A 57,671-nucleotide genomic window follows, 5' to 3' on the forward strand; every position below is an offset into this window, starting at 1 on the left:
GGCGTAGGAATGGATGCATTGGCGTCGCCCATCGCGGCCCACGCGATCATGCCGCCCTTGATGACCATGTGCGGACGCACACCGAAGAAGGCCGGATCCCACAACACCAGATCGGCGAGCTTGCCCGTTTCGATCGACCCGATCTCCGCATCGAGACCGTGGGCCACGGCCGGACAGATCGTGTACTTCGCGACGTATCGCCTGACCCGATTGTTGTCGGCACCGTTGTCCCCGGGCAGGTATCCGCGCCGCGCCTTCATGACGTGAGCTGTCTGCCAGGTTCGCAGCACCACCTCACCGATACGTCCCATGGCCTGGGCGTCGCTGCCGATCATCGAGATCGCTCCCATGTCGTGCAGCAAGTCCTCGGCCGCGATGGTCGACGGCCGAATGCGGCTCTCGGCGAACGCCAGATCCTCCGGAATGCTCGGACTGAGGTGATGGCACACCATCAACATGTCGAGATGCTCGTCCAACGTGTTCACGGTGTGCGGACGCGTCGGATTGGTCGAGCTGGGCAGCACGTGTGCTTGCGCGGCAACGGTGATGATGTCGGGAGCGTGTCCGCCGCCTGCACCTTCGGTGTGATAAGCGTGTATTCCACGGCCGTTGATCGCAGCGAGGGTGGTCTCGACGAATCCGGCCTCGTTGAGGGTGTCGGAGTGAAGAGCCGCTTGAACTCCCGCCTCGTCGCACACTCGCAGGCACGCGTCGATCGCGGCGGGAGTCGACCCCCAATCCTCGTGCAACTTGAATCCCGAAGCGCCGCCGCGCAACTGCTCCCACATCGAATCGGGATTGACCGTGTTGCCTTTGCCGAGCAGCACGATGTTCATCGGCCAGTCGTCGAGAGATTCGAGCATCCTGGACAGATGCCAGGCACCCGGGGTGACGGTGGTTGCCTTGCTCCCTTCGGCGGGCCCGGTACCACCCGCGATCACCGTGGTGATGCCGCCGCCCAGGGCTTCTTCCTTGATCTGCGGGCAGATGAGGTGCACATGGCAATCGATGCCGCCGGCCGTGACGATCTTTCCGTTGCCCGCGATGATCTCGGTCGATGGTCCGATCACGAGATCCGGATGAACGCCGGTCATGGTGTCGGGATTGCCGGCCTTTCCGAGCGCAACGATCCGACCGTCGCGAATACCGAGGTCTGCCTTGATGATTCCCCAGTAATCGACGACGACCACTCCGGTGATGACGGTATCCGGGGCACCGTCTGCCCGGGTGGCACGTGACTGGCCCATCGACTCACGGATCACTTTGCCGCCGCCGAACACCGCTTCCTCGCCGGCCTTGCCCGGACCACCACTTCTGTCCTCGGTGATCTCGATCAGAAGGTCGGTGTCGGCCAACCGAATCCGATCACCCGTCGTGGGGCCGAACAACTGGGCGTATCGACTGCGACTCATACGCGCCATCAGCTGTCCAACTTTCCTGGAGGTGTCATGCTCAAGCCGTATACCTCGCGGGTCCCACCGAGGGGCACGAGTTGCACCGTCTGCTCGATGCCCGGCTCGAAGCGCACGGCAGTGCCGGCCGGAATGTCGAGCCGACACCCGTAGGCGCGATCGCGATCGAACTGCAGGGCGGCGTTCGCTTGAGAAAGATGCACGTGACTTCCCACCTGCACCGGTCGATCGCCGCCGTTCACCACCGTCAAGGTGATCGATTCGGCGCCATCGTTGATCTCGATATCTCCTGCGACGGTGAAGATCTCACCCGGAACCAGATGGCCGTCTCCGCGCTCGGGCGAGATCGGCTCGTGCACAGTGATCAGCTTCGTTCCGTCGGGAAACGTCGCTTCCACCATCACCTCGGGAAGCAGTTCGGGCACACCACTCAGTACGTCGTCGGCCGTGAGCACTTCCCGGCCCGACGCCATCAGCTCGGCCACGGACTTTCCGTCACGAGCACCCTCGAGGAGGTGATCGGTGATGACCGCGATCGCCTCGGGGTGATTGAGTTTCAGGCCGCGAGCACGGCGCCGCCGCGCGAGTTCGGCGGCGTAGCTGACGAGCAGTCGATCCTGCTCGTGCGGAGACAACCGCATGTAGGTTCTCCGTCCGATCGGTGATGATGCTCGGCAATTCTGACACGCAGTCAGCCCAAGGGCACGGTGACCGACCGATCGAGCAGACCCCGCAGGACATTTCGGTCGACAGAAGGGGCCACGTCCTGCAGTTCGGTGACCCCGAACGCGCCCGCGTCCAGGCCGCGTACCAATACGCCCGCGAGAGCCTGCGCCGTCGCCGGCTCGTCCATCACATCTCCGCCGCGACGATCGAGGTAGTTGCCCAGCCGAGCTGCGGCGACGGGCATCGCGTGACGAAAGAACTCGAACGTGGCCAACCACCGCGTCACCAGATGACCGGGGTGCATGTCCCACCCCTGGTAGAAGCCCCGCTCGAGGGATCTGGTCACCAGATCGAAGTGGCGCCGCGCCGACGCTGCCACTTGTTCGGAGCTACCGGTCGGAACCACCTGGGTGGACCCGTCGCACACCCACACGCCTGTCTGCGCTGCCGCAACCAACATGACGTTCTTGGCATGGTCTGCCACCGGATGAGCCAGAGATTGCTGCGCCGACGTGATTCCACACGCCGCGCTGTAGTCGTAGGTGCCGTAGTGGAGCGACGTGCAGCGACCATCCGCGCGGGCTATCGCACGCGCCAACGTCGTCGTACCGTCGGCACCGATCACGGCCTGTGGGCTTTCGATCTGCAACTCGAAACGGAGTGCCCGATCGGGAAGACCGTGAGCCCGCTCGAGTTCTTCGCACAACGCGACCACGGCCGAAACCTGCTCGACCGCGCGGAGTTTGGGCACTGTGAACACGAACCCGTCGGGCACTCCCCCGGCCCCGTCCAGGACGAGTTCCAGGGTTCGAATGCCACGCCGACGCTCATGAGCGGCAAGGCCTTTCGCACGGATGCCCAGCCACGACGGGCCCGCCGTGTCGCGTGCCAGCGCAGCCAACGCTGCACCTGCTGCCGCGGCGTGACGATCCTCGACGGCGTCGGAGCGCCACCCGTAGCCGTCCTCGAAATCGAACCTGAGGTCCTGGATCGGTGCTGCGTTCAGCCGGTCCCGTACCACCGGTAGAGCATCGGTGGTGCCGAGGCCGGCGAAGACCTCGGGATGCGCATCGAGCAGGCCGAGGGCTGCGGTTCCCCATGCGGCCGGGATGTTCTCGGACGCCTCGGAGGCCGGGACGTAGACAGTGTGGGAGGGCTGCCCGCCTATTCGGTCTCCCGGATAGTGCTGCGCCAGATCGGCATCGATGGGCTCGAAGAGTGCTTCGATGCGGGCGAACGCGTCGTCGTTCAGCGCACCGCCGGCGGAAGGGGGAACGACATCGTCGTGTCCGGTCATGGGCTTCACTGTCCCAGACGTGCTGTGTTTTCGATATTCGCCAGCCGCACTTTGCCCTGTGCCACCAGGCGGCCGCCCTCGTCGGAGATGTCGACCTGCCAGAGTTGTTGGGTGCGGCCTCGATGGATCGGATGTCCGTGCGCGGCAAGAGAGCCCGAGCGCGTTGCTCGCAGGAAGTCCGTGCTGTTGTTCACCCCGACGACATGACCGCGCGAACCGAACCAGGCCGATCCACCGATGCTGGCAACCGATTCCACCACGGCGCACAGAACACCACCGTGCATGATCCCGGCCGGCTGGTGCAGTTGCGGGGTGACATCCCACTCTGCGCGAACGACGTCGCCGGTCACTTCTCGGTAGGTCAGTCCGACCACGCCGTCGAATCCGCGTCCGCAGAGTTCGGTCAACTGTTCCGGGGTGAGGGTCTCGAAGGGGCTCGCTTCGGTGGTGCCGTTCGAATCGGTCATTGCTCCGCTTCCGGTCGCGTACTGAGAATGTTCGCCGACTGCAGTCGACCCATGACCAGAAATACACGACACTCCGCCCGAGAAAATCGGTGGGCCTCTCGTTCGAGTCGAACGAGAGGCCCACCGTGGCAAGGACCGGGAGACACTGCAGCCCTCAGGTCTCCGGCGCGGTCCGTTGGTATGAAATTAGCATAGGCATACCTCAGTTCCGACGCAAGACCTTCATGACGCGCGTAGCCGCTGCCGGCCCGGGACTCCGACTCGCGATCGCACGGGCGCGCCGGCAGCGACCATCGCGTCGAGCAGTAACTGGCCGCGCCGCGTTCCGGCGGAGGGGCCGGTCCCGGCCAAGATCGGGACGTACGTCGACGCACCGAGGATCGCGTCACCCACCAGCGCCCAGAAAACGCGAGCATCCAGAGGAGCCCGCTCACTGATCGCGCGATAGACAGACCCGAGAGACGTCAGGCACCGATGCGCGGTCCAGACGAGAAGAGCCTGTTCGCAGGGCAACGTCACGGTTCCGGGCTCGCCCGCAGCCGGATCCTCCGGCAGCACTCGCAAGATGGGCGACGCAACACCCGCCCAATCGATTCCCCCGTCGCTGTCCATATGGATCCACAAGTTCTCGATGCCCGGATCCCAGGCACGCGCTTCGAGCACGAGCAGTGCTGCAACCCGCCCGACCACCGCATGAATCAGCGCAGTCGCCACCTGCACCGCCGCAGCGTGCGGTACTTCGAGATCCTCGAGCGAACGGCGGTACATCTGCTCGACGCGACCGTCGTCGAGGCCGACCGACAGCTGCCACCAACGCCGCTTGCCCTCGTCGGCCATGGCGGCCACCGCGTACATCCTCGGATAGTCGGGATTGAGCGCGCGCAGAGTGGAACACGACTCGGCCAACAGCGCGTGCCCACCGGATCGGTCCGAGAATCGGTGCACATCGGCCCAGCCCGTGAATGCCGCAGTTGCAACTGACACCTGAACGCTCCTTCTGTTCGTGATCGGTGAACTCGCCCCACCGTCGACCAATGGATGTAGGTTAGCCTAACCAGATACGGCTGCCGAGTCAGGCACCGCTACCCTTACCTCGTGTCGCACGGCGAGCAAGGGTTCCGTAACCTAAACCCTGTCCCTTCGATCCAGCGAGGAGTCACGACCCCAGTGACCACAGCTCCGCTACTCGGCCCTCACGGCTCGCGTCGCTCGCCCGACGAGCGATACGGGACCGAGGACGTGCCCACCGGGCCCGCACCGTGGAGTACACGCATCGCAGCCGCGGGGATCGACGCGCTGATCGTGCTCGTGCCGTTGTTCATCGGGTGGTCGATCGTCGACGCCCTTCGCGACGACAACGGCGGTGGCCAGGCCGACCGTGTCGTGTTCGGAGCCATTTCTCTCTCGGTGGCCGTCGCCTTGTTCGTCTGGAACCGCGGCTACCGCGATGGCAACGAGGGGCAGAGCACAGGTAGACGGTGGATGAGTCTGACGCTCCGCGACACCGACACCACCGGCCCGGTCGGTGTCCGTCGAGCTCTCCGTCGCCAGTTCGGTCTCGGCCGGTCCACTTCGGAGGTCGTGCGCGAGAAGACAGCTGCAGCGGATGATTTCGAGCCCATTCCCAAGGATGGTTCGGTTGCCGCCATTCGCCGACGCAGATTGCTCGGCCTGGCAGTGCTGGTCGTCGCTCTGGCCGCCGGCATCTTTGCGAGCATCGCCATCGGTGCCCGACCACTGACGTTCGCCGAGATCGCCCATGCATTGATCGATTCGAACGGCACGGACACCGACATCATCGTGCGGACCTTGCGGGTCCCCCGAACGGTGCTGGCGTTGGTGGTCGGCATCGCGCTCGGTATCGCAGGTGCCCTCATCCAGGGACATACGCGCAACCCGCTGGCCGATGCCAGCTTGCTCGGCCTCAATTCCGGGGCTGCGTTCTTCGTCGTCATGGCCATCTACCTGTTCCGGTTCACCTCTCCGAGCCAGTACCTGTGGTTCGCGTTCGCGGGTTCGGCAGTGGCGAGCGTCGTGGTGTTCGGTCTGTCGTCCATCGGGTCGGGCAGATCGAGTCCGATCAACCTCGCCCTGGCGGGCGCGGGTGTCGCGTTCTTCCTCTCCGCGATGACGAATGCCGTCGTGTTGCTCGACCAAACGAGCCTCGACGGCTACCGCTTCTGGGTGGTGGGATCGGTCGCCGGTCGGGGGCTCGACGTGCTGTGGCAGGTTCTCCCCTTCCTGATTCTCGGTGTGCTGATCGCACTCGCCAGCACCCCGGGCCTGAACGTCATGAGCCTGGGCGAGGACGTAGCGCGATCCCTCGGAACCAACATCGCGGTCACCCGAACCGTCGGAATCCTGGCCATCACTCTGCTGACCGGAGCGGCAACGGCCGCGTGCGGGCCCATTGCCTTCGTCGGCCTCGTCGTTCCGCACATCGCCCGAGCGGTGACCGGACCCGACTACCGCTGGCTCGTGCCCTACGCGGGCCTCATGGGCGGCGTGATGCTGATGATCGCGGACGTCATCGGACGCGTCGTGGTGCGCCCGGGCGAGTTGCAGGTGGGCATCGTCCTCGCACTCTTCGGCGCGCCGTTCTTCATCGCACTGGTACGCCGTAGAAAGTTGGCGAGCCTGTGACCGCCGAGATCCGGTCCCCCGAACCCTCCACGGCCGGTCCCGGCACCGTGCCCGCACGGCCCGCCGTTCGCCTGGGGCGGGTGTCCCTCGTCCGCCGTCCACTGATGGTCGTCACCACCGTCCTCGTGGCTGCCGCCTTGATTCTGGTCATGTGTGTCAACATCGGCCGCGGCGACTTTCCGCTGTCGATCCCCCAGGTGCTCGACGTCCTGCTCGGCGGCGGAACGCGGATCGAACGGTTCATCGTCATGGACCTGCGCCTGCCCCGGTCGTTGACGGGCTTGCTCGTCGGAGCGGCCCTGGGAATTTCCGGTGCGATCACGCAATCCATCTCTCGAAACGCACTCGCCAGTCCCGATATTCTCGGCATCACCGCCGGTGCCAGTGCTGCAGCCGTCGCGCTGATCGTCCTGGGCGGCGGCGGTACCTTCAGCGGTCTGCTCGCCACCCTCGGGCTGCCACTGGCAGCGCTGATCGGCGGAGTACTCACCGCAATAGCGATCTACTCACTCGCCTGGCGGAAAGGCGTCGACGGCTTTCGCTTCATTCTGGTGGGAATCGCCGTCAACGCCATGCTCACGGCCGTCATCGGGTGGTTGCTGATCAGCGCCGACATCAACGACGTGTCGCGCGCGCAGGTCTGGCTCAACGGTTCTCTCAACGGAGCCAACTGGTCGACGGTGTGGCCGGTCGCAGTCGCCGTCGTCATCGTCGGGGGCGCAACCATCGTGTCGACGTTCACGCTGGGAGCACTGCGTCTGGGTGACGACAATGCACGATCGCTCGGAGTGCGGTTGCAGCACAGCCAGGCCGTGATGTTGCTCGCCGCCGTCGCACTCGCTGCCGTTGCCACAGCTGCGGCCGGACCGATCGCGTTCGTCGCACTGGCAGCCCCGCAGATCGCGGTACGGCTCCTTCGAACCCCGGGACCGCCGATCATCGCCTCGGCATTGCTGGGCGGACTGCTGGTAGTGGCGAGTGATCTCATCGCGCGGACGATCCTGCCGGTGGAACTGCCGGTCGGCATCGTCACCTCGGCACTCGGTGGACCGTTCCTTCTGTACCTTCTCGTGCGCAGTAATCGAAAGGCTTCCGTATGACAATCAGCCACGCCTCGCGTTTGGTCGCAGACGATCTCAGCCTCGGTTACGGCGACCGGACCATCATCGAGCACCTCGACCTCGCGATTCACACCGGAGTGATCACCACCGTCATCGGCCCGAACGGCTGCGGCAAGTCGACCCTGTTGCGATCGCTCGGACGCCTGCTCAAGCCCAAGGCCGGAAGCGTGATGCTCGACGGCCGGGCGATCTCTTCGATGAAGACCAAAGAGGTTGCCCGGACCCTGGGCATGCTGCCGCAGGCACCTACTGCTCCGGAAGGACTGACCGTCGCCGATCTGGTCTCGCGCGGTCGTCACCCCCATCAGTCGTGGATCAGGCAGTGGAGCTCGGACGACGAGGCAGAAGTGGCCAACGCACTCGAACTCACCGGCGTCGGCGACCTCGCCGACCGTCCCGTCGACGAGCTGTCCGGTGGTCAACGGCAACGCGCCTGGATTTCGATGGCACTGGCGCAGGGCACCGACATCCTGCTGTTGGACGAGCCGACCACCTACCTCGACCTCGCCCACTCCATCGAGGTACTCGACCTCGTCGATCGCCTGCACGAGGAGCTCGGCCGCACCATCGTCATGGTGTTGCACGATCTCAACCTCGCACTGCGATACAGCGACCAGTTGATCGTCATGAAGCAGGGAACCATCGTCACGTCCGGTCGCCCTCAGGACGTCATCTCGGAGGAACTACTGCTCGACGTGTTCGGTCTCGAGGCAGCCGTGATCGACGATCCCATGTCGGATCGCCCGCTCATCGTTCCGATCGGAACTCGCCACGTGTACGGGTCGGTCGGTGGTCCGGTGAAATCGGACAGGCGTTCCGGGACACCGGACTCGCGGGCTGTCTAGCGCAGACCGTCACCGCTCGATCATCGTTCGGACGAGCTTGAAGCCCTGACCGATGGACACGTCGGGCAGGTAGGCCCGGCCGATTGCGTTGCCGATACTGGGCAGGGCGGCCGGATCGGCGAACGTCATGTGCATCGGCTCGTAGCGCGGCTGGAATTTGGATTTGAATGCCAGCAGAGACCGGAACCCGTAGACAGGTTCGAGGGTGCGCCCGAGTACATCGAGCAACCGTTCGAGCAAGCCGGACAGCGTCGACTGCTCGGCGCTGGACACGTGCTCGGGCTGCTTCTCGTCGACTTTGGCCAGAGGTGCACCGGACAGGCTCAGGAACCTGGCCCCCTCCTGCTCGAGGAGCAGGGCGGCTGAGGCGATGAGAAACTCCATTGTCGGCCGAAAGCCTTCCGACCGTCTCCGCATGAAATCGAGCGTCCACCCGACGATGACGCCGTCCTCGTAGACGGGCATCCACGACGTGACCCCGTGCACGGTTCGATGTTCGTCGACGGCAATCAGGCATCGCACGTTCTCGTCGTCGACCTCCTCGAGACCGCCGAGGGTGAAGCCCATCTCCGGCATCCCCTTGTCTGCCACCCACTCTTCGGAGATCGCGGTGATCTGATCGGTGATGGCCAGTGGAGCGGTGGGGAACCGAATCCACTCCGCGACGACGCCTGCCTTCTTCGCTCGATTGAGCGCAGTACGAACATCCTGGAACCGCTTGCCGGTGAACGCTATTCCGTCCAGATCGAGCACGGTCTCCTCACCGACCTGGATACCGCCCCATCCCAGAGAATCGGTGATGCGCCGGACGGCCGGGGTGACAGAGTAGAAACACGGAATCCACCCGTTCTTCGACGCGAATTCGGCGAACTCGACCACGTTGTCTCGCAATGATTCTCGCGGCCCGACAGGGTCACCGGTGGTCAAAGCCACGCCGGAAATCACGCGATACGCCACGTAGCTGCGGCCGTCGGCGCTGAACCAGTACTTGTTCCCGCGCCAGGTCGTCATCCACGACAGCGCCGAGCCGCTGCTCGACATCAGCACGCTGCGAGCCCGTTCGGTGGCATCGGTCTCCGAGCCGTACACCGGTGTGAGGAAGGTGCTGATCGTGAGCACGCACACCACGACCCAGAACACGACGCCGGTCCACTCGAACAGCAAGGTGGTCGGGATGCTCTGGGGTAGAAGGGCGGGCTCGAGCCACTGCAGATAGACCGGCGGAACCAGCCTCTGCGGGAAATCGATCAGCAGTCCGCCGAAGGACGGCGAGTCGGCGAAACCGCCGCGACCGAGATAGCCGCCGATCGCGTAGATCAGGCCGAGTCCTACTACGGCGGCCACGACGGACGCGGCCCAGCGTCGGTACGTGCCAGCCGGTGCCGACACGTCGAAGAACTTCCGAGTGACGATCAGGACCAGCAGGACGATCAGGGGCAGAAGGAAGGGCACGGCAGTGCGGTAGGCAGTGGGAGATTCCAGCCCGTAGAACAACGATTCGTCGTCACCGGCTTCGAGGAATCGGATGGCGTAGTTCGCCACCGACAGCGCGAGCAGAACCACCTGCGAGATCACTGCCATCGCCCACGCGAACCGTCGACCGCGGCGCAAACCGTCACTGACCACCAACAGGAACAGCGACGGCATGATGCTCAGGATCGTCGGTCCGACTCCGCCCAGCCTGAGGTCGAGCAGCCCGCGGCGGCATTCCACCGGATCGGTCGTGGCATCGGCGCAGATCTCACGAACCTCGGCAGCTGTGTACGGCACACCGCGAACCACGTCGCGAAGCACCGCGAACGGCCCCACGGCATTGGGGCTCAAGGCTGCCAGCACCGGACCCAGGGCACTGGCGGCGACGATCAGCGCGACCAGGACACGTCCTTCACGCTGCGTTCCAGCCAATCTCGGACCGCGCGCCGACCGGCCGACGATCCACGGGCCCACGATCAGACCGATCACCGCTGCCGCCAACCGAACGACGTCCTGCAGATGACCGCCGAACAAGGCCAGGGTCACCAGAAGGGTCAGCAGTCCGACGCGAATCCGCCTGCGCCACAGCGTGTCCATCCGCGACGTGGCAACCAGCACAACGCCACAGACCCATGTCGTCGGGCCCACGGCCGTACCTACGTGGAGGCGGAAACCCCAATCCTCGTCGACGGTCTTCGCCAGCACGGCCAGGCCCAGCCCGAACAACGACCCCGCAACCTGCGTCACGAATGCGGCTACCGCGAACCGACGGGAACCGATACGACGTTCGATCGGGGCAGCAGCGAGGAGCACCGCAACGGTCGCCACCACGCAGCCCGCAATATTCGGCGCTGCCAGACCAGATGTCAGCGGCGTCCAGAGATGCCAGTGCTCGAACGGGACGATGCCTACCGCGAAGTACCTGTCGACCTGACCATGGCCGTCCGACACGACGGCATACATCCCCGAAAGCCAGACCACGGCGAGCAGGGTGAAGCTGACCGGGGCACCCACGGCACCGAACAGGATCAGCGACCACAATCGCCGCGACTGCCGCATCGTCGCCGAGGCGGCGGATCTCACGACGGCCACCTTCTCGGACATCCACGTCGGTGCCGCAGCATCGATCGCTTCCGTCGGACCCCCCGACTCGTCGGTGTTCACGCCGTCAGTCCTGTTCTCGTAGCCAGCCACGGCAGTTCTCGACGTAAGCCTTCGGACCACACCGCGAAGCTGTGTCCCCCTGGTACCTCCACGTACTGCACATCCATTCCAGCGGCCTTCGCCGCGTCGTACATCTCCTGCTGACCCGGTTGGTAATCCTTGTCCTCGGACCCCACGACGAAAATACCGGCAGAGTCCGGGTATCGACGCGATTTCAGCAGGTCGAGAGGGTTGATCGCGGTGAACGCTGCGGCGTTGCCGCCGAACGCCTGCTGCACGGTTCGATCTCGATCGCCGAGGGTCGGCTCTCGCTGACCCGACAGGTCGAGAAACGTGGGATAGACCTCGGGATGATTGGCGGCCATCTGTATCGAGCACGTTCCGCCGTAGGACAATCCGCCGATCGCCCAATGAGCACGGTTGCGATCCACCTGCAGGGAGTTGTCGATCCAATCGGGAACGTCACGTGCGAGGTACGTGGCCGCGTTGCCGAGTGTCGAATCCACGCAGAGCGGATTGGCGATCGACGAACCGGTGCCGTCGGCCACGACCACCACCGGTGCCAGACCGGCATGATCACGCGCGAAGTTGTCCATGGTCTCGGCGAGCTTGCCCCCGTTGAACCAGTCTTCGGGTGCGCCGGGCTGGCCGGCGAGCAGTACGAGGACAGGAAGGAGCGGACGGGGATCGGCGAAGTAGGCCGGCGGTAGGTAGATCTGGGCGTCTCGCGCCGTGAAGTTCGACGCGGTGGCAGGAATGGTGGCGGAGGTGACGCGGCCGGCGGAAGGCAGGTCGGCAGGTGCGGACCAGGCAGATTCCAGGGGCGTGCCGGTGACGGTGTCGGAGACCGAAGGCGGCACGTCCGAGAACGCTATGCGCTCGGCCGACTCGACACCGAGCGCATTACCCACGGTCGGATACGCATCGAATTCGAGGTTGACGTGCAGAGCAGACGTTGCCACCACGAGGACCGCCGCCAGCACCGACACCACTGTGCCAACCACGCCGCGGGCTGCGATCGACCGTGGTACGAGTGCGAACAGGGCAGCCACACCCACCCCGATCCACACGTAGATCGAGATGTCGATCGGATCGGGGAACGGACGCCATACTTTTTCGACCAGTACGTAACCGATAGCCGTGACGACGATCGCCGCGGTGGCAGCGATCGGCAGCGCACGCCTGGCGTACCGACGCGACCTCGAGACCAGCAACCACAGTCCGCCGGCGGCGCCGAGCACGGACACGATCACCGGCAGTGGCCCATCGAGCAACGACAGTGAATCGAACCACTTCACGCGAGGTCTCCACTCATCTTTCCGACTCGGCCCAGCGGCACCAACTCTCGACAGAGTATGCCCACGGACCCGCTCACGGTCACGACCCGCCGACGCCACTCGACCGCGGCTATGACCGAGACCACAGCACTCGGACGGTAGTTACTACTACGAGTAGTACGCATCCGCGTCGGACTGGCCGTAGACTCGGAGGAATGGCTGGCCTTGGTGAATTGGAACGCGCAGTAATGGACCATCTGTGGGAATCGACGGAGCCGCAGACCGTTCGTCAGGTCCACGAGGCCCTTGCGACTCATCGTGAACTCGCGTACACGACCGTGATGACGGTCCTGCAGCGTCTGGCGAAGAAAAGTTTGGTCGTCCAGCAGCGCGACGACCGAGCTCACCGCTACGCCCCGGTCCATGGTCGCGACGAGTTGGTCGCGAGCCTGATGGTCGACGCGTTGTCCCAGGCCCCCGCCTCCGGCGGTCGTGCAGCTGCCCTCGTGCACTTCGTCGGGCAGGTCGGAGCAGATGAGGCCGCCGCCCTCCGTGAAGCACTCGCGGCGCTGGAAGTGGCACAATCGACGACAGAGTCACCTTCTGCTGCAGAAGGCCGTCCGACGGACTGAGGCTCCTCGTAGTAAGTGAGGACATGAACTCCACCACTGCGCTGGTATTCGCGATACTCGCGCTGATCCTGGCTGGACCTGTGCCGGCGATGCTCGCCCGTGCGAGCTGGCCGTACCGGTCGCCTCGCGCTGCTCTGGTGCTGTGGCAGGCCATCGCCCTCGCGGCCGTGTTGTCGGCCTTCAGTTCCGGCCTGGCAATCGGCGGATTGCTGCTCGTGCCGGGCCCTGACGGCCGTCCGACCACGGCTCCGACCGACGAGATCGACGCCTTGGGCCTGCCTCTGTGGACCTTGTACGTGGTGGTGCTCGCGATCACTCTGGGCATCGGAGCGAAACTGATGTTCTCGGTGGCTCAGGTGGCGGTGCGTACCCGCCGTCGCCGCTCCCGTCATCGCATGTTGGTCGATCTGCTCGACCGGACCGACAAGAGCGACAATCCGTTCAGGGGCCTGCGTGATGCAGACATCCGGGTTCTGGACGCGGCGGAACCGATTGCGTATTGCCTGCCCGGACTACGGCAGCGGGTGGTGCTGAGCCGCGGAACGCTTGCCAGCCTCTCCGAAGCGGAGGTGACCGCGATCCTCAGCCACGAGCGATCACACCTACGATCCCGGCACGATCTCGTACTGGAAGCGTTCACCGCGGTCAACGAGGCGTTCCCCAGAATTGTTCGTAGCAAGTCCGCCCTGAGCAGCGTTCAGCTGTTGGTCGAACTGCTGGCCGATGACACGGCGGTCAAGGTCACTGGACCCACCCCTCTCGCGCGCGCACTCGTGACGTGTGCCGGATCCACCGCACCGCGGGGTGCCATGGCAGCCGGCGGACCGCACACACTCATTCGCGTCCAGCGGTTGAGCGGGCCGGGCAGCGACGTCCGGATCGCCGCTGTGGCATATCTGGCCGCCGTCGTCATACTCGTGCTGCCGACCATCTACGTTGCGATGCCGTGGCTCGAAGAGCTGAGCAAACTCCTCGGCTGATCGAGCGCCGCCACGTCAGGGGGTCACGCAGGTCACACCCATCCGGGTGAACAAATGGCGGTACGTCCCGTACAGTAGAACTCGGTCGCCATCGCGACCAAGCAATCGAAATGGCACAAACAGCCCCACTTTATGCAGGTTCGACCTGCGTACCGATGGCCAGGTGACAGTGCCCTGGCTCGTATCAATGTGTTCTGGCTGTTTTTCGTGTTTCCCTTCTCGTCGGGTCTCTCAGCTTCGGGCTTATTGGCGTGCCCGCAATCCGGAGAGGCTTTACTGCGTGACCAACGCTGTTTCCAATACCACCGTTTCCCCCGAGTCCGACTCGACGGCCGTACCGACGCCCGCAGCGGCACCGGCGTTCACCTTCGCCGAGCTCGGTCTGCCCGAGGCAGTCGTCGCGGCTCTCGCTCGTAACTCGATCACCGTGCCGTCCCCCATCCAGGAAAAGGCGCTTCCCGACGCCATCGCCGGCAAGAACGTCCTCGGTCGCGCGCAGACAGGTTCGGGCAAGACCCTCGCCTTCGGCCTGCCGATCCTGCAGCGCCTGTCGCTGCACACCGATCGACCGGCCGCCAAGCGCCCGCGTTCGCTCGTACTGGTTCCCACCCGCGAACTCGCGTTCCAGGTAGTCGAGTCGCTCGCTCCCTACGCCAACGCACAGGGCCTCCGGGTCATGCCTGCCGTCGGCGGCACCCCGTTCAACAAGCAGGTCGAGCAGCTTCGCCGCGGAGTCGACGTACTGGTCGCCACTCCGGGACGACTGGCAGATCACCTGCGTCAGGGCACCTGCATCCTCGACTCCATCGAGATCACCGCGCTCGACGAGGCCGATCAGATGGCCGACATGGGCTTCCTGCCCGAGGTGCGCGCCGTACTCGCCGATACACCCGCAGACGGCCAGCGGATGCTGTTCTCGGCCACCCTCGACCGCGAGGTCCAGTCATTGGTTCGCCAGTTCCTGCCCGACCACGTCGAGCACTCCACCCAGGACGGCAAGGCCAGCGTCCGAACCATGGACCACTACGTCCTCATGGTCGACCGCGGCCAGAAGGATCTGGTGCTCTCGGAGATCGGTGCCCGTGAAGGCGGCCGCACCATCATGTTCGCGCGCACCAAGCTGGGCTGCGACGGCATCACCGATCGCCTGCGCGCCCTCGGCATCGCTGCAGAGTCGCTGCACGGCGGCAAGGCACAGAACCAGCGCACCCGAGTGCTCGAGCGATTCAAGAACGGTCGCACCCCTGTGCTCGTGGCCACCGACGTCGCGGCCCGCGGAATTCACGTCGACGGAATCGACCTGGTCGTGCACGTCGATCCGCCCGCCGACCACAAGGACTACCTGCACCGCGCCGGCCGCACGGCACGCGCCGGAGAAAAGGGCACCGTCGTCGCGATCGTGCTCCCCAATCAGCGTCGTCAGGTTCTGCGTTTGACCGGGATGGCCGGCGTCAAGGCCACCACGGTCAACGTCTCCCCCGGTTCGGCCGAACTCAACAGCATCACCGGCGCCAAGAAGCCGACCGGTGAGCCGTTGCGTGCCGAATCCACCCCGCGTGATCGCAACAGCCGCCCGCGCACCGGTGGCTACCAGGGGTCCAACCCCCGCAGCGGTGGCTACCAGGGTTCCAACCCGCGCAGCGAAGGCGGCTACCAGGGTGACCGTCCCCGCACGGGATACCAGGGATCGAGCCCTCGCACCGGCGGCTACCAGGGTGACCGTCCCCGCACGGGATACCAGGGATCGAGCCCTCGCACCGGCGGCTACCAGGGATCCAACCCGCGCAGCGAAGGCGGCTACCAGGGTGACCGCCCGCGTCGCTCCGACTCGAGCTCGTACCGCGGCTCAGAGGGTCGCGGTTACGAAGGTCGCGGCTCGGACAACCGTGGCTCGGACAACCGTCGTCCCGCATCCGCCCCGCGCCAGGACGAGAACCGATCGGGTGGGTTCCGTAGCCGCACCGAGCGTCGTTCGTACGACGGTTTCGACGGGCCTGCACGCAGCCACTGATCCATTGTTCGAGGCGAAGTCCTGATTGGACGGGCTTCGTCGCTCGAACCCCGAGGTGCCGCATTCTTCGCGAATGCGGCACCTTTTTCGTCGTGTCGGCCGGACCCAGGGGGTTGGCTCGCGCGAAATCGCGCGGCAAGGAAAGCTGTCTGTATGACCTCAGCAGCAAAAGAGACAGAACTGGCTCAGATCGGAGTCACCGGACTCGCCGTCATGGGCTCCAACATCGCGCGTAACTTCGCCCACCACGGGCACACTGTCGCGTTGCACAACCGCAGTATCGCTAAAACCGACGCGTTGATCGCCGAGCACGGTACCGAGGGCAACTTCATCCGTACCGAGACCATCGAGGAGTTCGTGGCCGCGTTGGCGAAGCCGCGGCGCGTGCTCATCATGGTGAAGGCAGGCGACCCGACCGATGCGGTGATCGAGGAACTCGCCGGTGTGATGGAGGAAGGCGACATCATCATCGACGGCGGCAACGCGCTCTACACCGACACGATCCGCCGCGAGGCGGCCATGAAGGACCGCGGTCTGCTCTTCGTCGGCGCCGGTATTTCCGGCGGCGAAGAGGGCGCGCTCAACGGCCCGTCGATCATGCCGGGTGGTCCGGCCGAGTCCTACAAGGCATTGGGACCGTTGCTCGAGTCCATCGCTGCGCAGGTGGACGGCACGCCGTGCTGCACGCACATCGGCCCCGACGGCTCCGGCCACTTCGTCAAGATGGTGCACAACGGCATCGAATACGCCGATATGCAGCTCATCGGCGAGGCGTACAACCTCTTTCGCGACGCGCTCGGGTACTCGCCTGCGCAGGTTGCAGACGTCTTCACCGAGTGGAACAAGGGCGATCTGGAGAGCTATCTCGTCGAGATCACTGCGGAGGTCCTTCGCCAGGTCGACGCGAAGACCGGGCAGCCACTGGTCGATGTGATCGTCGATGCTGCCGAGCAGAAGGGCACCGGTCGATGGACCGTCAAGGCGGCACTCGATCTCGGAGTACCCGTGACCGGCATCGCCGAGGCAGTGTTCGCACGGGCTCTGTCGGGATCGCGGGTCCAGCGCAAGGCCGCTGTCGGCCTCGCCTCGGGATCACTGGCCGACAAGCCGACCGATGCCGAGCAGTTCACCCACGACATCAGCCGGGCGCTGTACGCGTCGAAGATCGTCGCCTACGCACAGGGCTTCGATCAGATCGCGGCGGGTAGCGCCGAATACGATTGGAATCTGCATCCGGGCGATCTCGCCACGATCTGGCGTGGTGGCTGCATCATTCGGGCGCGATTCCTGAACCGCATCAAGGACGCGTACGACGACAACGCCGAACTACCGAGCCTCATCCTGGCACCGTACTTCCGTGACGCCATCGAGAACGCGATCGACAGTTGGCGGCGCGTCGTCATCACGGCTGCGTCGCTCGGCATCCCGGTGCCTGCGTTCGCATCCTCGCTCTCGTACTACGACGCGCTGCGTGCCGAGCGTCTGCCTGCGGCCTTGACACAGGGACAGCGCGACTTCTTCGGTGCGCACACCTACGAGCGCACCGATTCCGAGGGCAAGTTCCACACTCTGTGGAGTGGAGATCGCTCCGAGATCGAAGCCTGACATCGGTCCCTCGCCGGTGGCACCGCGCGTACTTTCGTGCGGTGCCACCGGTGTGATCGGTCTTCGCTCGCTCAGAAGGGCACCGGCCCGAGTATCGGTTGCACCACCGTCGACGGAATTCCCTCCCACGGCAGTGCACCTTCGAGGTCCCTCCAGACGGCTTGTACGGCGCTGAAGCGTCCCGTGCCGTACACGTCGGAGGCGACGTACAGGATGTCCGCACAATCCGGTACGTCGATGGCCAGAAGATCGAATCCTGCTGATGCACAACCGATTCCGGATTCGATCTCCAACATCCCCGACGCCACCGAAGTCCCCAGCGCGTTCAGGATCATCGAGGATTCACGTGGCCCGCGTCCCGTCACGACGATTTCGGGACTGCCCAGGTCGGTGAGACCGACCGTGTAGCAGAACGCGGGATGAACGCCGTCTCGATCGACCTCCGATTCCACGTACTGCAGCGCCCACCCGAATGTCTCGATCGTTGCCCTCACGTCATCGATGTAATTGTCGACACCGAACCCTCGGCACTTCTTGCACATGACTCCCCCACCTTCGCCGTGCAACCGCCCCTGCGGAGATTGCGTCTCGAACGCCATTCGAACTCACGTTCTAGGGCAAGTATTGCGTGCGGTACCGACAAGAACGGTCGAACGCGTCGTCGATCCGGCGGTAAGGTCAGCTCCATGCCGGGTCAATCCACTCGATCGTTCGCAGACCTCGGTCTCCCCGTCGTTCTGGTGCACTCCCTCAGGAATGCAGGTGCTCGCGACCCGTTTCCCATTCAGGTCGCGGCGATCCCCGATGCCCTTGCCGGACGGGACGTCCTCGGGCGCGCACCCACGGGCTCGGGTAAGACCCTGGCGTTCTCACTGCCGATCCTCGTCCACCTTGCCGGCAAGCGAAGCGCACCTGCGGCACCGCGCGGGTTGATTCTCGCCCCCACGCGGGAACTGGCACTGCAGATTCGTGAAGTACTCGACATCCACGGTGCCACCTTCGGACTTCGAACCGTCGGCGTCGTCGGAGGTGTTCCGCTCGAACGCAACGTCCGAGATATTCAGCGCGGAGTCGACATCGTGGTCGCGACTCCCGGCCGGCTCATCGATCTCCTCCAGCGACGCTCGATCACACTCGAGCATGTCGAGGTCACCGTCATCGACGAAGCAGATCGCATGGTGGACATGGGTTTCCTGCCTCAGGTCGATTCACTGCTCGCCGCCACCCCGGCACACGGTCAGAGGATGCTGTTCTCCGCGACGCTGGACGGGGAGGTCGACGGGCTGGTCGAGAAGTTTCTGAAAGACCCCGCTGTGCACTCCACTGCGGCAGCCGTCAGCGAACCCGACATGACCCATTTCGTCTTCCGAATCGAGGCGGCCAGGAAGACCGAAGTCGCTGCTGCACTTGCCAACCGCGACGGGAAGACACTTCTGTTCCTACGGACCACCCATGCCGTCGATCGACTCACCGACGAGTGCCTCGCGCTGGGTGTGCCGGTATCGTCGTTGCACGGCAACAAGACTCAGGCGCACCGCACCCGATCGCTCGCGGCCTTCGGCGAGGGCACGTCCGTGGCTCTCATCGCAACCGACGTGGCAGCCCGCGGTGTTCACGTCGACGACGTGACGCTCGTGGTTCACGTCGATCCCCCGGTCGATTTCAAGGATTACCTGCATCGCGCCGGACGTACTGCACGTGCCGGTGCCCGCGGAACCGTCGTGACGCTGGCAACGGACGACCAGTTGGATCGCGTCCGATCGATGGCCGACGAGGCCGGCGTTGCCGCCACGATCATCGATACCGATCTGGACCAGTCCGCGTGGCGTCGACCGACGGGCGCACGCACCCCGATCGGTCGACCGCTACCGGCCTCGGTACCGACGACGAGCGGTGCTGCGGCCGACCCCCGAACTGCGCGCGGTGCGGGCCGGACGGGTACGCCGGGCAGGCGTGGGCGGAGCGATGGCACCCAGAGTCGGCGGGGTGGCGGTAGCAGAGGACGACGCGGGTGACCGCGTCCTGGCCGGCGGTCGTACTCGCGCTGATTTCGGCGTTCCTGTTCGCCTGCGCGTCGGTCGCGCAACAGAGCGCGGCCGCGTCCGTCCCCGAAGGTGAATCCCTCGTTTCGGCACTGGTGCGCAGCCCGCGGTGGTGGGTAGGGGTCCTCGGAGACGGCGGTGGCTATGCGGTTCAGATCGCCGCGCTGTGGGTCGGCTCGGTGCTGGTCGTTCAACCTCTGCTGGTGACAGCACTGCTGTTCGCTCTCCCGATGTCGGCAAAGCTGGTCGGCAGAACACTGCCTGCCACCACCTGGGCGCTCGCCGTGGCGATGGCCGCGGCACTTGCCGTCTTCATCGTGGTGGGCGATCCGAGCGAGGGCAATACCGACGCCCCTTTCGTGCAGTGGCTCGTTCCATTGATCGTGGTGGCCGTCGTTGTCGGCTGCGCCGCCGCGGGCGGATTGCTGCTCACCTCGCCGGGAGTTCGGGCACTACTGCTCGGTGCAGCGGGAGGTTTGTTGTTCGGCCTGGCGGCTGCGCTGACCAAGAACGTCACCGACCTCGTCGACGGTAACCCGGTCGAGGCGCTGACGGCCTGGCAGACCTACACGCTGATCGGATCCGGCGTCGTCGGTTTCTACCTGCAGCAGCGTGCATTCCAGGTGGGTCCGCTGTCGGCGTCGATGCCGGCAGTGACGATCTGTGAACCACTCGGCGCGGCGTTCGTCGGAGTCACTGTCCTGAACGAGCGAATCAGAACCGAGGGCGCAGCCCTGACGGTCATCGTCGTGGCCGTGGCCGTCATGATCGTCACGACGGTCCTGCTGTCGCGTACGCAGGCCGCGAACGCGTCCAAACCGACCGCTCGGGACGGGGCGTCGAACCCAGGAAGTCCATCCGACCGGTAGTCTCGATCAACGTGCAGTTCCTCGATGGTCACCAGCCGCCCTACGATCTCACCTACGACGACGTCTTCCTCGTCCCGAACCGGACCGATGTCACTTCTCGTTTCGACGTGGACCTCAGCACGGTCGACGGGTCGGGAACGACCATTCCGATCGTGGTGTCGAACATGACCGCAGTATCGGGTCGGCGGATGGCCGAGACCGTCGCACGACGCGGTGCCATTGCCGTCATTCCGCAGGACCTGCCCACCGAGGCCGTGGCCGAAACGGTCGCATTCGTCAAGAGCAGAGATCTCGTTGCCGACACACCGGTCGTTCTCGGCCCCAACGCCTCGGTCTCCGATGCGCTCGCCCTGGTGCACAAGCGCGCTCATGGATCCGTCGTGATCGTCGAGCACGGCAAGCCCGTCGGTGTCGTCACCGAGAGCGCCTGCGCGGACGTCGATCGCTTCGCTCGGCTCAGCTCGGTGGCCGCGACCGACTTCGTGCGGGTGGCCCGCAACGCCTCACCCAAAGAGGTCTTCGAGATGATGGAGGCCGCCCACGCCCAGCTCGCGATCGTCGTCGAGGACGACGGTTCGTTGGCCGGTGTGGTGACGAACACCGGTGCCGTCCGCACCGGCATCTACGCCCCTGCCGTCGACGCGTCGGGACGGCTGCGGATCGCTGCCGCGGTCGGCATCAACGGCGACGTGGCGAAGAAGGCGACGGCACTGGTCGAGGCCGGTGCCGACGTCCTGGTGATGGATACCGCCCACGGGCACCAACAGAAGATGCTCGAAGCGTTGGCCGAAGTGCGTTCGCTCGATCTCGGCGTACCGCTCGCCGCCGGCAACGTCGTCTCCGCTCAGGGCACCCGTGACCTGGTGGCGGCGGGTGCGGACATCGTCAAGGTCGGTGTCGGCCCCGGGGCCATGTGCACCACTCGCATGATGACCGGCGTGGGTCGGCCGCAGTTCTCCGCCGTGGCCGACTGTTCGGCTGCCGCAGCCGAACTCGGTGCGTCGGTCTGGGCCGACGGCGGTGTTCGCCATCCTCGCGACGTCGCGCTCGCGCTCGCGGCCGGTGCCGCCAACGTCATGATCGGATCCTGGTTCGCGGGCACCTACGAATCTCCCGGAGACCTTCGCGTCGACGCGGCGGGCAACCGATACAAGGAAAGCTTCGGCATGGCGTCCAAGCGTGCCGTCGCGGCGCGCACTGCCACCGACGGGGCCTTCGACCGCGCCCGCAAGGCATTGTTCGAGGAAGGGATCTCCAGTTCCCGGATGCGACTGGATCCGGATCGTCCCGGCGTCGAAGACCTCATCGATCACATCTGCGCAGGTGTGCGCAGCACATGCACCTATGCCGGGGCCCGTTCCCTGCCCGAATTGGCCGAACGAGCCGTCCTCGGGGTCCAGTCGGCCGCAGGATTTGCCGAGGGGCGCCCCCTGCCGTCCGGGTGGTAACGCACCGAGACGGTTAGACTCACCCACTACGAGTTCGACGACGTTCGCTGTCGTTGCCCGCGCCGAGAAGACAACGTCGACTCGGCGCGGTGCGACGACGCGTCGGCCACCACCGGTGTGCCGCAACGCGAACCAGACAGAAGGGAATCAGGTGCCCGAGGCACCCACTATTTCGGTTGCCGGTTCGGCAACTGCGGAGCAGCACGACGACGGTTCCACATCGGAGGGATCCTCTATCGAGCCGGGAGAGAAACCCGGCGACACCGATTTCGACAGGTCCCCGCAGACGAGCGGAGCGGTACTGCTCTCTCAACTTCGGCGGCGTTGACCTGTGGCCACTCTCGTCACCATCGTCAGCCTGATCGGCTTCGTGGCGCTGACGGCAGGTACTGCCCTCTTCGTCGCGGCAGAGTTCTCCCTCACTGCTCTCGAACGCAGTGCGGTCGAGTCTCAGGCCGAGAACGGCGACCTACGCTCGCGCCAAGTTCTGCATGCTCACAAGACGCTGTCTTTTCAGTTGTCGGGCGCGCAGCTGGGCATCACGATCACCACCCTCATCACCGGTTATCTCGCGGAGCCGGTGCTGGCAGGATTCATTCGGCCGGTGACCACCGCGCTCGGTGCCTCGGACTCTCTTGCGTCGGGCATCTCCCTCGCGGTGGCTCTGATCTTGGCCACGTCGTTCTCGATGATTTTCGGTGAACTGGTCCCCAAGAACATCGCCATCGCGAAACCGATGTCGACCGCGCGGGTCACAGCCGGAGCGATGGCCGGGTTCTCCCTGATCTTCAAATGGGCGATCAACGGACTCAACGGCTCGGCCAACTGGCTCGTGCGACGGCTCGGCATCGAACCGGCCGAGGAACTGCGTTCGGCAAGATCACCGCAGGAGCTCGGTTCACTGGTCCGAACGTCGGCCCAGCAGGGCTCGATCGACGAGAACACCGCACGTCTGGTCGACCGGTCGTTGCAGTTCGGCGACCGCACCGCCGAGGAACTGATGACTCCGCGGGTCAAGATCGAGACTCTCGCCACCGACGCGACCGTCGCCGACCTGATCGAAACCGCTGCGCGAACGGGCTTTTCTCGGTTCCCGGTGGTCGACGGCGACCTGGACGACACCGTCGGTGTCGTACACATCAAGCATGCGTTCACGGTGGCCGGAGCGGACCGCCGGTCCACCACTGTCGAGTCCCTGGCGCGCGACGTTCCGGTCGTTCCGTCGAGCCTGGACGGCGACGCTGTGATGGAACGCGTGCGAGCCGACGGAATGCAGGTGGCCCTCGTGGTGGACGAGTACGGCGGCACCGCAGGCATGGTGACGATGGAAGATCTGATCGAGGAGATCGTCGGCGACGTGCGCGACGAACACGACGAGCCGGAACTGGACGTCGCTCGTTCGGGCGACGGCTGGGACTGCGCGGGGCTGCTTCGCATCGACGAGGTTGCGTCGGCGACGGGCTATTCGGCCCCGGAAGGCGAATACGAAACCATCGGGGGCCTGGTACTGATGCAACTCGGCCGGATTCCATCAGAGGGAGACGCGGTGCTTCTACCGTCCCCGGCGACGGAGGACGTCCCCGACGGCGACGGCGGGTGGATGGCGCGCGTGATCCGCATGGACGGCCGCCGTATCGATCGTGTGCTGATCCTGCCGGTCGACGCCGAAGCAGTGGCGCGTCTGCGATCGGACGGTGAGGTCGATGGGTGACTTCCTCGGGGTAGGTCTGGCAGTTCTGCTGCTGGCCGGAAACGCCTTCTTCGTCGGTGCCGAGTTCGCACTGATCTCAGCTCGCCGTGATCGTCTCGAGGCATTGCTGGCGCAGGGCAAGAAGCGCGCGCAGAGCGTCATCGAGGCCGGTCAGAATCTGTCGCAGATGCTCGCCGCGGCACAACTCGGCATCACGATCTGCTCGATTCTGCTCGGCCGCGTCGCCGAGCCCGCGGTCGCGCACTTGATCGAGGTGCCCCTGGAGCTGGTCGGCATCCCCGGCTCGTTCCTGCACCCGATCGCCTTCGCCATCGCGCTGACACTCGTCGTCGTCCTGCACATCCTCGTCGGCGAGATGGTCCCGAAGAACATCGCCATCGCCGGCCCGGAGAGCACCGCCATGGTGCTCGTGCCCATCCACCTGATGTTCATCAAGGTGGCGTTGCCCCTGATCTCGTTCTACAACCTGTGCGCCAACCTGACGCTGCGCATGCTTCGCATCGAGCCCAAGGACGAACTGAGTTCGTCGGTGTCGGCGGTGGAGCTGTCGCAGATGATCGGCGAATCGCGCTCGGAGGGACTGATCGACGCCGAGGAACACCGCAGATTGCGCCAAGCTCTCGAGACCTCGGGCCGAACCGTAGCCGAGGTTCTGATTCCCTCGCATCAGGTTCGGAGTATCGAGCTGTCCGGGCCGGACCACACTCTCGGTCCGACCCTCGGTTCGGTGGAACGCGCAGTCATCGAAACCGGGTTCTCTCGGTACCCGGTGCGTGATGCGAGCGGTTCCCTGGTGGGCTATCTGCACCTGAAGGACGTGCTCGACGACATGGCCGACGACTCCGCCGGCCCGGAGACCGTCATTCCCCGCAGCGACGTCAGGGCCCTGCCCGTGGTGTCCATAGACACCGTGCTCGACGACGCGCTGACGAAGCTGCGGCGCGCCAGCAGCCACCTCGGTGCGGTGCACGATGCGACCGGTGCCACGGTCGGCATCGTCGCGCTGGAGGATCTGGTGGAGGAGTTCGTGGGCACGGTTCGAGACGGGACTCACCGTGTCGCCGGTCCCCGACCGGGTCAGTCCGCACCTACCGGCACCCCGCGGAACGTCTGAATGGGCGAATCGGCAACGCTGACCGAGGCGGAGTGGACTGCCCGGCGAGACGCGCACTCGGCGCGGGTGGAGAGTCTCGTCGGCAGCTATCTGGTCGATCGCGGACACGGCAATGTGCATCCGGTGGTGGATTTCTTGTTCACCTACTACAGCCATCGCCCGGGTCAGTTGCGCCGATGGAATCCCGGCCACGGCACGGTTCTGACGGGCGATCGGGCGCGTGACTTCGCCGAGTTCGCCTCGTACGAACAGGTCGAGACTGCAGACGGTCCAGGCTTCCGGGTGCGGTCGGATCTGCTCGAGCGACGCCGGCCCAGCATCGAGTTCGTTCTGGGTCTGCTGTCGGCGACGCGGGAGCGACCGCCCTTGCTCGGCTGCTTCGGTCTGCACGAATGGGCGATGGTCTACCGCGGCGGCGACTCGGCAGTGCGGCACAGCCAGGTCCCGCTGCGACTCGGTCACGAGGGAACCGACGCCGTGGTGGACTCGATGACGTTGCGGTGCACTCATTACGACGCCTACCGCTTCTTCACCGAGGATGCAGTACCGCGTAACGCACTTGAGTTGTCCCCGGAGTCGCGCATGGGGTCCGAGCAGCCCGGTTGCATCCACGCGTCGATGGATCTGTACAAGTGGTGCTACAAATTGGGTCCGCTGATCGACTCCGAGTTCGTGACCGACTGTTTCGAGTTGGCGTTGGAGGCTCGGACGATCGATATGCGCGCAAGTCCGTACGACCTGAGCGAGTACCATCTCGATCCCATCCGAATCGAAACTGCGGCTGGACGAGCAGAGTACGTTCGCGCTCAGGGAGAACTGTCGGAAAAGGCAGCTCCCCTACGCTCGGCACTGGTGGATCGGTGTCGAAATCTGCTCACCGGCGGCGGGTTCGGCGTCGGACCTACCGCCGAGTAACATCGACACCGTTGTCGTGGGGACACCGTCACCGGTGTCCGTGACCGGAAAGAGTGAGGAATTCATGACCGATCGTGTGCAGGCTGGTGGACTTCAGGTCGCCAAGGTCCTATTCGATTTCGTCGAGAAGGAGGCGCTGCCGGGTACCGACGTAGATTCGGAGACCTTCTGGGCCGGTGCCGCGTCGGTGATCGCCGATCTCGCTCCCAAGAACAAGGCGTTGCTCGCCGTTCGCGACGAGATCCAGGGCAAGGTCGACGCATGGCACGGCGAACATGCCGGTGCCGATTACGACCGCGCAGCGTACAAGGCCTTCCTGAAAGAGATCGGCTACCTGCTCGACGAGCCCGCCGACTTCCAGATCACCACGTCCGGAGTGGACACCGAGATCACCACCACAGCCGGGCCGCAGCTCGTGGTTCCCGTGCTCAATGCACGCTTTGCGATCAATGCCTCCAACGCACGATGGGGCTCGCTCTACGACGCCCTCTACGGAACGGACGCCATTCCCGAGACCGACGGAGCCGAGAAGGGCTCGAGCTACAACAAGGTCCGTGGAGACAAGGTCATTGCGTTCGCGCGTGACTTCCTCGACGAGGCATTGCCGCTGAGCTCCGGCTCGCACGTCGGAACCACCGGATACGTCGTCGACGCCGCGTCGCTGACGGTGACGTTGGCCGATGGCAGCACGGTGGGCCTGAAGGATCCGGCACAGCTGCTGGGCTACCAGGGCACACCCGATGCGCCGACGGCCATCCTGTTCGTGAACAACGGTTTGCACTTCGAGATCCAGATCGACCCCGAGAGCCCGATCGGCAAGACCGACGGAGCAGGCGTCAAGGACGTGCTCCTCGAGTCGGCTGTCACCACGATCATGGACTTCGAGGATTCGGTCGCCGCAGTCGATGCCGACGACAAGGTTCTGGGCTACCGCAACTGGCTCGGCCTGATGAAGGGCGATCTCACCGAGGAGGTCTCCAAGGGCGGCAAGACGTTCACTCGTGCGATGAACAAGGACCGCACCTACACCTCGGTCGACGGTTCCGAGCTGACGCTGCACGGCCGTTCGCTGCTGTTCGTCCGTAACGTCGGCCACCTGATGACCTCCGACGCGATCCTCGACGCCGACGGCAACGAGGTTCCCGAGGGCATTCTCGATGCGTTGTTCACCTCGCTCGCCGGTCTGCACTCGTTGACTCCGGACAACGTGCTGTCGAACTCGCGTACGGGCTCGCTGTACATCGTCAAGCCGAAGATGCACGGACCGGACGAGGTCGCCTTCACCGCCGAACTATTCGGCCGCGTCGAGCAGGTCCTCGGCCTGCCCACCAACACGCTCAAGGTCGGCATCATGGACGAGGAGCGCCGCACGACGGTCAACCTCAAGGCCTGCATCCAGGCCGCGTCCGAGCGGGTCGTGTTCATCAACACCGGCTTCCTCGACCGCACCGGCGACGAGATTCACACCTCGATGGAGGCAGGGCCCGTCGTTCGCAAGGGAGCGATGAAGGGCGAGAAGTGGATTGCCGCCTACGAGGACTTCAATGTCGACACCGGGCTGGCGGCCGGCCTGCAGGGCAAGGCGCAGATCGGCAAGGGCATGTGGGCCATGCCTGATCTGATGCACGACATGCTCGAGCAGAAGATCGGCCACCCCAAGGCCGGCGCGAACACCGCATGGGTTCCCTCCCCCACCGCAGCGACCCTGCACGCCCTGCACTATCACAAGGTCGACGTGTTCGCCCGTCAGCACGAGATCGCACAAGCCAAGCGCGCCACCGTCGACGAGATCCTCGAGATCCCTCTCGCTCCGTCCACCGACTGGACCGACGAGGAGAAGCAGAACGAACTCGACAACAATTCGCAGTCCATCCTCGGTTATGTCGTGCGCTGGATCGACCACGGTGTCGGATGCTCCAAGGTGCCCGACATCAACGACATCGCTCTCATGGAAGACCGTGCGACGCTGCGCATTTCGAGCCAGTTCATTGCGAACTGGTTGCGGCACGGCATCGTCACCGAGGAGCAGGTGCGCGAATCGCTGAAGCGAATGGCACCGGTGGTCGACCGGCAGAACGCGTCCGATCCGACGTACAAGCCGTTGGCACCCGATTTCGACACCAACATCGCATTCCAGGCTGCGAGTGATCTGATCTTCCAGGGCACGAGCCAGCCCAACGGGTACACCGAGCCGATCCTGCATCGCCGCCGACGGGAGTACAAGGCCGTCAACGCCTGACGGACTTGTCGACCACGTGGGTGAACACCGGAACTCAGGGCGCGGACGTTCCATAGCCGCCGGGCCCGTGATCGTCGTACTGACGATCGCGGTCCTGGTGGCGGCCGTGTTCGGATGGTTTGCGCTGCGTGATCGAATTTCGGATCAGGGGATCGAGGCAGCCGACACCTGCGTGGAGGGACCGGCCGTCCTCACCGTGGCAGCCGACCCCGACATCTCCGCCGCGATCGAACAGCTGGCAACACGATTCGACGCGACCGCCCCGGTGATTCGCGATCACTGTGTGACAGTGGAGGTTCGAGCCATCGCATCCGATGCGGTGCGAGCGGCACTGAACTCCGGTGCCGACAACTGGGATGCCGGTGCGCTCGGCGCCCGGCCGGGTCTGTGGATACCCCAGTCCTCGGCAAACGTCGAGGCCGTCGTCGACCGTGGAGCCATCGACGGCACGCCGCGGCCGCTCGCATCGAGTCCGATCGTCCTCGCTGCACCGGGCGCGGTGGCCGACGCCGTCGTCGCTGCAGGCTCGAGCTGGGCAGATCTGATACGACTGCAACGCGACCCGCAGGCTCTCGGACTCCCCGAGTGGGGTGGGCTTCGACTCGCCGTGCCGTCCGGCTCCGACACCGGCGCGAGCACTCTTGCGGTCACGGCCATCGCGGCAGGCGTACGCGGTGACCCGACCACCGCACTCACCGTCGAGGAGGCCTCCTCGACGCCACTGGTGTCGGCGATGTCGGAGTTGGCGGTGACCGACACCGGCGCTGCCGCAACCTCGGGCTCCACCACGTACGACGCCCTCGCGGCGCTCGAGAATGCTGCCGGCCCCGACGCCGCCGTCCACGCGGTCCCGGTCACCGAACAGCAACTCGCGTCGACCGATTCCTCGACGCTGACCGCCGTTCGACCACAGGGTGCAACGCCTGTCGCCGATCATCCGGCGGTCGTGCTCTCCGGTGACGAGACCTCCACCCGAGCAGCCGCGGCATTCGTCGATTTCGTGCGTCAGCCCGACGGTACGCAGACACTCTCGGACGCGGGATTCAGCGTGGACGAGACCCAGGACGCGGGCATCGTCGCCCCACCATCGGGGCCGGTTGCCGACGCGTTGCTCGCTGTACTTCGCAATCCGGTTCTGCCCCGCCGTGCCACTGTGCTGCTCGACGTGTCCGAGTCGATGCGCACCACCGAAGGCGGTGCGACGCGGCTGCAGAACACCGTTCGCGCACTGAGCGAGCAGTTCCGACGAGTCCCCGACGCCACCGAACTCGGTCTGTGGAGTTTCAGCGAAGACCTGAACAACTCGCTGCCCTTCCGGGTGGATGTCCCGACCGGACCGATGACAGTTCCCGTCGGGACCACTCCGAGGCGCTCCGCCCTCGATGCGACCGTTGAGGCGTTGACGCCGGCAACCGGCTCGTTCACGTACGCGTCCGTACTCGTCGCGTATCTCGACGCCGTGGCCGGTTACGTCCCCGGCCGCGTCAATTCGGTCGTGCTGATCACGGACGGCCCGGACGACTCACCCTTGTCGGCGGACGAGCTACTCACCGAACTGACATCGGCGTCCGATCCGGCGCGGCCGGTCGCGGTGAACGTCGTGCGCATCGGCGACGGCAGCCCTGCCCCCGTGTTCACCGACATCGCAGCTCGCACCGGCGGCACCGTGGACACGGTCCCGACATCGGATTCCCCAGACCTCCTCGATCGACTCGGAAAGTTGCTGTACTAGAACATGTCTCGTGTACTTTTTGTCGGCGTCTTCCTACTCCTCGTCACGCTCTTCCTGCACTGGCGGTTTCTCTCCGTAACGAGGGCACCGGCACGTGTCGGACGCCCGGCAGATCTGTTGCTGATACTTCTGTGGTTGTGCGCGGTGGTCGGCTTCGGCAGCGGCGTCGAGTTCGATCCGTCCTGGGCCCGTGGCCCGGCTTTCCTCGGCCTGACCTGGTTGGCGGTGGTGTTGTATCTGTTCCTCGGCACGGTCCTCGTTGCTCTTATCTGCACCGTCGTGCGGGTGATGTTCGCACTGTCGCATCGTGATTCGACTGCTGTTCGGCTGCGCATATCGCGGGTCGGCTCCGTCGTCGTGGCTCTCGTCAGCGTCGTCGCAGTGGGGTACGGCCTCGTCGAAGCCGCCTCGCCTCGTGTCACACGCACCCAGGTTGCGCTCGACCGGTTGCCGGCCGAATTCGACGGTCTGCGAGTGGCATTGGTGTCCGATATTCACGCCGGACCGTCTCGCGGTGCGGGCTTCCTGCGCACGGTCGTGGATTCGGTCAACGCGCAGCAGCCTGATGTCGTGCTGCTCGACGGCGATCTCATCGACGGGACAGTGGAGTTGGTCGGAGAAGACCTCGAGCCGCTGCGCGACCTCGAAGCCCCTCTCGGGGTCTTCGCTGTCAGCGGCAACCACGAGTTCTACGCGGGCGACGGCGGAGAGTGGCTCGACTTCTGGTCGACCCTCGACATCGACGTGTTGCGCAACGAGCGCAGGACGATCACCCGTGATGGCGCTGCCATCGATATCGCCGGCATCAACGACGCCACTGCCCCGGAACCGTACGAACCGAATCTCGGCGCTGCGCTCGACGGCATCGACCCGGATCGCTTCGTGCTGTTGATGGCTCATCAGCCCAAGCAGGCTGTGGAGGCCTCCGAGCTGGGCGTGGACATGCAGGTATCCGGACACACTCATGGCGGGCAGATCTGGCCGATCCGCTATCTGGTGCCGCTCCAGCAGCCCAGTGTCGAGGGGCTGGACACGATCGGTGACACCACGCTCTACACAACCCGCGGTGCAGGCGCGTGGGGTCCGCCGGTGCGCGTGGCAGCCCCGCCCGAGATCGCGATGCTCGAACTCACGCGGGGCTGACCATCTGCCCGTCCAGTCAGGCGAACGCCTCGATCGGCGGGCAGGAACACACCAGGTTGCGGTCGCCGTGCGCGCCGTCGATCCGCCGGACCGCGGGCCACACCTTCGGTCGGTCGTAGCCTGCGGGGTACGCCGCGAGTTCCCGCGAGTACGGGTGGTCCCAGTCGGCGACGAGGCATTGCGCCGTATGCGGAGCGCCGCGCAACGGGTTGTCCTCTACGGTCCACTCGCCGGAGCCGACGCGGTCGATTTCCCTGCGGATGGAGATCATCGCGTCGCAGAATGCGTCGATCTCCTCCAGATTCTCGCTCTCGGTCGGCTCGACCATCAGGGTCCCCGGCACCGGGAAGCTCATCGTCGGCGCATGGAAGCCGTAGTCCGCCAGTCTCTTCGCCACGTCGTCGACGGTGACGCCGGTGTCCTTGGTCAGACCTCGCAGATCGAGGATGCACTCGTGCGCCACCATGCCGTTGTCGCCGGTGTAGAGCACGGGGAAGTACTCGTCGAGGCGGCGCGCGATGTAGTTGGCCGACGCGATGGCGGTCAAGGTCGCCCGGCGCAGCCCCTGCGCACCCATCATCGCGATGTATGCCCACGTGATCGTCAGGATCGACGCGCTTCCGTACGGTGCGCCCGCAACGGTCGGACCGTCGCCCAGTTGCGGTGCCAGCGGGTGGCCGGGCAGGTACGGCTGCAGATGCGAACGGACGCCGATGGGTCCGACGCCGGGACCGCCACCGCCGTGCGGGATGCAGAAGGTCTTGTGCAGGTTCAGGTGACTGACATCTCCGCCGAAACGACCCGGCCGAGCCAACCCGACCAGAGCGTTGAGGTTGGCACCGTCGACGTACACCTGTCCACCCGCGTCGTGCACCGCGGCACAGATATCGGATATCTCGTGCTCGTACACACCGTGGGTGGAGGGGTAGGTGATCATGATGGCGGCGAGGGTGTCGGCGTGCTCGGCGATCTTGGCCCGCAGGTCGTCGACGTCGACGTCTCCGTTCGGTCGGCACGCCACCACGACGACGCGCATCCCGACCATCACCGCGGAGGCGGCGTTGGTGCCGTGCGCGCTCGACGGGATCAAGCAGACCGTGCGATCGGTGTCGCCGTTGGCCTGATGGTATCGGCGGATCGCGAGCAGTCCCGCGTACTCGCCCTGGCTTCCTGCATTGGGCTGCAGGCTGACCGCGTCGTAGCCGGTGATGTCGACGAGCCATTGTTCGAGGTCGGCGATCACCCGGAGTAGTCCGGGGACGTCGGTCGACGGCGCGAACGGGTGTTGGCGCGCGAACTGAGGCCAGGTGATCGACTCCATTTCAGCGGTCGCGTTCAACTTCATCGTGCACGATCCCAGCGGGATCATGCTGCGGTCGAGGGCGATGTCCTTGTCCGACAGCGCCCGAAGGTAGCGCAGCATGGCTGTCTCGGTGCGGTAGCGCGTGAAGGCGGGATGCGTCAGGTACTCGGACGTGCGGGCACAATCGGCCGGGACGGACTCGGCTCCCGGGCCGGCGGGCTCGGCACCGAATGCAGCGAGCACATCGACGATGTGAGCCTCCGTGGTTGCCTCGTCACAGGCGATCGCGACGTGATCGTCGTCGACCGGTCGGAGGTTGATACCGCGTTGTTTGGCGGCATCGACGACGGTGTGGGCCGCGCCGGGGACCGCGGCGAGCACGGTATCGAAGAACTCGGCATGCACCACGTCGATGCCCGCAGCCTGCAACCCTGCTGCGACGGTTCGAGCACGGGTGTTGACGCGAAGTGCGATCGCGCGCAGCCCATCCGCGCCGTGGTAGCTGGCGTACATCGCGGCCACGATGGCCAACAGCACCTGGGCGGTGCAGATGTTGGAGGTCGCCTTCTCACGGCGAATGTGCTGCTCGCGCGTCTGCAGGGCCAAGCGGTAGGCCCGATGTCCGTCTGCATCGACGGACACTCCGACCAACCGCCCGGGCAGCTGGCGCGAGTGCCCGGAGCGCACTGCGAGATAACCGGCATGCGGACCGCCGTACCCCATCGGAACCCCGAAGCGCTGGGTGGTTCCGAAGCAGACGTCGGCACCGATTTCGCCGGGCGCGGTCACCAGGGTGGCGGCCAGCAGATCGACCCCGACTGCAACCAGCGCACCGCGCTCGTGTGCAGCCTCGATCGTGGCGGTGTGGTCCACCAGACGGCCTGACGCTCCCGGCAGCTGCGCCAGCACTCCGAAGAAGTCGCCTTCGGGCAGGCCGTCGGCGAGGTCGGCGTACACCAGCTCGATCCCGAGCGGTTCGGCGCGCGTAGCGAGGACGGCTTTGGTCTGCGGGTAAATATCCGAATCGACGACGAGGCGGGGTGACTTCGAGCCTCGGTTGGCGCGACGCATGAGCGTCATGGATTCGGCTGCGGCAGTGGACTCGTCGAGCATGGAGGCATTCGCGACATCCATACCGGTCAGATCCGACACCATCGTCTGAAAGTTGAGCAGTGCCTCCAGTCGGCCTTGACTGATCTCGGGCTGATAGGGGGTGTAGGCGGTGTACCAGGCCGGATTCTCCAGGATGCCGCGCGTGAGCACCGGAGGCGTCAGGGTGTCGTAGTAGCCCAGGCCGATCATCGAGGTGGCCACCGTGTTGCGGCCGGCGAGATCGGCCAGCGCGGCCAGCGCATCGTGCTCGCTCAGAGCAGGCGGCAATGTCGCCAGGCCATCGGGAACCCCGTCGACGACGGTATCGAGAATGGACTCGGGAACAGCCTTGCGGGCCAGCTCGTCGAGGCTGTCGACACCGATTGCATCGAGGATGCGGGCCAGTTCGGTGGTGTCGGGGCCGATGTGTCTGTCGACGAAAGCCGATGCGGTCGAAGTCATTCGGTCGGTCACGGTCTACTCCCAGGGTCCCAAGACAAGGCGTCGGACGGCCGGGGCATACGCGCCGACCGCTCCTCCCCCTCTGTCGTGTGCTCGCTGACGCGTGCGCCTGAGAGATTCGGTAGAACACGGCGCGCTGACGTGCGCGCACCGGCACCTTTCCCCTTGGGCGGGTGGGTGCTCCCACCACTTTCCAGAGTTGTCGAAGCCCACACGGTCCGTGTGCCTGAGAGATTGACGGGGAGGTATTGCTCCTTCGGCGTCCGAGACTGGATGCCTCGGAACTCTCCCGCGCAGGCGCGACGGTGAGAAGTCTAGCCGGTCTTACGACTCGCGCGATTCTTGCGGCGGGACGCCAGTTCGTCTTCGGGGCTCGGCTGGCTCTCTCCGCCGTCTGCTCGCTCGGCCGGGAAGTCGGCGATGGTGCCGGTGAGCTCGCGCATCGCGCCGTTGACGGCGATACCGAAGACGCCCTGCCCGCCCTGCAGCAGGTCGACTACTTCCTCGGCCGACGTGCACTCGTAGACGGTGGTGCCGTCGGAGAACAGGGTGATGTTGGCGAGGTCGCCGACGCCACGCTGGCGCAGGTGATCCACGGCGACGCGGATGTTCTGCAACGAAATTCCGGTGTCGAGTAGGCGCTTGACGATCTTGAGGACCAGCATGTCCTTGAACGAGTACAGCCGCTGGCTGCCCGAACCTGCTGCGCCTCGGATGGACGGTACGACCAGGCCCGTACGCGCCCAGTAGTCGAGTTGCCGATAGGTGATGCCGGCAATCTGGCACGCGCTGGGTACGCGGTATCCGACGAGTTCGTCGGGCACCGAATCGTCGGGGAACAGGCCGGGTTGAATGTCCTGCGACTGTGCGACAGGGCGATTCGACGCCTCGTCGGGGGTCTCGACCCGAGCATCGGCTGCGGACGCGTCCTCTGTCCGGCTTGCGGCGTCGGATTCTCGACTGCCGTGATGCTGCTGCGGCTGATCTCCCACTGACTGCTCCCTCTCGGATGTCTCACTGCGTTCGGATCCAGTCAGTACTGGAATCCGTCCGAAGCGCGCCTGAACGCCTCGGTGTACTCGCGTGAAGTCATACCGTGTACCAGGGCCAGACTACGCCTCGGCGGCAACCGAAGAGGCGTGAACTGCGTCGGTCCGAACTGCGCCGGCGATGAACTTCACTGGCACGAACGTTATGGGGGCAATCGACCAGATTCAACGCAACGCGCCGTAAACCTGAACCTAAAGTTGAGGTTGAGACTATTCCGTTACCCGTCGGTGGCCTTGAAGTCGTCCGGCGACACCGATTCGAGGAATTCCTTGAACTTCTCCACCTCGTCCTCACGCTCGTCCGGCATCAGCAGGCCGGCCTCGGCGAGCACAGGCTCCTCCGCATAGATCGGGACTCCGGCGCGGAGCGCGATGGCAACCGAATCCGACGGCCTCGCCGACACGCGGATGTCCTTGTCGAATACGAGATCGGCGTAGAAGGTGCCTTCCTGGAGGTCCACGATGCGCACCTCCTTGAGCTCGTGCCCCAACGCAGAGATCAGGTTCTTCACCAGATCGTGCGTCAGCGGCCGAGCCGGCTGCACACCTTGCTGCTCCAAAGCTATTGCGGCAGCTTCGGTTTGGCCGATCCAAATCGGGAGGTACCTATCTCCGTCGGATTCACGCAGCAGCAACACGGGCTGGTTCTGCGGCTGTTCGACACGAATACCGACCACACGCATTTCACTCATCGTGTCCACCTCACACCTCGAGAAATCTTCGCTGGTCGTCGCTGGTCCAGCTCACCAGAACCGAGTCTATTGGAATCCGAACCGGCGCGAGCGAACCTCACCGGTCGAGCGCACCACGCACCGCTGCTTTGACCAGACACGTATGCAAGGTCAACGACAGAGCTGCCAATTCCCGGATCATCTCTTCGGCACGATCACGTGCACCGGCATCGCGCCCCTTGGCGACCGGCCCGGCGATCTGAGCGACGAGACCCGCTTCGCGGTCCGCCGCGAGCTTGAACGCACGGAGGTGACGAACCTCGAGCCCGAACTGCAACATCGCGTGCGCGGTACGAGCGAGCGTGACGGCACCGTCGTCGTAGAACCCGGCCTGCCCGGGCGTGATCAGACCGCTGCGTAGCAACTCGGTCAGGAAGGCGTCATCGATGCCGGCCTGGGCCAGTAGATCTGCCTTGCTGATGCGGACCTCGCGATCGGGTAGGAACTCCTCCGGCGAGACCTCACCGGCCGCGATCGTCAGCGACCGCGGGCGCTTGACCGAGGCGTCTGCTCTCTCGACGGTTGCAACGCCGTGGTCGATCGCTTCGAGTTGTTCCTTGATCACCTTCAGCGGCAGGTACTGATCACGCTGAGCGGTGAGCACGAACCGCAGCCGTTCGCAGTCCGCGATCGAGAAACGCCGATAGCCCGACGGAGTGCGCTCCGGAGAGATCAGACCCTCGGCTTCGAGGAATCTGATCTTCGAGATGGTCACGTCGGGAAAGTCGGGCCGGAGTCGATCGAGGACGGAGCCAATCGACATCCCCCCGCTGGACTGCTGCCCGACGGCGGTCACTGGCTTCCTGCACCCGCAGACGACTCGCCGACTGCAGATCCGTTGCCGCCACGCGGCCCGGTGAGGAAGACCAGACGGAACTTGCCGATCTGCACCTCGTCACCGTTGGCGAGCACGGCGGAGTCGACCGGCTCGCGGTTGACGTAGGTGCCGTTGAGGCTGCCCACGTCGACGACCTGGAAGTCGTCCTCGTCCTGGCGGAACTCAGCATGTCGACGGCTCACGGTGACGTCGTCGAGGAAGATGTCGCTGTCGGGGTGACGACCGGCCGACGTGGTCGGCTGGTCGAGCAGGAATCGGGATCCGGCGTTGGGACCACGCTTGACGACGAGCAGGGCAGCTCCGACAGGCAAGCCCTCGACACCCGATACCGGAGCTTCGGTGCTCTGGGCGGTAGCGGAGTTGTCCAGCTCCTGGAGGAAATCGGCGCGGAAGACCGAGGTGGTCTCGGCCGGCGACTCCCCGTAGTTGCTGTCGTTGTCGTTCTGGCTCACCGTTACTCCTTCTCAGTCCGTTGACCCGGGCAACGATCACCTCGGGTAACGCAGTACATGGTCTTCACTTCTGGTTCTGCTGGCGTTCGGTGGTGCGTTTCGGTTCCTCGGTGCGTGGCGGACCACTCACCATGCGCGACCTTCGCCCCGACAGGCTGTTCGCTCGGTGTCGACCGTACCCTGCGCGCCGAGGACCTGTGGTCGGTTGGCCGGTGTGTACGGCCCTTCGTCACTCAGCTGTGATGAGAGCATATCCGGCGGCATCGAGCATCGGTGCCAGCGCCGCGTCCAATGCCTCCGAGGATGCGACCTCGAGCTCGATCAGCCACCCGCCGGTGTACGGTCCGGAGTTCACCTTCTCGGGTTCGGAATCCAGATCTTCGTTCACGGCAACGACTTTGGCCGTGAGCGGACTGAACACGTCGGACACGCTCTTGGTCGATTCCACTTCACCGAGAGACTCGCCCGCGGTGACGCTGTCACCGATCGCCGGAAGCTGAACGAACACGACGTCGCCCAACTGCGTCTGGGCGTAGTCGGTGATACCGATTCGAACCGTCGCAGGCCCCGTCCGCTGCACCCACTCGTGCTCGGGGGTGTAAAGCAGATCAGCTGGTGTGTCGATGTCGCTCAACGCGGCATTCCCTTCCATCGTGGCCCGGGGCGAGCGGGCGATCAGTTTCCGGGCTGAGCGTATTGACGTGGGCGCGGATCTCGCAAGGCGGAGACCGTGACCTGGTCCGATCGCTCGACTCGCGAGCTCGCCCCGTTGCGGGCGACCGTGTCGATCACCCCTCCGGGAATGTTCAGTGCAGCTTCCAGAGTCGCTGGATCTCCGATGGCAGTGAAGGTGTAGGGAGCGCGTAGTTCTCGGCCGTCCACCACGACTCGGCCGGCCGGTCCGGCCATCCACGAATCCACACCGATGCGGACCGCGACCCCACCACCGTCGATCTGCAACGCCTCGGCACCGGCGGCCCGCAGCTCCTGCAACGCGTCGAGCAGAACCTCTGCTCCGACGCCGGCGTCGGTGTCGTCGATCGTCAACGTGACGCCGGGTCCTCGGGCCGCCACGGTGCCGATCTGAATGGACAACGCGGACAGTCGTTCCTGGGCTTCCGCCACCGCGGCGTCCGACCCGGAACCGGACTGCCGGAGGGTGGCGAGCGTGCCCTGAAGCGCGCTGATCTCGTCGCGGATCGACGCCTCGCGTCGCGTCAGTGAGTCCAACACCACCAACAGGTCCTCGGGCCGCGAGTTCTCCAGATTGCCCGACGTGCTCGTTTCGCGCACCTGTGTCGCGATTCCGATTCCGAGGGCACACATCAACACGAGAGCGAGAATGCCGAACCACGTGCGCTGTCCACGTCGGGTGCGCCGACCGTGCCGTCCGGGGCCTGCGTTCATCGGTCAGGCACCGAAAAGCCGTCGGCGCAACGCAGCGGCGTTGCCGAAGATACGTATTCCGAGCACGACGACGATGGCGGTGGACAGTTGCGTTCCGACTCCGAGCTGGTCGCCGAGCCACACGATGAGCGCCGCGACGAGGACGTTGAAGACGAACGACACGACGAATACCTTGGCGTCGAAAATGCCGTCGAGAAAGGCGCGCACGCCGCCGAACACTGCATCGATAGCGGCCACGACGGCGATCGGCAGGTATGGGGCGACGACTGCAGGAACTCGAGGCCCGGCGACGAGACCGATCACGACTCCGACGACGAGCGCGACCAATGCTGCGAGCGCGAATCCGGCGCGGCCGGTGGCGGCGGGCTCGGTGCCGCCGGGCACCTCGGGACCGGGGCTGCCGGAGTCGGATGGCTCGACGTCCGGGACGTCACTCGCCGTCATCGTGGGGCCACCTCCTTCGCCTCGAACGACTCCCTGGCGACGGCCGGCCCGAACTCGAGATCGGTGGCCGGCCGTACCGAGAAACCGACACCGTAGAGCTGAGCGACCGTGCTCATGCGCAGGTATGCATCGCTGACGGCGAACTGCACCTGAATGCGCTGCGGTGGACCGATCGCATCGATGTCGTAGGGCGAGGTGATCGGGCGATTGTCGAGCAGCATCGCGCCGCCTGCCTGTCTGATCGTCACGTTCGGCCCGACTCGATTGCCGTCGACGGACACCGCTTCGGCGCCGCTGGCCCACAGAGAGTTGACGACGGCAGCGATGTCGCGGTCGAGAACGGTTGCGCCGGAACCGGTACGGACCGATCTGTCGGATGCACCGCCTGCGGCAGGTTCTGTCACGACGACCGACAAGCCGGGACCGGTCACCGAGTCGATACCGGCCGCCGACTCGACCGCATCGAGACGGTCCAGAAGCTCGCTCCCGGCAGCATCGGACTGGAGCGCGCGATCACGCTCGGTCGATACCTGCGCTGCGAGTTCATCCCTCGTGACGTCCAGTTCGGCCTCACGCTCCTGGGCAGCACGCACTGCAGCAGAGGCGTCGGCGCTGGCCCGGTCGATCTCCGCCGCATCCGAGGCCAGCTGCGACATCGCGACCCCGAAGACCACTCCGACAGCGACGGCACCGGTGATCAGCCAGAGGACAGGCGGCACCCTAGGGGTACGCACGTGGTGCGCCGACCGTTCGACGGCAGCGGCTGCGTAACCCGGATCGAGGTGATCCGTCAACAGCGATGTGAGCAGTGACGGAGTCGGGTTCCTCTTCGGTCGTGCTGGTGGCTGCACCGTCACCTGCCCGGTGCGGAGGTGGGCGCGATCGCTCGCGCGACGGCCACTGCCTTGCCGAGGTACAACGCACCGGTCCACGTGTACAGCACCGTCCCCCAGATCAGGAGCGCGTAACCGAGGGGCCCAGCGGCGTCGGCCACGGAACCGGTGCCCACGGAGACCAACAGCACCGGCAGCGCGATCATGACCACGAACGTGGCGGCCTTCCCGAGATAGATCACGTCCGGAGGCGGGAGGGAACGACGTCGGTAGACGAACATGGTCAGGCCGAGAACCGCGTCTCGCCCGATCAGGATGGCAGCGACCCACCACGGGATGATGCCGCGCACCACGAATGCGACCAGCGTGCTGACGACGTACAGGCGATCGACGAGCGGGTCGAGAATCGCCCCCAGCCGCGACGACTGCCCGAGCAAACGCGCGAGTTTTCCGTCGAGCCAGTCGGTGCCGCCGCTGACGAGCAGAATGACCAGCGCCCAGCCGTCTGCCTGGGGGCCGAGCAGAAGAAACAAGAACAGCGGAACGCCGGCGAGTCGCACGGCACTGAGCAGGTTGGGAACAGTTGCGATCCGATCCGTTACCTCGAGTTCGCTCTTGTCCGTCACCGCTCACCTCCTGTCGCCTCGGGCGTCGTGGCAGCCGGCGCGAGCGCACCGGCGGTTCGAGGCCACGTTAGCGCCACGCGAACACCGGCTGCTCGAAGTCCGCGACCCGGGTGTGTCGACCGCGAAGGACCACTTCACGAAACTGGTGCACGATCGCACCCGTGGGAGCATGGATGGCACCGGTTCGGAACGGCCACCGAATCACGGGTCGGGGCGACTCGGGGATCGTGACGAATTCCGCATCGACATCGAGTTCGGCCTCGGTCACCTCGAACACTTCGGCCACCTCGTCGGCACTGGGCTGCAGCGACGACGAATACTCGCCCACCCACACCACGAACGGCGTGATGACGTATCCCGAACGGGTGACGTAATCGTCGAGGCGCCCGAGTACCTCCCCCGGGTCGGTGCGAATGCCCAACTCTTCCTGGAGTTCACGCAGGCAGGCCTGTGCCGGGGTTTCGCCCGGATCGACTCCGCCACCAGGTAGTGCGTACTGACCCGGGTGAGCGCGCAATCGGCTCGGCCGTCTGGTCAACAGCAGGCGACGGTCTCCTCTCTCCCCGCCGACCGCCAGAGCAACAGCTGCGTGGCGCAGACCGTCGGCATCGGCTGTCCGAGACTCGAAGTGGCCGAGTGCACGCTCCATCGAGTCGCGGCCCAGGCAGTCACTCGATTCGTCGCTACCCGCCATGAGTACCCACCGATTCGGTTGCCGTCATGCGGAATCCGCGAGACGCGCTGCCGGAGGAAGGAGTTCGTCGGCGGACGCAGGCCAGGCCAGTGCGTGCTCGGCCAACCCGGCGAGTTGCTCCACTTGTGTTCGACACCAGGGCGATACATCGATTCGGTCTGCGAGCACGTCGGCCGAGAATTCGGCCCAGGACACCCATCGCGTTTCGTCGACCTCGTCAGGATCCGGGTCGAGTGTCGCGTCGTCGCCGACCGTCACTCGGTAGACGGGGCAGATCTCGTTCTCGACTATCCCGTTGTCCATCACAGCGCGGTACCGAAAATGCGGCAGCACCAGTTCCGCGGACCGGGCCTGCAGACCCAGCTCTTCGCCGATGCGTCGGAGCACTGCCGACTCCAGGTCCTCGCCGGGTGCTGGATGTCCACAACAACTGTTCGTCAACACGCCGGGCCACGTCGTCTTGCTCGACGCCCGTCGCGTGAGCAACACGGCACCGTCCTCACGCACCACGTAGCTGGAGAACGCCAGGTGCAGCGGGGTCTGTTCGGTGTGCACCGTGGTCTTGTCCTGGGTGCCGACGGCGCGGCCTTCGTCGTCGAGCAGCACCACGTGCTGCGCAGGGGATCGATCCATCGTTCCATGCTCCCACGGCCGGACGGCCGGTCTAGTGTCGAACCATGGGACAGGACGACAAGGACAAGACAAACGGCGGCACCTCGACCGAACACGACACGGCGGATTCCCCCAAGGGCGGCCGCCCCGGACCGGTGGACGGCGGAGGCGGCGGTGGGATGGCGACACGGGAGAACGCCCCGGAGATCGCCGACGATCAGGAGTGATATTTCCCGGTGCCGTCGCTGTTTGAATCACAGAGATTGCGTCAATACCCCCGATGTTCCCGCGCTGCGCGAGAGCACGAACCTCCATCAACGGAAGGACCTCGATGAGCATCAACGACGACGACATCACCACCTCAGGCGGATCTGCAGGCGAAGGACCCGCTGACGGCGGATCCAATCCCGGCGGACACGACGGCGGAGCAGACGGCCCGGCCGGAGCAGGCGAAGGACCCGCTGACGGCGGATCGAATCCCGACGGACACGACGGCGGAGCCGACGGCCCAGCGGGTGGAGAAGGCCCGGCCGACGGCGGATCCAACCCCGGCGGACATGACGGCGGTGCGGACGGTTCCGCTTGATCATCGAGTCGAACGACGAGCGCGGACCGGGCAACCGGTCCGCGCTTCGTCGTCTCACCGGAATCGACGCCGCCACTTTCGCGGAGCGTCACTGGGGCACAGCACCCAAGTTCACCCGATCTGCCGAACTGTCCGGATCGTTCGAGGATCTGATGACGGTCGACGCGGTCGACGAGTTGATCGCCGAGCGCGGCGTACGCACCCCGTTCGTGCGGATGGCCAAGGACGGCCGCCTGCTGGAGAAGAACAAGTTCACGGGGTCCGGAGGGTTCGGCGCCGAGATCACCGACCAGGTCGATTCCGCGGCGGTTCTGTCGGCCTTCGCGGCCGGCAACACTCTGGTGCTGCAGGGCCTGCATCGCCTGTGGCCGCCCTTGATTGCTTTCACCGGCGAGCTCGTTCGCGAGCTCGGCCACCCGGTACAGGTCAATTCCTACGTCACTCCGGCTGCGTCCCAGGGCTTTTCGCCGCATTACGATGTTCACGACGTGTTCGTCGTGCAGATCGCCGGTAGTAAGCGGTGGACGATTCACTCGCCGGTGCATCGCCATCCACTGAACAATCAGCCGTGGTCGGACCGACGAGCAGCAGTGGAACGTCACGCCGACGACTCCCCGGAGTTGGACATCGTGCTCGAGCCCGGTGACGTTCTGTATCTCCCGCGCGGCTGGATCCATTCGGCGCAGGCCCTGGGCGAGACGACGGTGCATCTGACGATAGGCGTCGCGTCGTTCAACGATTACGACATCGCCCATCACACCCTCGGTGCTCTTCAGGACGTCGAGGGACTGCGCGCACCGTTGCCGGCCGGATGGGACCCGACCGATTCCGAGTCCGTTCTCCCCCACGTACGCCGCGTCCTCGGCGACATGCGCCGAGCTCTCGACGAGTTGGATCGAGATCCTGAGGCGCTGCATCGGATCACCGAGCGTGTTGCGAGTCGGTACGACGAGCTGGTTCGACCCGAACCGGTGCGCCCCGTTCGCAGTGTTGCCCAGATGGGCGCGCTGCGGGGTCAGGACTCGATTCGGCTCAGGGCCGGGGTGATCGCGCGAGTGGTGCGAACCCCCGAGTCCGCGGCTGTCGTGCTGCGCGACAAAACCGTGTCGATGCCGCCTCAGTGCGCCGATGCCCTCGAATTGTTGCTCGAAGGATCGCCGTGCCGGTTGGATTCTCTGCCCGGCCTCGACACCGACGATGCTGTCGTGGTCGGTCGCAGGCTCGTGCGCGAAGGCATCGCAGTCACCGCCATCGAGTGATGGTGACCCCGACCATCAGGTGATGGTCACGCCGCCGTCCACTGCGATGGTCTGGCCCGTCACGTATCCGCCCGCGTCGGAGGCGAGCCAGACCGCGGTGGCGGCCAGTTCTTCGGGGTCGCCCTTGCGTCCGAGGATCATTCGGGGAGCCAATGCCTCGAGGTATCCCGGCTGGTAGGAATCGGTCATCTCGCTCTCGAAGAAGCCAGGCGCAATAGCGTTGACGCGGATGCCTTTTCGAGCGCCCCACTGTTGCGCGAGGTCACGAGTGAGACCGACGATGGCCGCCTTGCTGGCACTGTAGGCAGCCTGAGGCAGACCGGCGGTGGTGAGCCCCAGAATGCTGGATATGTTCACGATCGAGCTTCCGGGCTGCATCACCCGTCCACACGCCTGAGCGGCCCAGTAGGAGCCGTTCAGGTTGATGTCGATGACAGAGCGGAACTGCTCGGGAGTCTCGCGGGTGGCGGGGTACGCCGTGCCGACGCCGGCGTTGTTGATCAGCACGTCCACCTTGCCGAACTCGGCGACGGCGGCCTCGACCATGGCCGTGCACTGGTCGGGATCGACCACATCGGTTGCCACGCTCAGCGAACGCCCACCGACGCTGTCGATCAGTGCGGCAGTCTGTGCCAACTTGTCGACGCGACGGGCGGCCAGCACCACGTCGGCTCCGGCCTCGGCCGCCGCTTTCGCGAAAGACACTCCCAAACCGGACGATGCGCCCGTGACGATGACGACGCGGCCGTCGAGGCGGAATTTGTCCAAGATCGACATGTTCTGAAATCTCCTTGTATCGGGTGTCTCGTGCTCAGAACCAGGCGGGTGACATATCGAGGGTCGTGCGATCGAGAAGCGCCAGCAGATCGAGCTGTGCATCGACCTTCGGTAGCTCGTAGACGAAGAAGTACCGTGCAGCAGAGCGCTTTCCGTCGTAGAAGTCTCCGATTCGGTCTCCCACGGCAAGCAGCTGCTCGAGCCACATCCACGCGATGACCGTGTGGCCCATTGCCTCGAGGTAGGCCGTGGAATTCGCCAACGCCACGGCGGCGTCACCGGTACCCCAGACTGCGGCGGTGACCTCGACGATCCTCGAGAACCTGTTGTTCAGCTCGGTGCCGTACTGCTCGGCCGCTCCCCCGTGAGTCGATGCTCGCGTCACGGTCTCGGCGATTCGCTCGGCGAGCAGCGCCAACCCGGCACCGTTCTGCATGACGACCTTGCGGCCGAGTAGGTCCAAGCCCTGAATGCCGTGTGTACCTTCGTGAATGGGGTTGAGCCGGTTGTCGCGGTAGTGCTGTTCCACGTCGTAGTCGCGGGTGTAGCCGTAACCCCCGTGCACCTGAATGGCAAGACTGTTGGCCTCGAGACACCACTGCGAGGGCCAACTCTTGGCGATCGGTGTCAGTACGTCGAGCAACAGTGTCGATCGAGCTGCGTCGGCGGCGTCCGATGCCGAATCCTGGTGGTCCACCAAACGCGAGCAGTAGAGCCCGAGGGCCAATGCCCCCTCGACATACGACTTCTGCGCCAACAACATTCGGCGCACGTCGGCGTGCTCGATCAATGCGACCGGAGGCGCGGCCGGATCCTTGGCTCCCAGTGGCCGTCCCTGGGTGCGCGTCTTCGCGTACTCGACGGACTTCAGGTAGCCGACGTAGCCGAGTGCGATCGCCAGGAATCCGACGCCGATCCGGGCCTCGTTCATCATGTGGAACATGTACGACAGACCACGGTTCTCCTCCGCGACGAGATAGCCGACTGCCCCGGCTTTCCCACCGGGAGAATGAGTTCCGTCGCCGAACGCGAGCAGAGTGTTGGTGGTACCGCGGTTGCCCATCTTGTGATTGAGCCCGGTCAGCACGATGTCGTTACGTTCGGCGATGCCGCCCTCACCGTTCGGCAGGAACTTGGGAACGATGAACAGCGAGATCCCTTTGACGCCGGGAGGCCCACCCGGCGTCTTCGCCAGAACCAGGTGCACGATGTTCTCGGTCAGTTCATGATCTCCACCGGAGATCCACATCTTGGTACCGGTGAGCCGGTAGCTGCCGTCGTCCTGTGGCACAGCCTTCGTGGTGATGTCCGCCAGCGACGACCCGGCCTGCGGTTCGGACAAGCACATGGTGCCGAACCAACGCCCGTCGATCATGGGCCGCACGTAGTCGCGCACCTGCTCCGGGGTGCCGTAGGTGGCGATCAGATTGGCGTTGGCCATCGTCAGGAACGGATAAGACGACGTTCCAGCATTTGCAGCCTGGAAGAACGCCATGGCAGCACGAGAGACGGTGGCGGGCAACTGCATACCGCCGATCGATTCGTCGAACTGCCCGGCGATCAACCCCGCGTCGCGGTACACGTCGAGAGCGGCCTTCACCTCGGGGATCAGCTCCACCGAACCGTCCCTGTTCATGGTGGGCTCGTGTGCATCGGCCTTCTTGTTGTGCGGGGCGAAATGCTTGTGGGCGATGTCTGCGCTCAGGTCCAGTACCGCATCGAACGTTTCGCGCGAGTGTTCCGCAAAACGTGGCCGCTCCGTCAACGCAACCACATCGAGCCATTCGTACAACAGAAAATCCAGGTCGCGGCGTGAGAGAACGTCCGACATTTCGCTGCTCCGATCGAGAGGGGTGACGCGTGAGCCGACGGCGTGAGCTCTGCGAGGGAGCGGCAACCGCGTCGCACGTGACGTGCAACTCACCATACAAGTCGAGTTCGGTCGTCCACATCGAGTACCTACGCCGCCCGGATACACGACGGTTCCCCGGCGTAACAGGACGCGAGAAAGGTTGAAACACAGACATTTCCGGCCAAACAGACTATGAGTAGCGTCACGATTACCTACTCGGCCGCGGGCATATACTTACCTTTGATAACGATATTCGACGTACGAGCACGATGATCCGGCGTCGTCCGGTGCATCGTGGAGGGGAGCGAAGCATGACCCGAACAATCGGCATGAAAAGCACAGGGGCCGTCGACAGCGAACACGATCGAGACATCCGCCAACGCGACCGTTTCCAGCATCTGCACGACAGCGATCCGGAGTTCCGGGCTGCCGAGCCGGATCGGTCGGTTGCCGACGCGGCTCGTGAACTGGCACCCAACCTCGCTCGCGTGGTTGCCGAGATCATGACCAGGTACGCCGATCGCCCCGCCCTGGGACGCCGCGCGCGCACGATCGAGGACACCGACGGCAGCACTACCGCTCGCTTGCTCCCCCGATTCGACACGGTGACCTACGGGCAGGCCTGGGCCGACGCGGGAGCCTTGGCGTCCGTCCTGGGTCACGGCGACGGCGGCATCGCTGCAGGCGACTTCGTGGCCACGCTCGGTTTCGCCGGCATCGACTACGTGATCACCGAACTGGCCACCATCCGTGTGGGCGCAGTCGCAGTCCCACTTCAGGCCGGAGCCACCGCGGGTCAACTGAGGGCCATCGTCGACGAGGTCGAGCCGGTGGTCCTGGCCTCCGACGTGGACAACCTCGCCGTCGCGATGGAGGTCGCCGGCCACTGCCGGTCGATCCGCACAGTGGTCGTACTCGACTACGACGACCGAATCGATGCCGACACCCGCGCGCTGACATCCGCGCGCGAGGGTGTCCACGGGTCCGGCATTGCTGTTCGACCGCTCACCGAACTGGTGGACGAGGGTTCCCGACTCCCCCAGGTGCCGTTGTTCGACGTCGAGGATCCCGAGCGCCTCGCCGCACTGATCTACACCTCCGGCAGCACCGGTACTCCGAAAGGGGCGATGCATACCGAGCAGATCGTGTCCGGTGCGTGGACCGGGGCCTGGCATCGGACGGGTGCCTCGTCCGAGGGTGTCGACGAGCCGGCTTTTCCCGTCATCACTCTCGACTACCTACCGATGAGCCACCTTGCGGGCCGCGGGCTCGTTTTCTCGACTCTGGCGGCGGGCGGCACGGTTCATTTCGCCGGCTCCAGCGACCTGTCCACGTTGTTCGAGGACTTCGCTCTGGCGCGCCCCACGCTGGCGTTGTTGATTCCGCGGGTGTGCGAGATGATTCGCCACACCGTGCTCGCCGAAATCGATCGTGCGGTCGACGGTACCGATGCGGGCGAACACGAGCAGATTTCGCGAGGCGTGCTCGAGCGTGTGCGGTCCGAGCAGTTCGGTGGACGAATCCTGGCTGCAATGGTGGGCACCGCACCCATCGCCGCCGAGGTCAAGGATTTCGTGACCGACTTGCTCGACGTTCGGGTGCGCGACAATTACGGTTCGACCGAAGCCGGAATGGTACTTCTCGACGGGATCGTCGCGCGGCCACCGGTTCTCGAATACAAATTGGACGACGTGCCCGAACTCGGTTATTTCTCCACCGACACTCCCCATCCACGTGGTGAGCTCCTGCTCAAGACGACGTCGATCATCCCCGGTTACTACAAGCGGCCCGATGTGACCGCAGACGTCTTCGATTCGGACGGGTTCTACCGCACCGGCGATGTCGTGGCCGAGCTGGAACCGGACCGGCTCGCATACGTGGATCGTCGCAAGAACGTATTGAAGTTGGCCCAGGGCGAATTCGTCGCGTTGGCGCGCCTGGAAGCGGTGTTCGGTACGAGCGAGCTGGTGGACCAGATCTTCCTGTACGGCAACAGCCAGCGGTCGTATCTGTTGGCGATCGTCGTTCCTGCCCACGCGAACTCGACTGCGGGCGCGATCATGGAGTCGCTACGGCGGATCGCTCGCACGGAGTCGCTGAATTCGTACGAGATACCTCGCGAGGTCGTGCTCGAACGCGAGCCCTTCACTCAGGACAACGGTTTGCTGTCGGGTGCCGGAAAGCAATTGCGTCCCAAACTCGTCGAGCGGTACGGCGACGAACTCGAGCGTCGCTACGCAGAACTCGAATCGGGGCAGACCGATCGACTGCGTGAGCTCCGGCGTTCCGGTGCCCAGGCACCCGTGCTCGCCACGGTCGGGGACGCCGCCCAGGCTCTGCTCGGCTGTTCGGGCGCGGACATCCGGCCCGATGCCCACTTCACCGATCTCGGTGGTGACTCGTTGTCGGCGTTGACGTTTTCCACATTGCTGCGCGACATCTACGACGTCGACGTCCCGGTCGGGGTGATCACCGGACCCGCAATGGACTTGGCGGCTCTTGCCGACTACATCACGTCCGCGATCGACAACGATTCCGACACAGCGACATTCGCGTCGGTTCACGGACGCGACGCTTCCGTCGCGCTCGCATCGGATCTGACCCTGTCGGCATTTCTGGACGCCTCCCTGCTCGATGCCGCTCATCGAATTCCAGGCCCTCGGCCGGTAACGAACATCGTGCTGCTGACGGGAGCGAACGGCTACCTGGGCAGGTTTCTGTGCCTCGAATGGCTCGAGAAGATGGCAGCCGCCGGCGGAAGAGTCATCTGCCTGGTGCGCGGACGCTCCGATGCCGATGCCCGCGGTCGGCTCGACGCCGCCTTCGACAGCGGGGACGCGACGTTGTCCGATCGATACCGCGCCTTGGCCGACGCCGCACTCGACGTGATTGCAGGCGATCTGGGCACTCCCCGGTTCGGGTTGACCGACGATGTCTGGGAAGAGCTTTCCCGCCGCGTGGACCGCGTCGTGCACCCGGCAGCACTGGTCAATCACGCGCTGCCGTACGAGCACCTCTTCGGACCGAACGTCGTCGGAACGGCCGAGGTGATCCGGTTGGCCTTGACCGACCACATCAAGCCGGTGACCTACCTGTCGACGGTCGCGGTTGCCGTCGGTGTCGACGACTTCCACGAGAACGGTGACATTCGGGTCGACAGTGCGCAACGAGCAGTCGACGAGTCGTACGCCAACGGTTACGGAAACTCCAAGTGGGCAGGCGAAGTGTTGTTGCGCAACGCTTTCGACGAATACTCGCTTCCCGTCTCGGTCTTCCGGTCCGACATGATCCTCGCCCACAGCACCTGGTCCGGTCAGCTGAACGTCCCCGACGTATTCACGCGACTGATCCTGTCGGTGGTCGCAACCGGGCTGGCACCGAGAAGCTTCTATGCCACCGACACCGGAGCGCCCACCGACGAGCAGGGCAGGCCACTGGCTCATTACGACGGATTGCCTGCGGACTTCAGTGCAGCGGCTATCACCTCGATCGCGGGCGACGACGTGGCAGGCTACCGAACCTTCGACATCCTGAACCCCCACGACGACGACATATCGCTTGATACGTTCGTCGATTGGCTACGTGACGCGGGCTGCACCATCGAGATCGTCGACGACTACGACGAATGGTTCGAAAGGTTCAGCGCGGCAGTTCAGGAACTACCGGAGAAACAACGGTCACACTCGTTGTTGCCGCTGATCCACTCCTACGCGCATCCCCAGCACCCGTCGTCGGGAGCAATCCTGCCGGCAGACGAATTCGCGTCGGCTGTCGGCGATATCCCACACCTCGGGCGAGAACTGATCGAGAAGTATCTGGCCGATCTGGTAGCACTCGGCCTGGTGGCCAAGAGCTGACCGTTACCTGGTGCGGGCCCTTCGGCTCGCACCAGGTAGCCCCGCCCACTACCGCGGTACAGTCGAAAGCCTATGTGGATCGGATGGATAGAACTGGATTTTTTGTTGGGCGACGTGCACTCCCTGAAGGAGAAGCGCTCGGTGATTCGGCCCGTGATCTCGGAGCTGCATCGAAAATTCGCGGTGTCGGTCGCCGAAACCGACCATCGCGACCTGCACAGACGGGCCGAAATCGGAGCGTCGGTGGTAGCCGGCGACCTCGAGCACGTGACCGACATCCTCGACCGGGTCGAGCGGATGGCGGCGTCCCGACCCGAGCTTCATCTCGTAGCCGTTCGGCGGCGCACCCTGAAGAGCGACGACATCTGAATCGCGCGCTGTCGACGAATCCGGGTCTTCGACGATTACGGTTATCGACGGACGTCGAACACCTGCTTCTGGATGCCGTTGCCGTACACCTCGTGCTCCACCAGATCCAGGTGGGTCGTGGCCTTGTCACTGGAGCTGAACAGCCGCTTGCCCGCGCCGAGCAGCATCGGGAAGACCAACAGGTGGTAGCGGTCGACGAGACCGGCGTCGGCGAGGCTGCGACCCAGCGTCGCGCTGCCGTGCACCGAGATCGGCCCGCCTTCGGTCTCCCGGAGTTCGGCGACGTCGTCGATGCTGCGCAGAATGGTTGCCGGCCAACGGTCGTCGCTGCGCTCCAACGTCGTCGACACCACGTATCTGGGCATCGAGTTGTACCCGGAGAAGTCGTCCATTGTGGGCCAGATCGGGGCAAATGCCTCGTAGGAGGTTCGGCCCAGCAGCATGGCCGTGGCCTCGTCCTGCTCACGGCCCTTGATTTCGTACGCCGCAGGATCGAATTCGATGTCCTTGAACGTCCACCCTGCGTTGCGGTAGCCGACTTCCCCACCCGGTCCCTCCATGACGCCGTCGAGCGAAACGAACGCGGTCACGATCACGGTGCGCATGGGCAATCCTCAGTTCGGTTCAAGGAGAAAGCGGAGCAGGTGCCGGAATCGTAAACCACGCGTCGAACCGACCACAGACGTTGCTGGGTGGCAAGGTGGTCTCATGGCCGAGCAAGTGGAACGCACCGAAGACGGTCACTATGTCGTCATCAAGGGTCGACGGTGGCGCGCTACCGATCCCGATATTCCCGAGGATCGCAACGCCGAATTGCGCTCGATCCTCATGGCGTGGCGCAGAGACGTCAAACGCACCTCCGGTGCCACAGAGTCTCGCGCGGGCGTTCAGGCCGCCAAAGTCGCTCTGGGAGAACGAGGTACGCCGTGGTGGGAACAGTCCCCGGACGAGCGACGGGCCCGCTGGGAGGCCGAGGTGCCACGGCCGACCGATACCGATCTCGAGAACTGACCACACAATTCGTTGCCATATCGGAAACTATCCAATATGGTTTCCGATATGGAAAGCATCGATAAGCCCACCTCGTCCGAAGCTCGAACGACCCTCGACGACATCGACCGAGTGCAACGCGCCGTGCGCGACACTCCGTGGCCGGTCTGGTTGTACGCCGTCAACGCAGTGCTCATCGGGGCGTTGGCACTCACGCCGCTGCTCACCGACTCCCACCGCACTGTCGCCCTGCTGATTCTGGCCGCGGCCATTGTGGCAACGAACGTGATTACCGGGTACCGAATGGGCACACCGTGGGCGCTGCCTACCAGCCGTGGATTTCTGGCGTCGGTCGCACTGTCCGTTGCTTTCGTGGTGGTGGCACTGGCATTCGCGCAGCCATCCCTGCCGAGCTGGACGCTGGTGCTCCTCGCTACAGCAGCGACGGCGACCTACTCGTTCGGTTCGATCGCTCACTACCGGAGCACACACCGATGACGGACGATCTGGATCCGGTCATTCATCCGGCGAACCGGCTGCGGATCTGCGCGCTGCTGGCGGCAGGTACGACGCTCGAGCTCGCCGTCGTGAAGGAACACAGTGGATTGAGCGCATCGGCGCTGAGCAAGCAGGTGGCGGCCCTGGTCGACGCCGGCTACGTGGATCAGCAGAGATCACGCACCGACTCGCGGCGGATGTGGCTGTCGCTGACGAGGGAGGGGAAAACCGCCTACCGCCGCCATGTGGCTGCCCTCCGCGCCATTCTCGCCGAGGCCGAGGCGAGCCCATCCGAGCCTGGGCGGTGAGTTCTCCCCCAGCTCCGTGTCTACTTTTTCGACGGATGAAGCCGATGCAGCCCGCACCGGTCGTTCGATTCGAGAAGGAGTCCCGCCATGCCCACACTCAGTCCGTACCTGTCGTTCCGTGACAATGCGCGCACCGCTATGGAGTTCTACAGGACGGTCTTCGGTGGAGAGCTCACGCTGACCACGTTCGGCGAGGGCCAGGCCACCGACGATCCATCCGAGAAGAACCTGATCATGCACGGCCAGTTGACAACTCCCAGCGGATTCACACTGATGGGGGCCGACACCCCGTCGTCGATGGAACACACACCCGGAAACACGATGAGCGTCTCGCTCTTCGGTACCGAGCACGAGGAATTGACGGGCTACTGGAACGCGCTGGCCGTCGACGCACAATTCACGATGGGTCTCGACGCAGCACCGTGGGGTGACACATTCGGCATGCTCACCGACAAGTTCGGTGTGCAGTGGATGGTGAACATCTCCGGCTCGGTCGCCGAAAGCTGAGCGACGGAGGAGCAGTGGGCGCCTTCAGTGGCTGCGCGATTCGACAGAGATGACCTCGTGCAGCCCGACGGGCCCCCAGCCCCTGTCGAGCGCCACGATCAGCACCGCGCAACCGACCGCGGACAGCACCAGTGCGGAACCGAACAACGCGGTGTAACCGAACACGTCGCCGATCACGCCCGCCGTAAGTCCGGACGCACCCTGCGCAAAGACGATTGCGCAGGCCATCAGTGTGTAATCGCTTCCTGCATAACGTTTTTCCGATGCGTCCATCATCAGCGCGAAAACGGCAACGGTTGCCGCGCCGCCCAGCACGTGTTCGGTGACGTTGGCCGCGACCAGGAGCGGAAACCCGCCGATGCCGAACGATGCCACTACATACAACGCAAGACTGAGGGTTTGGGCGATTCCGCCGACCAGCAGAGCCTGACGACGTCCGAAGCGAAAGGACAACCACGCGCCGAGCGCAGCACCTCCGAGTGCTGCCACCGACGACAGGCCGCCCTCGACCAGCGCGATCTGAGTCAAGGTCAGTCCGTTGTCCGAGAGGAACGGGCCGACCAGCGCCGAGCCCATCGAGTTTCCGAATTTGAAGCCGACGATGAGAAGAATGAACGCGACCATGCCAGGCCTGCGCAATCGGGACCACCAGGCCACAGCAAGTCGCGCCGGGCTCTCGGACTCGGGCTGCCGGTCGGTGTCCACGTCTGCCGCGGCCAGTTGCCTGTTCATGAACCAGACCGGGGCCGTCGCCAACAGGATCAGCAATGCCATCGCAACGAAGAGCACCTGCCATCCGGCAAAGGTGAACAGCCACAACAGCACTCCCCCGCCGCACACCATACCTATCCGGTACGCGCCCACCTGCAGACCGTTGCCCAGGCCGCGTTGCGACACCGTCAACGTGCGGACCGCTATCCCATCCGTTGCGATGTCCTGGGTGGCCGACAGCGCGTTGATGACGAAAATCCCGACGAAGAGCCAGCGCAGCGTCGAAGACAGATCGAGCAACGACAGTGCAAGCGCCACCAGCGCGGCGGACACCTGCAACGTCAGGAGCCACCGCCGCCTGGAACCGTAACGATCGACGTACGGTGCCCACAGAAATTTCAGCGCCCACGGCAGAAACAACACCCCGGTTGCACTGATCTTCACCAGCGAGAAACCCGACTCTCGAAGCACGACGGGCAGGGCCTGCGTGAAGAAGCCGAACGGCAGACCCTGTGCGAAGTACAGGGCCCCGAGCAACGTGAGGGTGCCGACGGTGAACGACGCCGGACGCACCGCATTGGTCATGCCGGTCATCGTGTCAGAGCGAGGCCTCGTCCGCCGAGTACCGCACCGGTTGCCGAAGAATGGTGCGCAGCTTCGCCGGTTCGACCCGTCGTGGGTCACTGAGGTAGATCTCGTGATGACGACCGGTCATCGTCAGCCCGGCCTGCGGGATGTAGTGGTCGTGCATCTCGTCGAGCACCGCGGCCTCGTCATCGTAGGAACCGATGTGCAGAGTTTGCACGCACAGGCCCTCGTCGAGAGTGTCGAAGCGCATTCGGGCACGTCGGTCCGAACGGTTCTCGGATGCGTCGACCCCTACGGCGTGCTCGAACATCGTGTGGTCGATCCAGTCGGGCGCCATGATCATCACAGTCCAGAGCCAGTTCGACTTGTCCCGGCGCGTGGTGAAGGCCGCCATGTCCGTCGCCCACCACAAGGCTTCGAGCGGCGGGACGACGTAGTCGCGCCCCAGGTCGTTCTTACTTCTGAATTTGAGCCGATACGCAACGGGGAACAGCGCGGATACAGCATCGGAATATTCCGGCGCGGTGTTCGGATCCCCGTGGCCGTCGATCATCAAGTATTTCGTCGGTGGCACGGTCAGAACTCGAAACACGTTGGGCCGTGCCGAATACGAGTCGAGGGTCTTCTTGAAATCCGTCTTCATGCCCTCACCTCCTGCCGACTGCGGGTCAGTGTACCGAGTGCGCCGGGCTGGGGTCCCGTGGTCGACGTAGCCCCGTTCGGACGCACCCGGCTCAACGGAGACCTCGTCCCGACTCGAACCGGCTCACGCATGGGTCCGAGCGGGCAATCGGCGGAGCAGAAGCGTCGCCGCATCGAGGACCATGTGTCGGTCGTAGGTCAGGCAGTAGTCGTACAACACGCTTCCGTCCTGGGCAGTTCCGCTTTCCACCGCGATGAGAGCAACGCTGGACATCGGTGCCACGATGACGACCGAGCGCTCCGTCGCCAGTGGTTCGTCCTCGCCGACCGCAACGTTCCGAAACCGATGTTCACCCGGCATCGGCCGCGAGTCGAAGACGGCCACGAGAGCCGTGCGCACAGCGAGGTCGTCGAACATTGCGACACGCTCGGCGTTCGTCCCGGCCGACGCGTTCGTCGTCGCCAATACGACGGTCGACGCACCGGTACCGTAGGCACTGCGGAGCAGACCGTTCTCGATGTCGTCGAGAAGCGTTGCGTCAGCGCGTCGACGGGTTCCGAATCGGTGGACCAGACCGTACGGCGTCACGGCCACGGGAGCCCGAACGGTTATTGCCGGCTCCAACTCGAGTGTCTCGGCCATACCGCCTGTGGTCCCGAAGGTGGGTAGACGAGCCGGAGCGCCGTACAGGTAGCCCTGGCCGAGAACCGCACCCATGTCGTGCGCAGTCGCTTCGTGCTGCTCCGTTTCGATTCCCTCGGCGAGCACCAGCGCACCGCTGCGTTCGGCCTCGGCGGCGACCGCGGACACCACGGACGCCGTGGCATAGCTCGAACGGCCCTGCACGAGAGACATATCCAGCTTGATGACGTCGGGCCGGAGCAGCGGAATCAGTGCCAGACTCGACGAGTCTGCACCCACATCGTCGAGCGCGACCCGCCATCCCAGGTCGCGGGCACGCTCTACGGCACGCAGCAGCCCGGCGGGGTCACCCATCAGATCCCGCTCGGTGATCTCGACGATGATCGACAACCGAGATGCCTCGGCCACCAACGGCAGGCACTCTCTCGGAGGTGGCGCGTCCAGGGCGGTGGGTTCCGCGTTGACGAACAACGCGAGTCCATCGGGGAAACCGGCCTCGACAGCCCCGCTCAGGGCGCTGAGTCTGCACCGCCAGTCGAACTCGGCCGACTCGCCTCGATCGGCCGCCTCGCGCAGCAGCTGCGGCGGCGAGATCGCCTGCGCGTCGCCGCAGGTCCGCACCAGGGCTTCGTAACCCACGACAGCTCGGCCGTCCAACGCGACGATCGGCTGGTAGGTCGACGTGATATCGATCGTCATCGGCGAAAATTGCGCGTGCGAGGCGTCACGATGCACAGGCGGACCTCCCTCGGTACCCCTCGACGGTCCCCACCCGGGGAACCATCATGCCCGATGGTCGCCGGCCGCGCCCTCTTCCCTCGCCGACGGGCTATAGGGTGCTCGGAAGACTTCGGATCGGCGGTGAACAATGGTGGGTGCGAACTCCGACGATCACCTGTTCGCGGGCAGATATCGTCTGGGCAACGTCGTGGGGCGCGGCGGAATGGCAGATGTCGTTCGAGCCGACGACGACGTCCTCGGTAGGCCCGTTGCCGTGAAGATATTCCGTCAGGGTGAACCCGCACATACCGATGCACGGATCGATGCCGAGATCAGGACGCTCGCGTCGCTGTCGCATCCTGGCCTGGTGACGTTGTACGACGCCGGTACCGCCCCCTACACCGGCGGTATCCGAGTGCCGTTTCTCGTGATGGAGTTCGTCGACGGCCCCACTCTGAACGGCTACCGCGCAGGCCGCGCACTACCGGGCGCTCTCGTCGCCCGGATGGGACACGAGATTGCTCGAGCCCTTGCCTACATCCACCACCGCGGCGTGATCCACCGCGACATCAAACCGGCCAACATCCTGGTCGGCCGAGAGCCGGCGTCGGGCACGGGACACTGCGTCAAGCTCACCGATTTCGGTATCGCTCGCATCGTCGACGCCGACCGCCTCACCGAGCACGGCACCACCGTCGGCACCGCTCACTATCTCAGCCCGGAACAGGCGACGGGCACCTCTGCGGGGCCTGCAACCGACATCTACAGCCTCGGATTGGTTCTCATCGAATGTCTTACCGGCGCAATGGTGTTCGACGGCAGCGCGGTAGCCGCAGCCGTGGCGCGCTTGCACCGCGACCCCGAGGTACCCGAGCAACTCGGGCCCCAGTGGCATTCGCTGCTGACTACGATGACGGCCAGACATCCCGAAAACAGGCCGACGGCGGACACCGTGGCCGACGCCTTACACAGTCTCTCCAGCGAACCGCCACCACCGCCGGCCACTGCGGTCCTGCCCGTCGCGAATTCGACAGCGGTTGTCGCCGAGCAGGATTCGGCCCCTCGACCAACGGAGGGTTCACGGCGTCGCGGTCTTGTCCCTGTGGCTGCGGCCGCACTGTTCGTCGCCGTCGCGTCGGCAATTGCCTGGATGGCAACCGGAACAGGCGACGCGCCGATCGAGACATCGCCGTCCACATCGGTCACCGCTCCGACCAGTCCGGCACCCGTGACGACGGCATCCGAGTCCTCGATGCCGGTTGTCTCGAACCTCCCCCAGGACGTGCCCGCCCCCGCCGTCGAACAGGTGCCCGCCGAGCCGCCACAACCTGCGGCTCCACCGCGAAACGGGAACAACGGCAACGGTAATGCGGGCAATGGCAACTCCGGCAACGGGAGTCCAGGCAACAGCAACGGCAACGGCAACGGCAATTCAGGCAACGGGAACTCCGGCAACGGCAACCCCGGCCGTGGGAACTGAGCATGTCGGCAACCAATGGAACGGACAGAGCATGACGCACGTCGACACCGTGGTGGTGGGAGCCGGCATTTCCGGCCTCACCGCAGCACGCATTCTGCACCGTGCGGGTCACCGTGTGGTCGTTCTCGAAGCCCGCGACCGCATCGGCGGACGGGTGCACACCCTGCGGACGGACGGACAGATTCTCGATGTCGGTGCGTCCTGGGTTCATGGAATCGACAACAATCCGCTGGCCGACGCGGTACAGGCTTTCGGCATTCCGACCAACGAGTTCACGGTGGGGAGTTTTCAGCCGGACGGACGGCCTATCGCGTACTACTCACCGAACGGACGGCGTCTGAGCGAGGACGAGGTTGCGAGCTTCGCGTCCGACGTACACGTCGTCGATGAGCTGCTGGCGGCGACCATAGAGACATCGACCCTGGGCACGTCGTACGGGGATGCCGTGAACAGCACCGTGAAACGGCTCGCATGGGATCCTGATCGAATCGAACGGGTCCGGGAGTTCCTGGGTCACCGGGCCGAGGAACAGCTG

The 57,671-nt window shown here is 65.2% G+C and carries 53 protein-coding genes and 1 riboswitch (2 of these 54 running past the window's edge); of the genes, 27 read left to right on the top strand and 26 right to left on the bottom strand.

Going from position 1 to position 57,671, the window contains the following annotated elements:
* The 5 genes from CH281_RS14080 to CH281_RS14100 all read right to left on the bottom strand — a co-directional run.
* Positions 1-1,421, bottom strand: partial view of an urease subunit alpha gene (locus CH281_RS14080; RefSeq protein ID WP_027497140.1) — the 5' portion only. The gene continues 301 nt to the left of window position 1, outside the view; 1,421 of the gene's 1,722 nt are visible here — the first part of the coding sequence; it begins with the start codon at positions 1,419-1,421; its stop codon lies off the left edge, out of view.
* On the bottom strand, positions 1,421-2,053 hold the full coding sequence (locus CH281_RS14085) for an urease subunit gamma (protein ID WP_094694518.1): 633 nt from the start codon (positions 2,051-2,053) through the stop codon (positions 1,421-1,423). The genes CH281_RS14080 and CH281_RS14085 overlap by 1 nt, the downstream gene beginning before the upstream one ends.
* Before the next feature lie 50 nt (positions 2,054-2,103).
* Complete coding sequence (locus CH281_RS14090) at positions 2,104-3,375, bottom strand: DUF6986 family protein (RefSeq protein ID WP_051365386.1); 1,272 nt, start codon at positions 3,373-3,375, stop codon at positions 2,104-2,106.
* A gap of 5 nt (positions 3,376-3,380) precedes the next feature.
* Positions 3,381-3,842 carry a PaaI family thioesterase gene (locus CH281_RS14095; RefSeq protein WP_027497142.1) on the bottom strand — a complete coding sequence of 154 codons (462 nt, stop codon included), beginning with the start codon at positions 3,840-3,842 and terminating at the stop codon, positions 3,381-3,383.
* A 222-nt stretch (positions 3,843-4,064) separates the two neighbouring features.
* Positions 4,065-4,787, bottom strand: coding sequence for a hypothetical protein (locus tag CH281_RS14100; RefSeq protein WP_228139410.1), 723 nt, complete (start codon positions 4,785-4,787; stop codon positions 4,065-4,067).
* A gap of 222 nt (positions 4,788-5,009) precedes the next feature.
* On the opposite strand from CH281_RS14100, the gene CH281_RS14105 reads away from it, so the two are divergent.
* Genes CH281_RS14105 through CH281_RS14115 form a run of 3 tightly spaced genes read left to right on the top strand, consistent with a single transcriptional unit; the run spans position 5,010 to position 8,451 of the window.
* The gene (locus tag CH281_RS14105) at positions 5,010-6,485 is read left to right on the top strand and encodes an iron chelate uptake ABC transporter family permease subunit (RefSeq protein ID WP_080732069.1); all 1,476 of its coding nucleotides are present in this window, start codon (positions 5,010-5,012) and stop codon (positions 6,483-6,485) included.
* 47 nt (positions 6,486-6,532) lie between these two features.
* Positions 6,533-7,585, top strand: a complete 1,053-nt coding sequence (locus CH281_RS14110) for a FecCD family ABC transporter permease (RefSeq protein ID WP_174557250.1) — start codon at positions 6,533-6,535, stop codon at positions 7,583-7,585.
* Positions 7,582-8,451 (top strand): ABC transporter ATP-binding protein, encoded by an 870-nt coding sequence (locus CH281_RS14115; protein ID WP_027497146.1) that lies wholly within the window; start codon positions 7,582-7,584, stop codon positions 8,449-8,451. Before CH281_RS14110 ends, CH281_RS14115 begins: the two co-directional genes overlap by 4 nt.
* A gap of 9 nt (positions 8,452-8,460) precedes the next feature.
* Here the strand turns inward: CH281_RS14115 and CH281_RS14120 are convergent, their stop codons facing one another.
* A complete protein-coding gene (locus tag CH281_RS14120; RefSeq protein WP_094694608.1) occupies positions 8,461-10,983 on the bottom strand; it encodes a bifunctional lysylphosphatidylglycerol flippase/synthetase MprF in 2,523 nt (840 codons plus the stop codon).
* Between the two features lie 101 nt (positions 10,984-11,084).
* Positions 11,085-12,386, bottom strand: a complete 1,302-nt coding sequence (locus tag CH281_RS14125; protein ID WP_057474955.1) for an alpha/beta hydrolase — start codon at positions 12,384-12,386, stop codon at positions 11,085-11,087.
* Positions 12,387-12,580: 194 nt separating this feature from the next.
* Here CH281_RS14125 and CH281_RS14130 point away from each other — a divergent pair, with 194 nt between their 5' ends.
* The 4 genes from CH281_RS14130 (at position 12,581) to gndA (ending at position 17,593) form a co-directional block, all read left to right on the top strand.
* A complete protein-coding gene (locus tag CH281_RS14130) occupies positions 12,581-12,997 on the top strand; it encodes a BlaI/MecI/CopY family transcriptional regulator (protein ID WP_032366177.1) in 417 nt (138 codons plus the stop codon).
* Between the two features lie 23 nt (positions 12,998-13,020).
* Positions 13,021-13,977 (top strand): M56 family metallopeptidase, encoded by a 957-nt coding sequence (locus tag CH281_RS14135; RefSeq protein ID WP_032383817.1) that lies wholly within the window; start codon positions 13,021-13,023, stop codon positions 13,975-13,977.
* Positions 13,978-14,257: 280 nt separating this feature from the next.
* On the top strand, positions 14,258-15,988 hold the full coding sequence (locus CH281_RS14140; RefSeq protein ID WP_094694520.1) for a DEAD/DEAH box helicase: 1,731 nt from the start codon (positions 14,258-14,260) through the stop codon (positions 15,986-15,988).
* Positions 15,989-16,141: 153 nt separating this feature from the next.
* The gene (gndA, locus tag CH281_RS14145; protein ID WP_094694522.1) at positions 16,142-17,593 is read left to right on the top strand and encodes an NADP-dependent phosphogluconate dehydrogenase; all 1,452 of its coding nucleotides are present in this window, start codon (positions 16,142-16,144) and stop codon (positions 17,591-17,593) included.
* A gap of 71 nt (positions 17,594-17,664) precedes the next feature.
* Here gndA and CH281_RS14150 read toward each other — a convergent pair whose 3' ends face one another.
* On the bottom strand, positions 17,665-18,192 hold the full coding sequence (locus CH281_RS14150) for a DUF4262 domain-containing protein (protein WP_256983530.1): 528 nt from the start codon (positions 18,190-18,192) through the stop codon (positions 17,665-17,667).
* Positions 18,193-18,279: 87 nt separating this feature from the next.
* On the opposite strand from CH281_RS14150, the gene CH281_RS14155 reads away from it, so the two are divergent.
* From CH281_RS14155 to CH281_RS14200, 9 genes are all read left to right on the top strand, one after another.
* Positions 18,280-19,608, top strand: coding sequence for a DEAD/DEAH box helicase (locus tag CH281_RS14155; protein WP_032372396.1), 1,329 nt, complete (start codon positions 18,280-18,282; stop codon positions 19,606-19,608).
* Entirely contained in the window at positions 19,605-20,504 is a 900-nt protein-coding gene (locus tag CH281_RS14160; protein WP_094694524.1) for a DMT family transporter, read from the top strand. The genes CH281_RS14155 and CH281_RS14160 overlap by 4 nt, the downstream gene beginning before the upstream one ends.
* A gap of 11 nt (positions 20,505-20,515) precedes the next feature.
* Positions 20,516-21,952 carry a GuaB1 family IMP dehydrogenase-related protein gene (locus tag CH281_RS14165; protein ID WP_032366171.1) on the top strand — a complete coding sequence of 479 codons (1,437 nt, stop codon included), beginning with the start codon at positions 20,516-20,518 and terminating at the stop codon, positions 21,950-21,952.
* Between the two features lie 331 nt (positions 21,953-22,283).
* Positions 22,284-23,663, top strand: a complete 1,380-nt coding sequence (locus tag CH281_RS14175; protein WP_027497158.1) for a hemolysin family protein — start codon at positions 22,284-22,286, stop codon at positions 23,661-23,663.
* Entirely contained in the window at positions 23,656-24,777 is a 1,122-nt protein-coding gene (locus tag CH281_RS14180) for a hemolysin family protein (RefSeq protein WP_032370576.1), read from the top strand. The genes CH281_RS14175 and CH281_RS14180 overlap by 8 nt, the downstream gene beginning before the upstream one ends.
* On the top strand, positions 24,778-25,692 hold the full coding sequence (locus CH281_RS14185; RefSeq protein WP_094694526.1) for a 3-methyladenine DNA glycosylase: 915 nt from the start codon (positions 24,778-24,780) through the stop codon (positions 25,690-25,692). It begins immediately after the preceding gene.
* A 64-nt stretch (positions 25,693-25,756) separates the two neighbouring features.
* Positions 25,757-27,931, top strand: coding sequence for a malate synthase G (locus CH281_RS14190; protein WP_094694612.1), 2,175 nt, complete (start codon positions 25,757-25,759; stop codon positions 27,929-27,931).
* Positions 27,932-27,998: 67 nt separating this feature from the next.
* A complete protein-coding gene (locus CH281_RS14195; protein ID WP_256983533.1) occupies positions 27,999-29,663 on the top strand; it encodes a VWA domain-containing protein in 1,665 nt (554 codons plus the stop codon).
* Positions 29,664-29,666: 3 nt separating this feature from the next.
* Positions 29,667-30,806, top strand: a complete 1,140-nt coding sequence (locus CH281_RS14200) for a metallophosphoesterase (RefSeq protein WP_094622188.1) — start codon at positions 29,667-29,669, stop codon at positions 30,804-30,806.
* A gap of 16 nt (positions 30,807-30,822) precedes the next feature.
* Here CH281_RS14200 and gcvP read toward each other — a convergent pair whose 3' ends face one another.
* From gcvP to idi, 12 genes are all read right to left on the bottom strand, one after another.
* Positions 30,823-33,663, bottom strand: a complete 2,841-nt coding sequence (gene gcvP / locus CH281_RS14205) for an aminomethyl-transferring glycine dehydrogenase (RefSeq protein WP_094694616.1) — start codon at positions 33,661-33,663, stop codon at positions 30,823-30,825.
* 204 nt (positions 33,664-33,867) lie between these two features.
* A riboswitch (glycine riboswitch) is annotated at positions 33,868-33,965 on the bottom strand.
* Between the two features lie 12 nt (positions 33,966-33,977).
* Positions 33,978-34,517, bottom strand: a complete 540-nt coding sequence (locus tag CH281_RS14210; protein WP_157226114.1) for a MerR family transcriptional regulator — start codon at positions 34,515-34,517, stop codon at positions 33,978-33,980.
* Positions 34,518-34,930: 413 nt separating this feature from the next.
* Complete coding sequence (locus CH281_RS14215; protein WP_027497166.1) at positions 34,931-35,404, bottom strand: bifunctional nuclease family protein; 474 nt, start codon at positions 35,402-35,404, stop codon at positions 34,931-34,933.
* 97 nt (positions 35,405-35,501) lie between these two features.
* Positions 35,502-36,239 (bottom strand): transcriptional regulator FtsR, encoded by a 738-nt coding sequence (gene ftsR, locus CH281_RS14220; RefSeq protein WP_027497167.1) that lies wholly within the window; start codon positions 36,237-36,239, stop codon positions 35,502-35,504.
* Positions 36,236-36,733: a glycogen accumulation regulator GarA gene (gene garA / locus CH281_RS14225; RefSeq protein ID WP_027497168.1), complete on the bottom strand. Its 498-nt coding sequence runs from the start codon at positions 36,731-36,733 to the stop codon at positions 36,236-36,238. Before garA ends, ftsR begins: the two co-directional genes overlap by 4 nt.
* 229 nt (positions 36,734-36,962) lie before the next feature.
* Complete coding sequence (gcvH, locus tag CH281_RS14230; RefSeq protein ID WP_027497169.1) at positions 36,963-37,367, bottom strand: glycine cleavage system protein GcvH; 405 nt, start codon at positions 37,365-37,367, stop codon at positions 36,963-36,965.
* 41 nt (positions 37,368-37,408) lie between these two features.
* On the bottom strand, positions 37,409-38,140 hold the full coding sequence (locus CH281_RS14235) for a DUF881 domain-containing protein (protein ID WP_027497170.1): 732 nt from the start codon (positions 38,138-38,140) through the stop codon (positions 37,409-37,411).
* Positions 38,141-38,143: 3 nt separating this feature from the next.
* On the bottom strand, positions 38,144-38,467 hold the full coding sequence (locus CH281_RS14240) for a DUF1290 domain-containing protein (RefSeq protein WP_205912519.1): 324 nt from the start codon (positions 38,465-38,467) through the stop codon (positions 38,144-38,146).
* Between the two features lie 113 nt (positions 38,468-38,580).
* Entirely contained in the window at positions 38,581-39,435 is an 855-nt protein-coding gene (locus CH281_RS14245; RefSeq protein WP_027497172.1) for a DUF881 domain-containing protein, read from the bottom strand.
* 2 nt (positions 39,436-39,437) lie between these two features.
* Positions 39,438-40,043, bottom strand: a complete 606-nt coding sequence (locus CH281_RS14250) for a CDP-alcohol phosphatidyltransferase family protein (protein WP_032366166.1) — start codon at positions 40,041-40,043, stop codon at positions 39,438-39,440.
* Between the two features lie 67 nt (positions 40,044-40,110).
* Entirely contained in the window at positions 40,111-40,737 is a 627-nt protein-coding gene (locus tag CH281_RS14255; protein ID WP_032391390.1) for an NUDIX hydrolase, read from the bottom strand.
* 24 nt (positions 40,738-40,761) lie between these two features.
* Positions 40,762-41,370 (bottom strand): isopentenyl-diphosphate Delta-isomerase, encoded by a 609-nt coding sequence (idi, locus tag CH281_RS14260; RefSeq protein WP_032387400.1) that lies wholly within the window; start codon positions 41,368-41,370, stop codon positions 40,762-40,764.
* A 44-nt stretch (positions 41,371-41,414) separates the two neighbouring features.
* Between idi and CH281_RS26895 the strand changes: the two genes are divergently transcribed.
* The 3 genes from CH281_RS26895 (at position 41,415) to CH281_RS14270 (ending at position 43,194) form a co-directional block, all read left to right on the top strand.
* Positions 41,415-41,576: a hypothetical protein gene (locus tag CH281_RS26895; RefSeq protein WP_179274192.1), complete on the top strand. Its 162-nt coding sequence runs from the start codon at positions 41,415-41,417 to the stop codon at positions 41,574-41,576.
* Between the two features lie 104 nt (positions 41,577-41,680).
* Positions 41,681-41,935 (top strand): hypothetical protein, encoded by a 255-nt coding sequence (locus CH281_RS14265; RefSeq protein ID WP_027497175.1) that lies wholly within the window; start codon positions 41,681-41,683, stop codon positions 41,933-41,935.
* Complete coding sequence (locus CH281_RS14270; RefSeq protein ID WP_052053295.1) at positions 41,932-43,194, top strand: cupin domain-containing protein; 1,263 nt, start codon at positions 41,932-41,934, stop codon at positions 43,192-43,194. Before CH281_RS14265 ends, CH281_RS14270 begins: the two co-directional genes overlap by 4 nt.
* Before the next feature lie 15 nt (positions 43,195-43,209).
* Here CH281_RS14270 and CH281_RS14275 read toward each other — a convergent pair whose 3' ends face one another.
* Both CH281_RS14275 and CH281_RS14280 read right to left on the bottom strand, forming a co-directional pair.
* Positions 43,210-43,971, bottom strand: coding sequence for an SDR family NAD(P)-dependent oxidoreductase (locus CH281_RS14275; protein WP_027497177.1), 762 nt, complete (start codon positions 43,969-43,971; stop codon positions 43,210-43,212).
* A gap of 34 nt (positions 43,972-44,005) precedes the next feature.
* Complete coding sequence (locus tag CH281_RS14280) at positions 44,006-45,802, bottom strand: acyl-CoA dehydrogenase (protein ID WP_032391389.1); 1,797 nt, start codon at positions 45,800-45,802, stop codon at positions 44,006-44,008.
* A gap of 332 nt (positions 45,803-46,134) precedes the next feature.
* Between CH281_RS14280 and car the strand changes: the two genes are divergently transcribed.
* Positions 46,135-49,680: a carboxylic acid reductase gene (gene car / locus CH281_RS14285; RefSeq protein ID WP_094694528.1), complete on the top strand. Its 3,546-nt coding sequence runs from the start codon at positions 46,135-46,137 to the stop codon at positions 49,678-49,680.
* Between the two features lie 72 nt (positions 49,681-49,752).
* Positions 49,753-50,049: a DUF503 domain-containing protein gene (locus CH281_RS14290; RefSeq protein ID WP_032366161.1), complete on the top strand. Its 297-nt coding sequence runs from the start codon at positions 49,753-49,755 to the stop codon at positions 50,047-50,049.
* Between the two features lie 41 nt (positions 50,050-50,090).
* Here CH281_RS14290 and CH281_RS14295 read toward each other — a convergent pair whose 3' ends face one another.
* A complete protein-coding gene (locus CH281_RS14295) occupies positions 50,091-50,654 on the bottom strand; it encodes a dihydrofolate reductase family protein (protein WP_032366160.1) in 564 nt (187 codons plus the stop codon).
* A gap of 103 nt (positions 50,655-50,757) precedes the next feature.
* On the opposite strand from CH281_RS14295, the gene CH281_RS14300 reads away from it, so the two are divergent.
* The 4 genes from CH281_RS14300 to CH281_RS14315 all read left to right on the top strand — a co-directional run bounded on the left by CH281_RS14300 (position 50,758) and on the right by CH281_RS14315 (position 52,352).
* Positions 50,758-51,060: a hypothetical protein gene (locus tag CH281_RS14300; protein ID WP_032370584.1), complete on the top strand. Its 303-nt coding sequence runs from the start codon at positions 50,758-50,760 to the stop codon at positions 51,058-51,060.
* Positions 51,061-51,108: 48 nt separating this feature from the next.
* Positions 51,109-51,537, top strand: a complete 429-nt coding sequence (locus tag CH281_RS14305) for a hypothetical protein (RefSeq protein WP_032408239.1) — start codon at positions 51,109-51,111, stop codon at positions 51,535-51,537.
* On the top strand, positions 51,534-51,845 hold the full coding sequence (locus CH281_RS14310; RefSeq protein ID WP_094694530.1) for a transcriptional regulator: 312 nt from the start codon (positions 51,534-51,536) through the stop codon (positions 51,843-51,845). Before CH281_RS14305 ends, CH281_RS14310 begins: the two co-directional genes overlap by 4 nt.
* Before the next feature lie 87 nt (positions 51,846-51,932).
* Entirely contained in the window at positions 51,933-52,352 is a 420-nt protein-coding gene (locus tag CH281_RS14315; RefSeq protein ID WP_032400724.1) for a VOC family protein, read from the top strand.
* A 24-nt stretch (positions 52,353-52,376) separates the two neighbouring features.
* Here the strand turns inward: CH281_RS14315 and CH281_RS14320 are convergent, their stop codons facing one another.
* From CH281_RS14320 to CH281_RS14330, 3 genes are all read right to left on the bottom strand, one after another.
* Positions 52,377-53,648 carry an MFS transporter gene (locus CH281_RS14320; protein WP_094694618.1) on the bottom strand — a complete coding sequence of 424 codons (1,272 nt, stop codon included), beginning with the start codon at positions 53,646-53,648 and terminating at the stop codon, positions 52,377-52,379.
* Between the two features lie 13 nt (positions 53,649-53,661).
* The gene (locus tag CH281_RS14325; protein ID WP_048320319.1) at positions 53,662-54,294 is read right to left on the bottom strand and encodes a GyrI-like domain-containing protein; all 633 of its coding nucleotides are present in this window, start codon (positions 54,292-54,294) and stop codon (positions 53,662-53,664) included.
* A gap of 123 nt (positions 54,295-54,417) precedes the next feature.
* Complete coding sequence (locus CH281_RS14330) at positions 54,418-55,635, bottom strand: EAL domain-containing protein (protein ID WP_256983536.1); 1,218 nt, start codon at positions 55,633-55,635, stop codon at positions 54,418-54,420.
* A gap of 169 nt (positions 55,636-55,804) precedes the next feature.
* On the opposite strand from CH281_RS14330, the gene CH281_RS14335 reads away from it, so the two are divergent.
* Positions 55,805-57,136, top strand: a complete 1,332-nt coding sequence (locus CH281_RS14335) for a serine/threonine-protein kinase (RefSeq protein WP_094694534.1) — start codon at positions 55,805-55,807, stop codon at positions 57,134-57,136.
* A 31-nt stretch (positions 57,137-57,167) separates the two neighbouring features.
* On the top strand, positions 57,168-57,671 hold the 5' portion of the coding sequence (locus CH281_RS14340; protein WP_032366152.1) for a flavin monoamine oxidase family protein. 840 nt of this gene lie beyond the right edge of the window; only the first 504 of its 1,344 coding nucleotides appear in the window; the start codon lies at positions 57,168-57,170; its stop codon lies beyond the right edge, outside the window.

The sequence above is a fragment of the Rhodococcus sp. 06-221-2 genome, assembly GCF_002258365.1.
GTDB lineage: Bacteria > Actinomycetota > Actinomycetes > Mycobacteriales > Mycobacteriaceae > Rhodococcoides > Rhodococcoides fascians.

Coding starts and splice junctions, on each gene's coding strand:
- CH281_RS14085 (WP_094694518.1), bottom strand. CDS start 2,053: ATGCGGTTGTCTCCGCACGAGCAGGATCGACTGCTCGTCAGCTACGCC.
- CH281_RS14090 (WP_051365386.1), bottom strand. CDS start 3,375: ATGACCGGACACGACGATGTCGTTCCCCCTTCCGCCGGCGGTGCGCTG.
- CH281_RS14095 (WP_027497142.1), bottom strand. CDS start 3,842: ATGACCGATTCGAACGGCACCACCGAAGCGAGCCCCTTCGAGACCCTC.
- CH281_RS14115 (WP_027497146.1), top strand. CDS start 7,582: ATGACAATCAGCCACGCCTCGCGTTTGGTCGCAGACGATCTCAGCCTC.
- CH281_RS14120 (WP_094694608.1), bottom strand. CDS start 10,983: ATGCGGCAGTCGCGGCGATTGTGGTCGCTGATCCTGTTCGGTGCCGTG.
- CH281_RS14130 (WP_032366177.1), top strand. CDS start 12,581: ATGGCTGGCCTTGGTGAATTGGAACGCGCAGTAATGGACCATCTGTGG.
- CH281_RS14135 (WP_032383817.1), top strand. CDS start 13,021: ATGAACTCCACCACTGCGCTGGTATTCGCGATACTCGCGCTGATCCTG.
- gndA (WP_094694522.1), top strand. CDS start 16,142: ATGACCTCAGCAGCAAAAGAGACAGAACTGGCTCAGATCGGAGTCACC.
- CH281_RS14150 (WP_256983530.1), bottom strand. CDS start 18,192: ATGGCGTTCGAGACGCAATCTCCGCAGGGGCGGTTGCACGGCGAAGGT.
- CH281_RS14155 (WP_032372396.1), top strand. CDS start 18,280: ATGCCGGGTCAATCCACTCGATCGTTCGCAGACCTCGGTCTCCCCGTC.
- CH281_RS14180 (WP_032370576.1), top strand. CDS start 23,656: ATGGGTGACTTCCTCGGGGTAGGTCTGGCAGTTCTGCTGCTGGCCGGA.
- CH281_RS14185 (WP_094694526.1), top strand. CDS start 24,778: ATGGGCGAATCGGCAACGCTGACCGAGGCGGAGTGGACTGCCCGGCGA.
- CH281_RS14190 (WP_094694612.1), top strand. CDS start 25,757: ATGACCGATCGTGTGCAGGCTGGTGGACTTCAGGTCGCCAAGGTCCTA.
- CH281_RS14200 (WP_094622188.1), top strand. CDS start 29,667: ATGTCTCGTGTACTTTTTGTCGGCGTCTTCCTACTCCTCGTCACGCTC.
- gcvP (WP_094694616.1), bottom strand. CDS start 33,663: ATGACTTCGACCGCATCGGCTTTCGTCGACAGACACATCGGCCCCGAC.
- CH281_RS14215 (WP_027497166.1), bottom strand. CDS start 35,404: ATGAGTGAAATGCGTGTGGTCGGTATTCGTGTCGAACAGCCGCAGAAC.
- CH281_RS14235 (WP_027497170.1), bottom strand. CDS start 38,140: ATGAACGCAGGCCCCGGACGGCACGGTCGGCGCACCCGACGTGGACAG.
- CH281_RS14255 (WP_032391390.1), bottom strand. CDS start 40,737: ATGGCGGGTAGCGACGAATCGAGTGACTGCCTGGGCCGCGACTCGATG.
- idi (WP_032387400.1), bottom strand. CDS start 41,370: ATGGATCGATCCCCTGCGCAGCACGTGGTGCTGCTCGACGACGAAGGC.
- CH281_RS26895 (WP_179274192.1), top strand. CDS start 41,415: ATGGGACAGGACGACAAGGACAAGACAAACGGCGGCACCTCGACCGAA.
- CH281_RS14265 (WP_027497175.1), top strand. CDS start 41,681: ATGAGCATCAACGACGACGACATCACCACCTCAGGCGGATCTGCAGGC.
- CH281_RS14275 (WP_027497177.1), bottom strand. CDS start 43,971: ATGTCGATCTTGGACAAATTCCGCCTCGACGGCCGCGTCGTCATCGTC.
- CH281_RS14280 (WP_032391389.1), bottom strand. CDS start 45,802: ATGTCGGACGTTCTCTCACGCCGCGACCTGGATTTTCTGTTGTACGAA.
- car (WP_094694528.1), top strand. CDS start 46,135: ATGACCCGAACAATCGGCATGAAAAGCACAGGGGCCGTCGACAGCGAA.
- CH281_RS14290 (WP_032366161.1), top strand. CDS start 49,753: ATGTGGATCGGATGGATAGAACTGGATTTTTTGTTGGGCGACGTGCAC.
- CH281_RS14295 (WP_032366160.1), bottom strand. CDS start 50,654: ATGCGCACCGTGATCGTGACCGCGTTCGTTTCGCTCGACGGCGTCATG.
- CH281_RS14300 (WP_032370584.1), top strand. CDS start 50,758: ATGGCCGAGCAAGTGGAACGCACCGAAGACGGTCACTATGTCGTCATC.
- CH281_RS14305 (WP_032408239.1), top strand. CDS start 51,109: ATGGAAAGCATCGATAAGCCCACCTCGTCCGAAGCTCGAACGACCCTC.
- CH281_RS14310 (WP_094694530.1), top strand. CDS start 51,534: ATGACGGACGATCTGGATCCGGTCATTCATCCGGCGAACCGGCTGCGG.
- CH281_RS14315 (WP_032400724.1), top strand. CDS start 51,933: ATGCCCACACTCAGTCCGTACCTGTCGTTCCGTGACAATGCGCGCACC.
- CH281_RS14320 (WP_094694618.1), bottom strand. CDS start 53,648: ATGACCAATGCGGTGCGTCCGGCGTCGTTCACCGTCGGCACCCTCACG.
- CH281_RS14325 (WP_048320319.1), bottom strand. CDS start 54,294: ATGAAGACGGATTTCAAGAAGACCCTCGACTCGTATTCGGCACGGCCC.
- CH281_RS14330 (WP_256983536.1), bottom strand. CDS start 55,635: ATGACGATCGATATCACGTCGACCTACCAGCCGATCGTCGCGTTGGAC.
- CH281_RS14335 (WP_094694534.1), top strand. CDS start 55,805: ATGGTGGGTGCGAACTCCGACGATCACCTGTTCGCGGGCAGATATCGT.